Annotated in this window: 50 protein-coding genes and 1 riboswitch (1 of these 51 only partly in view); of the genes, 24 read left to right on the top strand and 26 right to left on the bottom strand. The window is 73.3% G+C overall.

Annotation, left to right across the window (positions count from 1 at the left end; translation table 11 throughout):
* From AAC944_RS30620 to AAC944_RS30610, 3 genes are all read left to right on the top strand, one after another.
* On the top strand, nt 1-893 hold the 3' portion of the coding sequence (locus tag AAC944_RS30620; RefSeq protein WP_030620621.1) for an ATP-binding protein. It extends 649 nt beyond the left edge of the window; only the last 893 of its 1,542 coding nucleotides appear in the window; its start codon lies off the left edge, out of view; it ends in the stop codon at nt 891-893.
* Entirely contained in the window at nt 890-1,522 is a 633-nt protein-coding gene (locus AAC944_RS30615; protein ID WP_051872155.1) for a hypothetical protein, read from the top strand. The genes AAC944_RS30620 and AAC944_RS30615 overlap by 4 nt, the downstream gene beginning before the upstream one ends.
* Before the next feature lie 76 nt (nt 1,523-1,598).
* Nucleotides 1,599-3,251, top strand: coding sequence for a GMC family oxidoreductase (locus AAC944_RS30610; RefSeq protein WP_051872154.1), 1,653 nt, complete (start codon nt 1,599-1,601; stop codon nt 3,249-3,251).
* Nucleotides 3,252-3,254: 3 nt separating this feature from the next.
* Here AAC944_RS30610 and AAC944_RS30605 read toward each other — a convergent pair whose 3' ends face one another.
* Entirely contained in the window at nt 3,255-4,562 is a 1,308-nt protein-coding gene (locus AAC944_RS30605) for a DUF5005 domain-containing protein (RefSeq protein WP_030620613.1), read from the bottom strand.
* A 71-nt stretch (nt 4,563-4,633) separates the two neighbouring features.
* Nucleotides 4,634-5,623, bottom strand: coding sequence for a multicopper oxidase domain-containing protein (locus AAC944_RS30600; protein ID WP_030620610.1), 990 nt, complete (start codon nt 5,621-5,623; stop codon nt 4,634-4,636).
* A gap of 195 nt (nt 5,624-5,818) precedes the next feature.
* On the opposite strand from AAC944_RS30600, the gene AAC944_RS30595 reads away from it, so the two are divergent.
* A complete protein-coding gene (locus AAC944_RS30595) occupies nt 5,819-8,296 on the top strand; it encodes a ThuA domain-containing protein (RefSeq protein WP_078888811.1) in 2,478 nt (825 codons plus the stop codon).
* Nucleotides 8,296-10,473 (top strand): OmpL47-type beta-barrel domain-containing protein, encoded by a 2,178-nt coding sequence (locus AAC944_RS30590; protein WP_030620604.1) that lies wholly within the window; start codon nt 8,296-8,298, stop codon nt 10,471-10,473. Before AAC944_RS30595 ends, AAC944_RS30590 begins: the two co-directional genes overlap by 1 nt.
* A 76-nt stretch (nt 10,474-10,549) precedes the next feature.
* Here the strand turns inward: AAC944_RS30590 and AAC944_RS30585 are convergent, their stop codons facing one another.
* Nucleotides 10,550-11,842, bottom strand: a complete 1,293-nt coding sequence (locus AAC944_RS30585; RefSeq protein ID WP_030620601.1) for a YeeE/YedE family protein — start codon at nt 11,840-11,842, stop codon at nt 10,550-10,552.
* Between the two features lie 266 nt (nt 11,843-12,108).
* Here AAC944_RS30585 and AAC944_RS30580 point away from each other — a divergent pair, with 266 nt between their 5' ends.
* Complete coding sequence (locus AAC944_RS30580; protein ID WP_030620597.1) at nt 12,109-12,543, top strand: YchJ family protein; 435 nt, start codon at nt 12,109-12,111, stop codon at nt 12,541-12,543.
* Here the strand turns inward: AAC944_RS30580 and AAC944_RS30575 are convergent.
* The 7 genes from AAC944_RS30575 to AAC944_RS30545 all read right to left on the bottom strand — a co-directional run bounded on the left by AAC944_RS30575 (nt 12,516) and on the right by AAC944_RS30545 (nt 22,032).
* On the bottom strand, nt 12,516-14,900 hold the full coding sequence (locus AAC944_RS30575) for a penicillin acylase family protein (RefSeq protein ID WP_051872153.1): 2,385 nt from the start codon (nt 14,898-14,900) through the stop codon (nt 12,516-12,518). The genes AAC944_RS30580 and AAC944_RS30575 overlap by 28 nt on opposite strands.
* On the bottom strand, nt 14,897-16,531 hold the full coding sequence (locus tag AAC944_RS30570; RefSeq protein WP_078888810.1) for an amidohydrolase: 1,635 nt from the start codon (nt 16,529-16,531) through the stop codon (nt 14,897-14,899). The genes AAC944_RS30575 and AAC944_RS30570 overlap by 4 nt, the downstream gene beginning before the upstream one ends.
* Nucleotides 16,528-18,051, bottom strand: coding sequence for a sodium:solute symporter family protein (locus tag AAC944_RS30565; protein ID WP_051872152.1), 1,524 nt, complete (start codon nt 18,049-18,051; stop codon nt 16,528-16,530). The genes AAC944_RS30570 and AAC944_RS30565 overlap by 4 nt, the downstream gene beginning before the upstream one ends.
* Complete coding sequence (locus AAC944_RS30560) at nt 18,048-18,398, bottom strand: DUF3311 domain-containing protein (protein ID WP_051872151.1); 351 nt, start codon at nt 18,396-18,398, stop codon at nt 18,048-18,050. The genes AAC944_RS30565 and AAC944_RS30560 overlap by 4 nt, the downstream gene beginning before the upstream one ends.
* A gap of 89 nt (nt 18,399-18,487) precedes the next feature.
* Nucleotides 18,488-19,288, bottom strand: coding sequence for an SDR family NAD(P)-dependent oxidoreductase (locus AAC944_RS30555; protein ID WP_030620586.1), 801 nt, complete (start codon nt 19,286-19,288; stop codon nt 18,488-18,490).
* Between the two features lie 64 nt (nt 19,289-19,352).
* On the bottom strand, nt 19,353-20,807 hold the full coding sequence (locus AAC944_RS30550) for an aldehyde dehydrogenase family protein (protein ID WP_030620584.1): 1,455 nt from the start codon (nt 20,805-20,807) through the stop codon (nt 19,353-19,355).
* On the bottom strand, nt 20,797-22,032 hold the full coding sequence (locus AAC944_RS30545; RefSeq protein ID WP_030620582.1) for a M20 family metallopeptidase: 1,236 nt from the start codon (nt 22,030-22,032) through the stop codon (nt 20,797-20,799). The genes AAC944_RS30550 and AAC944_RS30545 overlap by 11 nt, the downstream gene beginning before the upstream one ends.
* A gap of 135 nt (nt 22,033-22,167) precedes the next feature.
* Between AAC944_RS30545 and AAC944_RS30540 the strand changes: the two genes are divergently transcribed.
* The 8 genes from AAC944_RS30540 (at nt 22,168) to AAC944_RS30505 (ending at nt 31,553) form a co-directional block, all read left to right on the top strand.
* Nucleotides 22,168-22,932 carry a FadR/GntR family transcriptional regulator gene (locus AAC944_RS30540; RefSeq protein WP_030620580.1) on the top strand — a complete coding sequence of 255 codons (765 nt, stop codon included), beginning with the start codon at nt 22,168-22,170 and terminating at the stop codon, nt 22,930-22,932.
* Between the two features lie 109 nt (nt 22,933-23,041).
* On the top strand, nt 23,042-23,962 hold the full coding sequence (locus tag AAC944_RS30535; protein ID WP_030620579.1) for a cyclase family protein: 921 nt from the start codon (nt 23,042-23,044) through the stop codon (nt 23,960-23,962).
* Nucleotides 23,963-24,055: 93 nt separating this feature from the next.
* The gene (locus tag AAC944_RS30530) at nt 24,056-25,981 is read left to right on the top strand and encodes a M64 family metallopeptidase (RefSeq protein WP_051872150.1); all 1,926 of its coding nucleotides are present in this window, start codon (nt 24,056-24,058) and stop codon (nt 25,979-25,981) included.
* Between the two features lie 53 nt (nt 25,982-26,034).
* Nucleotides 26,035-27,342, top strand: a complete 1,308-nt coding sequence (locus tag AAC944_RS30525; RefSeq protein WP_051872149.1) for a VWA domain-containing protein — start codon at nt 26,035-26,037, stop codon at nt 27,340-27,342.
* Nucleotides 27,342-28,205 (top strand): hypothetical protein, encoded by an 864-nt coding sequence (locus AAC944_RS30520; protein ID WP_078888809.1) that lies wholly within the window; start codon nt 27,342-27,344, stop codon nt 28,203-28,205. The genes AAC944_RS30525 and AAC944_RS30520 overlap by 1 nt, the downstream gene beginning before the upstream one ends.
* A 165-nt stretch (nt 28,206-28,370) precedes the next feature.
* Nucleotides 28,371-29,045 (top strand): TetR/AcrR family transcriptional regulator, encoded by a 675-nt coding sequence (locus AAC944_RS30515; protein ID WP_051872148.1) that lies wholly within the window; start codon nt 28,371-28,373, stop codon nt 29,043-29,045.
* A complete protein-coding gene (locus tag AAC944_RS30510; RefSeq protein WP_030620565.1) occupies nt 29,038-30,705 on the top strand; it encodes an FAD-binding dehydrogenase in 1,668 nt (555 codons plus the stop codon). The genes AAC944_RS30515 and AAC944_RS30510 overlap by 8 nt, the downstream gene beginning before the upstream one ends.
* Nucleotides 30,702-31,553 (top strand): SDR family oxidoreductase, encoded by an 852-nt coding sequence (locus tag AAC944_RS30505; protein ID WP_051872147.1) that lies wholly within the window; start codon nt 30,702-30,704, stop codon nt 31,551-31,553. The genes AAC944_RS30510 and AAC944_RS30505 overlap by 4 nt, the downstream gene beginning before the upstream one ends.
* 57 nt (nt 31,554-31,610) lie before the next feature.
* On the opposite strand, the gene AAC944_RS30500 is transcribed toward AAC944_RS30505, so the two are convergent.
* Entirely contained in the window at nt 31,611-31,967 is a 357-nt protein-coding gene (locus AAC944_RS30500) for a MerR family transcriptional regulator (protein ID WP_030620559.1), read from the bottom strand.
* Between the two features lie 71 nt (nt 31,968-32,038).
* On the opposite strand from AAC944_RS30500, the gene AAC944_RS30495 reads away from it, so the two are divergent.
* Nucleotides 32,039-33,151, top strand: coding sequence for an alkene reductase (locus tag AAC944_RS30495; RefSeq protein ID WP_030620555.1), 1,113 nt, complete (start codon nt 32,039-32,041; stop codon nt 33,149-33,151).
* Nucleotides 33,152-33,393: 242 nt separating this feature from the next.
* Here AAC944_RS30495 and AAC944_RS30490 read toward each other — a convergent pair whose 3' ends face one another.
* Nucleotides 33,394-34,281 carry an alpha/beta fold hydrolase gene (locus tag AAC944_RS30490; protein ID WP_030620551.1) on the bottom strand — a complete coding sequence of 296 codons (888 nt, stop codon included), beginning with the start codon at nt 34,279-34,281 and terminating at the stop codon, nt 33,394-33,396.
* 156 nt (nt 34,282-34,437) lie between these two features.
* Between AAC944_RS30490 and AAC944_RS30485 the strand changes: the two genes are divergently transcribed.
* Nucleotides 34,438-35,061 (top strand): TetR/AcrR family transcriptional regulator, encoded by a 624-nt coding sequence (locus tag AAC944_RS30485; RefSeq protein ID WP_051872146.1) that lies wholly within the window; start codon nt 34,438-34,440, stop codon nt 35,059-35,061.
* A 103-nt stretch (nt 35,062-35,164) separates the two neighbouring features.
* A complete protein-coding gene (locus AAC944_RS30480; protein ID WP_030620544.1) occupies nt 35,165-35,626 on the top strand; it encodes a TraB/GumN family protein in 462 nt (153 codons plus the stop codon).
* Nucleotides 35,627-35,650: 24 nt separating this feature from the next.
* On the opposite strand, the gene AAC944_RS30475 is transcribed toward AAC944_RS30480, so the two are convergent.
* The 3 genes from AAC944_RS30475 to AAC944_RS30465 all read right to left on the bottom strand — a co-directional run bounded on the left by AAC944_RS30475 (nt 35,651) and on the right by AAC944_RS30465 (nt 40,421).
* A complete protein-coding gene (locus AAC944_RS30475) occupies nt 35,651-36,424 on the bottom strand; it encodes an IclR family transcriptional regulator (RefSeq protein WP_030620541.1) in 774 nt (257 codons plus the stop codon).
* A gap of 147 nt (nt 36,425-36,571) precedes the next feature.
* Entirely contained in the window at nt 36,572-38,830 is a 2,259-nt protein-coding gene (locus AAC944_RS30470; protein ID WP_030620538.1) for a HelD family protein, read from the bottom strand.
* Between the two features lie 217 nt (nt 38,831-39,047).
* Nucleotides 39,048-40,421 (bottom strand): purine-cytosine permease family protein, encoded by a 1,374-nt coding sequence (locus AAC944_RS30465; protein WP_030620535.1) that lies wholly within the window; start codon nt 40,419-40,421, stop codon nt 39,048-39,050.
* Nucleotides 40,422-40,483: 62 nt separating this feature from the next.
* A riboswitch (TPP riboswitch) is annotated at nt 40,484-40,580 on the top strand.
* A 3-nt stretch (nt 40,581-40,583) separates the two neighbouring features.
* On the opposite strand from AAC944_RS30465, the gene thiM reads away from it, so the two are divergent.
* Entirely contained in the window at nt 40,584-41,420 is an 837-nt protein-coding gene (gene thiM / locus AAC944_RS30460) for a hydroxyethylthiazole kinase (RefSeq protein WP_030620533.1), read from the top strand.
* Nucleotides 41,417-42,091, top strand: a complete 675-nt coding sequence (gene thiE, locus AAC944_RS30455) for a thiamine phosphate synthase (RefSeq protein ID WP_030620529.1) — start codon at nt 41,417-41,419, stop codon at nt 42,089-42,091. The genes thiM and thiE overlap by 4 nt, the downstream gene beginning before the upstream one ends.
* An 89-nt stretch (nt 42,092-42,180) precedes the next feature.
* Here thiE and AAC944_RS30450 read toward each other — a convergent pair whose 3' ends face one another.
* The 5 genes from AAC944_RS30450 to AAC944_RS30430 form a co-directional block, all read right to left on the bottom strand.
* Nucleotides 42,181-42,894, bottom strand: coding sequence for a DedA family protein (locus AAC944_RS30450; RefSeq protein WP_063760000.1), 714 nt, complete (start codon nt 42,892-42,894; stop codon nt 42,181-42,183).
* Nucleotides 42,887-43,525: a lysophospholipid acyltransferase family protein gene (locus AAC944_RS30445; protein ID WP_107054214.1), complete on the bottom strand. Its 639-nt coding sequence runs from the start codon at nt 43,523-43,525 to the stop codon at nt 42,887-42,889. The genes AAC944_RS30450 and AAC944_RS30445 overlap by 8 nt, the downstream gene beginning before the upstream one ends.
* A 6-nt stretch (nt 43,526-43,531) precedes the next feature.
* The gene (locus AAC944_RS30440; RefSeq protein WP_368396522.1) at nt 43,532-43,684 is read right to left on the bottom strand and encodes a hypothetical protein; all 153 of its coding nucleotides are present in this window, start codon (nt 43,682-43,684) and stop codon (nt 43,532-43,534) included.
* Entirely contained in the window at nt 43,681-44,436 is a 756-nt protein-coding gene (locus AAC944_RS30435; protein ID WP_030620523.1) for a GNAT family N-acetyltransferase, read from the bottom strand. The genes AAC944_RS30440 and AAC944_RS30435 overlap by 4 nt, the downstream gene beginning before the upstream one ends.
* Before the next feature lie 198 nt (nt 44,437-44,634).
* Nucleotides 44,635-45,378 (bottom strand): GNAT family N-acetyltransferase, encoded by a 744-nt coding sequence (locus AAC944_RS30430; RefSeq protein ID WP_030620521.1) that lies wholly within the window; start codon nt 45,376-45,378, stop codon nt 44,635-44,637.
* Between the two features lie 968 nt (nt 45,379-46,346).
* On the opposite strand from AAC944_RS30430, the gene AAC944_RS30425 reads away from it, so the two are divergent.
* On the top strand, nt 46,347-47,984 hold the full coding sequence (locus tag AAC944_RS30425) for a penicillin-binding transpeptidase domain-containing protein (RefSeq protein WP_030620520.1): 1,638 nt from the start codon (nt 46,347-46,349) through the stop codon (nt 47,982-47,984).
* 21 nt (nt 47,985-48,005) lie between these two features.
* Here AAC944_RS30425 and AAC944_RS30420 read toward each other — a convergent pair whose 3' ends face one another.
* A complete protein-coding gene (locus AAC944_RS30420) occupies nt 48,006-48,773 on the bottom strand; it encodes a dienelactone hydrolase family protein (RefSeq protein ID WP_037772881.1) in 768 nt (255 codons plus the stop codon).
* A 27-nt stretch (nt 48,774-48,800) separates the two neighbouring features.
* Nucleotides 48,801-49,220 carry a DUF3662 domain-containing protein gene (locus AAC944_RS30415; RefSeq protein WP_030620515.1) on the bottom strand — a complete coding sequence of 140 codons (420 nt, stop codon included), beginning with the start codon at nt 49,218-49,220 and terminating at the stop codon, nt 48,801-48,803.
* Between the two features lie 210 nt (nt 49,221-49,430).
* Here AAC944_RS30415 and AAC944_RS30410 point away from each other — a divergent pair, with 210 nt between their 5' ends.
* Together AAC944_RS30410 and AAC944_RS30405 are read left to right on the top strand one after the other, a co-directional pair.
* Nucleotides 49,431-49,919, top strand: a complete 489-nt coding sequence (locus AAC944_RS30410; RefSeq protein WP_078888807.1) for an STAS domain-containing protein — start codon at nt 49,431-49,433, stop codon at nt 49,917-49,919.
* Between the two features lie 56 nt (nt 49,920-49,975).
* Entirely contained in the window at nt 49,976-50,383 is a 408-nt protein-coding gene (locus tag AAC944_RS30405; RefSeq protein ID WP_051872144.1) for a four-helix bundle copper-binding protein, read from the top strand.
* 18 nt (nt 50,384-50,401) lie between these two features.
* Here the strand turns inward: AAC944_RS30405 and AAC944_RS30400 are convergent, their stop codons facing one another.
* Nucleotides 50,402-51,223, bottom strand: a complete 822-nt coding sequence (locus tag AAC944_RS30400) for an alpha/beta fold hydrolase (RefSeq protein WP_030620506.1) — start codon at nt 51,221-51,223, stop codon at nt 50,402-50,404.
* 230 nt (nt 51,224-51,453) lie between these two features.
* Here AAC944_RS30400 and AAC944_RS30395 point away from each other — a divergent pair, with 230 nt between their 5' ends.
* The gene (locus tag AAC944_RS30395) at nt 51,454-52,296 is read left to right on the top strand and encodes an alpha/beta fold hydrolase (protein ID WP_030620503.1); all 843 of its coding nucleotides are present in this window, start codon (nt 51,454-51,456) and stop codon (nt 52,294-52,296) included.
* Here the strand turns inward: AAC944_RS30395 and AAC944_RS30390 are convergent.
* The 3 genes from AAC944_RS30390 to AAC944_RS30380 are packed head-to-tail and all read right to left on the bottom strand — an operon-like array spanning nt 52,280 to nt 55,013.
* On the bottom strand, nt 52,280-53,572 hold the full coding sequence (locus AAC944_RS30390; RefSeq protein ID WP_078888806.1) for an amidase family protein: 1,293 nt from the start codon (nt 53,570-53,572) through the stop codon (nt 52,280-52,282). The genes AAC944_RS30395 and AAC944_RS30390 overlap by 17 nt on opposite strands.
* A gap of 60 nt (nt 53,573-53,632) precedes the next feature.
* Nucleotides 53,633-54,367 carry a ribonuclease H family protein gene (locus tag AAC944_RS30385; protein ID WP_030620497.1) on the bottom strand — a complete coding sequence of 245 codons (735 nt, stop codon included), beginning with the start codon at nt 54,365-54,367 and terminating at the stop codon, nt 53,633-53,635.
* Nucleotides 54,368-54,374: 7 nt separating this feature from the next.
* Nucleotides 54,375-55,013, bottom strand: coding sequence for a helix-turn-helix domain-containing protein (locus AAC944_RS30380; RefSeq protein WP_037772879.1), 639 nt, complete (start codon nt 55,011-55,013; stop codon nt 54,375-54,377).
* 171 nt (nt 55,014-55,184) lie between these two features.
* On the opposite strand from AAC944_RS30380, the gene AAC944_RS30375 reads away from it, so the two are divergent.
* A complete protein-coding gene (locus AAC944_RS30375; protein WP_030620493.1) occupies nt 55,185-55,766 on the top strand; it encodes a TerD family protein in 582 nt (193 codons plus the stop codon).
* Nucleotides 55,767-55,966: the final 200 nt, after the last annotated feature.

Genomic DNA, 55,966 nt, shown 5'->3' with positions numbered 1-55,966 from the left:
GCATCGCCCAGGGCAAGCTGGACACCCGGCTGGAGGTCAAGGGCGAGGACGAACTGGCCGAGCTGTCCCGTACGTTCAACGACATGGCGGCCCATCTGGAGGAGAACGTCGCCGAGCTGCGCCGGCTGGAGTCCAACTCGCGGCGGTTCGCGGCGGACGTCTCGCACGAGCTGCGGACACCGCTGGCCGCGATGACCGCGGTGACGGACGTGCTGGACGAGGACGCGGAGGCCGGCGCGCTGGACCCGGACACCGCGTCGGCGGTACGGCTGATCAGCCAGGAGACCGGCAAGCTGGCCCGCATGGTCGAGGACCTGATGGAGATCTCGCGGTTCGACGCGGGGGCCGCGGCGCTCCATGCGTACGAGGTGGACGTCGCCGAGGCGATCCGCAAGACGCTGCAGGCCAGGGCCTGGCAGGGCCGGGTGACGGCCGACCTGACGGCGGACGTGCGGGCACGGCTGGACGCGCGCCGGCTGGACGTGGTGGTCGCCAATCTGGTCGGCAACGCGCTGCATCACGGGGGCGAGCCGGTCGCGGTGCGGCTGCACGCGCCGGCGGACGGCCGGCTGCTGATCGAGGTGGCGGATCAGGGTCCCGGTATCGATCCGGAGGTGCTCCCGCACGTCTTCGACCGGTTCTACAAGGCCGACTCGGCCCGGGCCCGGTCCGAGGGCAGCGGTCTGGGGCTGGCGATCGCGAGGGAGAACGTACGGCTGCACGGCGGCACCCTGCGCGCCGCGAACGCCCCGGACGGTGGCGCCGTGTTCACCATCGACCTGCCGTTGCGTACGGACGAGGCGGACGAGGCGGACGAGACGGATGAGGCGGACGAGACGGATGAGTTGGACGACATGAGCGAGGCGGACCGGTCCGGTGAGGAGGAAGCATGAGCCGCAGCACGCGTACGCCGGCCGTGGCCGCCGTCCTCGCCGCGCTGCTGGCCGGTGCGCTCGCGGGATGCGGCATCGAGCCCAGTGATGTGATCGACGCCGGGGAGCCGGCGACCGGGCTGAAGTCGGACGGCCAGGAACCCGCCGACGTGCAGCTGTTCTTCCTCGCGTCCACCGGGCTGCGGGCCGCCGCCCGGTCCGCCGAGCGCCCGGCCACGCCGCAGCGCGCCGTCGACCTGCTGCTGGCCGGGCCGAACGCCGCCGAGCGGCAGCGCGGCCTGACGACCGCGCTGCCGGACCTGCGCGACCGGGTGACCGTCACCCCGCGGGACGGCCGTATCACGATCACCGTGCCGGCCGATCCGGAGCGGCTGGACCAGCCCGCGCTCAGCCAGTTGGTGTGCACGGCGGCCAACGGCCAGGTGCCGGGCGGCCGGCAGCCGGAGGAGATCGGTGTGACCGTGCGCGGCAAGGGCGTGGAGGTCGGCCCGCTGGTCTGCGGCGGCAACAACGCCTACCCGTACCTCACTCCGCGGTCGGCGTCCCCGAGCGCCTCCCCCACGGAAACGCCGTCCGGCGCCCCCACCGCCTCCCCGTCCGGCACCGCCACCCCGTCCGTGCGCTCCTGACCCGGCGGCCCGCTTCCTCTACGCTGCTTCCGGCGATCACTCCGGTCACCATGCCGACGGGGCAAGGGAGTTGCGGATGGTACGGCGGTCAGCGGCGCGCGGGAACGCGGCTTCGGGAACGTACGACTACATCGTCGTCGGGGCGGGTTCGGCGGGCTGTGTGCTCGCCGCCCGGCTGTCCGAGGACCCGACGGTGCGGGTCGCGCTGATCGAGGCGGGCGGGCCCGACCGCCGGCAGGAGGTCCGGATCCCCGCCGCCTTCCCGAAGCTGTTCAAGACGGCGTACGACTGGGACTTCACCACGACCGCGCAGCCCGCGCTGAACGGCCGGGAGCTGTACTGGCCACGCGGCCGCACGCTCGGCGGCTCGTCCTCGCTGAACGCGATGATGTGGGTGCGCGGCCACCGAGACGACTACGACGCCTGGGCGGCGGAGGCCGGCGAGGGGTGGGGCTACGACGAGGTCGTGCGCTACTTCCGGCGGGCCGAGCGGTGGGCCGGCCCGCCGGCGCCCGCGCTCAACGTGGTGGAGGGACGGGAGCGGGTGCACGGCTCGGCAGGCCCGTTGTGGATCTCCCCCGCGCGTGACCTGCACCCGCTCTCCGCTGCTTTCCTCGACGCGTGTGCGGAGTCCGGTCTGCCACGGCTGCCGGAGCTCAACGGGCCCGATCACAGCGGCTGTGCGGCGACTCCGCTGTCGCAGCGGCGCGGGCGGCGCTGGAGCACGGCCGACGGCTACCTGCGGCCCGCGCTGCGGCGCGCCAACCTCACGGTGCTCACGGACAGCGAGGCGCGCCGCGTCCTCTTCGCCGGCGCCGGCGACGGCGCCCGGGCCTGCGGGGTGGAGCTGGCGGACGGGGTGCTGCGGGCCCGCCGTGAGGTGCTGCTGAGCGCCGGGGCGATCGGCTCGCCGCAGCTGCTGCTGCGTTCGGGCGTCGGGGACGCCGACGAGCTCAAGGCGCTGGGCATCACACCGGTGGCCGACCTGCCGGGGGTCGGCCGGCATCTCCAGGACCACCTGTCGGTGCCGGTACTGCGGTACGCGGTGCATCCGGTGACGCTCACCGGCGCGGACACCCCCGCCAACATCGCGCGCTATCTGCTGGCCCGGCGCGGGCCGCTGACGTCGAACGTCGGTGAGGCCGTGGCGTTCATCCGGAGCGAGTCCGGGATGCCGGCGCCGGACCTGGAGCTGATCTTCGCGCCGGTGCCGTTCGTCCGGCACGGCCTGACGCCGCCGGCCGAGCACGGCGTGACCATCGGGGTCATCCTGCTCCAGCCGGAGAGCCACGGCCGGATCACCCTGACGGACGCCGATCCGGCAGCGCCGCCGTGCATCGAGCCCGCGTATCTGAGCGCACCGGCCGACCTGCGGCGGATGGTGGCGGGCGTGCGCTTCGCCGAGGAGCTGTTCGGCAGCGCGGCGCTGCGGCCGCATGTCGGCGGGGCGCTGCCGCCGTGGCGGGCGAGCGAGGACGACGCCGCTACGGAGGCCACGGTGCGGGCGCTGGCGGAGACGCTGTACCACCCGGTCGGGACCTGCCGGATGGGGACGGGCGACGACGCGGTGACCGATCCGGCGCTGCGGGTGCGGGGCGTCGCGGGCCTGCGGGTGGTGGACGCGTCGGTGATGCCGCGCATCACCCGGGGCCACACCAACGCCCCGACCGTGATGATCGCCGAGCGCGCCGCGGACCTGATCAGGTACGGCGAGGTCGCGCGCGCGTGAGGTTCAGCCGGGGTCCGTCGTCATCCGTACCCGCAGGAACCGCGGCCGGTACAGCGACACGTCGTCGTTGACCGCGCCGGTCGCATGGGTGCCGGGCGGGCCGAGGGTGTTGACGTCGTAGCTGAGGAGCAGGCCGGTCCGGCCGGTGAACTCCGGGTGCGCCTGCGGGTTGTAGACCGCGGTGCGCTCGGCGGACCCGGCGGGGTCGGGCGGCCGGGGCGGGGTGACCGCGCCGTTCGGGCCGTGCCAGGGGCCGTGCGCGGTACAGGACCAGTAGCTGGTGAAGGTGGCCAGGCCGTGACCGCCGCCGCCCGCCGCGTCCATGGTGAACAGCACCCAGGTGCCGCCGTCCCGGACGACGGTGTAAGCGCTGCCGACGCCGCGCCGGCCGTCGTTGCGCAGGACGGGCGCGGCCCGCTCGGGGTCGGCCCGCCAGCCGTGGCCGTCCCAGTAGCGCCAGGCGCGGTGGTCGGCGAGCCGGCCGGTGGGGACGCGGGCCAGGTACGCCTGGGCCGCCGGCTGGTCCGTGGGGGCGTCGCCGCCGTAGACGTAGGTGTGCCGCCCGTACGGTACGGCCGCTGTGCCGTACAGCACGCGGGCACCGGGGTCGGCGGCCGGCGTACGGTCGCCGACCGTGGTGACGCGTTCCAGGCGCAGCCGGGGCAGGGAGAGCGTGGCGACCTCGGTGGTGCGGGGTTCGCCGAAGAGCCAGGGGCCTTCGCCGGGGGCGCGGTTCCACAGCAGGACGCGGAGCACGCGTTCGGCCGAGCCGGGTGTGCGGGGTTCGACGCGCGCGGCCACCGGCCAGCGCCAAGCCCCGGCGGGGCCCTGGGAGCGCGGCGGGTCGGGGAAGTACCCGGCGGGCCCGGCCGGGGTCCGGCGGATCAGCGTGTCGTACGGGCGTCCCGGTCCGCCCGACAGGACGAGGGAGTTGCGGATCAGGCCGGGCGGGCCGCTGCCGTCGGCCCTGGTCCGCCAGGAGTGCGACTGCCCTTTGGGGTTGGGCGGGGGCTGGATGCGGTCGAGGAAGGTGTCGGAGAAGAGCCAGAGGGTGCGGCCGTCCGGGAGGCGTACGGAGTGGGTGCCGTCGCCGCCGGTCCAGTCGTCGAACCGGGAGTTGTCGTCGCCGTAGCGGGCGAAGGCGTCCGTGAAGCGGGGTTCGGGGGTCCAGGAGGCGATCTTCCGGGCGGTGCAGGGGGCCGCGTGCTCGCCCGTCGGTACGGCGACGAGCACGGCGGCGGCGACGGCCGCGAGGAGCAGCGCCGCCAGGGCGGCGGTGCGCCGGGACACCCGGCTGACGGGTCGGCTCATGCCCCGATCATGCCGCGCCGGGCCGCCCGCTCCGGTCAGGGCGTGCCGAGAAGCACTCCCTGGCGGGCCCGTCAGTGGTGCCCGTCGTGGCCGGGAACCGTGCCGTCCGGCTTGGCGATCAGCAGCATGCCGGCCATGCCCATGTCGGAGTGGCTCTGGACGTGGCAGTGGTACATCCAGGCACCGGCGCCCACGCCCTCGCCCGCGATGAACTGGAAGCCGAAGGAGTCGGCGGGGCCGGTGATCTTGTTGTCGATGACCTGGCTGGGGTCGTCGGGGCCCGTCAGCAGGCCCGTGCGGTTGTCGGCCCAGCGGTGCCCGTGGACGTGGAACGTGTGGTAGTACTCGCCGTGCGTGATCATGATGATCTCGACGCGGTCGCCGACGGTGGCCTTGAAGTCGGGCCCCTTCGGCAGGTTGTTGATGGTCATGTCGTTGAAGACGATGGTGAACTGGCGGTCCGGGTCGGGCAGGATGTCGCCTTCGCGGCGCACCACGACCGGCCCGTAGAGGCCCTTGCGGATGCCGCCGGTGCCGTGCTCGGTGCCGACGACGTGGTCGTGGTAGTGCCAGTAGCCCGCGCTGCCCGGGCGCCAGGTGCCGTCCTTGCGTCTGCCGGGCTTGTGCGTGCGCCAGGTGTAGGTGCGGGTGCCACCGGGCTCGATGTGGCTGCGGTTCGTCTTCGTGCCGTCGCTGGCGGTGTCGTAGTCCACGCCGTGCACGTGCAGGCTGGCCGCGACGTCGAGGGTGTTGGTGACCTCGATGTGCAGGGTGTCGCCCTCGGTCAGTTCGACGAGGGGGCCGGGGATGGTGGCCTTGCCCTTCTCCAGGCCGTACCCGAGCTGCCCGTCGGGGAGCTTCTCCATGTAGAGCTTCATGTGCCTGACCTCGCCGCCGGCGCCTGCCCTGCGGACGGAGCCGGCGGCACGGGCGGCTGCCGGAGCGGCCGTGGCCCCGACGGCCACGCCGACCGTGCCGAGTGCCGCGACCGCGGCTCCGCCGGCGAACAGCCGGCGGCTCAACGCCCCCTGCACGGCGGAAGTTCCGTCTCTCTCGGTCATCGTGCTCCCCTCGCAGAAAGCGCTCTCGGCAGTGAGCCGTCCGGAACGCTAGCGCCGTGATCTTCGTTTATCCACGGTCAGGACAAAGTTTGTTGACTTGCGGTCATAGCTATTGGCGGACCGCCGAAAGAGGTCTAGCTTCGTCGGCTGTTGCTGTGTGCTCACAGCTGTGTCCTCAGAGGGGTGGGTGAACCAATGCGTCGCGCACCACGTCGGAAAACCTCCACCACCGGACGGTGGAGACGGACGGCCGGCCTGTCGGCCCTGGCCGTCGCGGCGGCCCTGCTGGGCGGTACCCCCGCACTGGCCGGTGTGCCGCCGGAACCGTCCGTACCCAAGCTCGCCCTGCCGTCGCCGCCGGGCGGGGAGAACGTCCGTGTGCTGGTGTTCCACGGCTCGGCCGGCGAGGAACCGCCTACGGTGAACGCCGGCATCGAGGCGATCGAGAAGATCGGCCGGCAGGGACCGGCCCTTGAGCACTTCACCGTCGACGCCACGGCCGACGCCTCGGTCTTCACCAGGCCCAAGCTCGGAAGGTACAACACGGTGGTCTTCCTGACCGGCGGCGGGGATGTGCTCGACCCCGAGCAGGAAGCCGGCCTGGAGAGCTACATGAAGGCCGGCGGCGGCTTCGTCGGCATCCACGACGCGGCCCGCGCCGAGCCGTACTCCGACTGGTTCACCGGCCTGATCGGTGCCCGCCCCACCGGCGGCACGGGCACCGTCCAGCGCGCCACCGTCGAGGTCGGCGACCGCGAGCACCCCGCCACCAAGAGCCTCCCGCTGGAGTGGAAGCGCCCCGACAAGTGGCTCAACTGGGCGCAGAACCCGAGCGGTTCGGTGCACACCGTGGCCCGGGTACGGGAGAACACCTTCCGGCCGGGCACCGGCGCCAACGGTGCCGACCACCCCATCTCCTGGTGCCGTGACTACGACGGCGGACGGTCCTTCTACACCGGCATGGGCGGCACCGCCGCCGGCTTCCAGGAGACCGACTTCCGGGCCCATCTGCGCGGCGCGCTGCTGTGGACCACCCGGCTCGCGCGCGCCGACTGCCAGGCCACCATCGCCTCGCACTACAAGGCGGAGCGGGTCACCCGGCCCAACCAGCCGGGGCAGCACGACCAGATCGGCGAGCCGCACGGCGTGGTGACCGCGCAGGACGGCCGGGTGTTCTACATCGGCCGCGGCGGCGAGGGCTCGGACGCGCCCGTGATCACCGACTGGAACAACCCCGACATCGGCAAGGGCAAGGGCACCGTCCACGTCTACGACCCGAAGACGAAGCAGGTCACCCTCGCGGGCGAGGTCACCGTCTTCGGCAACAAGGGCGGCGGCGACGAGCTGGTCAAGAACGAGGAGGGGCTGCTCGGCATCGAGCTGGACCCCGACTTCGCCGACAACGGCTGGGTCTACCTGCACTACACGCCGCACTCGCGGATCGACCGCGACACGCACATGGCCGAGCGCCGCGTCTCCCGCTTCCACCTCGACCCGAAGACGAACAAGCTCGACATGTCCTCGGAGAAGGTCCTGCTGAAGTGGCCGGTGCAGATCCACAGCTGCTGCCACGCGGGCGGCGGCATGGCCTGGGACTCCAAGGACAACCTCTACATCGCCACCGGCGACAACAACTCCAGCCAGTTCAGCGACGGTTACTCCGGCAACAACCCGGAGCCGGACTTCAAGGGCGTGTCGTTCGCCGACGCCCGCCGCACCGCGGGCAACACCAACAACCTCAACGGGAAGATCCTGCGGATCCACCCCGAGGACGACGGCACGTACACGCTCCCCGAGGGCAACCTCTTCACCGGCAAGGAGACCGACGAGGGCGGGGGCAAGACCCGCGGCGAGATCTACGTCATGGGCGTCCGCAACCCCTCTCGCATCTCCGTCGACAAGAAGACCGACACGCTCTACGCGGGCTGGGTCGGCCCGGACGCGACCGAGCCGAGCGAGACCTGGGGCCCGGCGAAGTACGACACGTTCGCCGCGATCACCCATGCCTCCAACCGCGGCTGGCCGTTCTGCATGGGCAACGCGCAGCCCTACCGCGACCGCAGTCTGCCGGACCCGAGCAAGCCGCTGGGCTGGTACGACTGCGACAACCTGAAGAACGAGTCGCCGAACAACGACGGGCTGGTCAACATCCCGCCCGCCGAGCCCAACAACATCTGGTACTCCCCCGCCGGCGGCGGCCCCGACTTCCCGCGCAGTGCCGACGGCGTGCCCAGCTACAAGAAGGCCGAGCAGAAGTTCCTGCTGCCCTGGCTCAAGGGCGGCGGCCAGGCCGCGATGGACGGCCCGGTCTACCGCTACGACGCGAAGACGGCGGGTGAGGACGCCTGGCCCGCGTACTGGGACGGCAAGTGGTTCGTCGGCGACTTCTACGACGGTGAACAGCCGCGGAACGCGGTCGTGATGGACCCGAAGACCGTGGGCTCGGGCGGGCTGCCCGTGCACGCCGAGTCCCTCGACAAGATCGTGCCGGTCGGTGCCGACGGCATCCGCAACCTGATGGGCTGGACGTTCGCGCCCGACGGCTCGCTCTACGTCCTGGACTACGGGCGCGGCTTCTTCACCTCCGACGACAAGTCCGCGCTGTGGCACATCACGTACCACGGCGGCCCGGCGACTCCGCTCCCCGCGGACCTGGCCCGGAAGGACGCCTGATGAACCGGCGGCTGACCGCTCTGCTGTCCGTCCTCCTCCTGCTGCTCGGCGTCGGCGCCACCGCGGCGTACGGGCAGCCGGCGCCCGTCGCCGAGCAGCAGGTGCTGACCTGGACGGCGGGCGACGACATCACGAAGTACACCTCGGCGCCCACCACCGCCGTGGCCGGGAAGGCGACCATCGTCTTCGAGAACAGCGAGGCCACCGGCAACACCATGGGCATGCCGCACACGCTGACCTTCGTCACCTCCGACTCGGAGTACAACCAGGACGTCAGCCTGAACATCCTGGCGAACCCCGGTGACTCCTCCGGCGGCAAGCACACCGCCGAGGTCACGCTCACGCCGGGCAAGTACCGCTACCACTGCACGATCCCCGGCCACGAGACGATGCAGGGCGTCCTCGTCGTCACCGAGGGCGGCGGCGAGGACACCACGGCGCCGGAGACCTCGGCGAAGGTCGAGGGGCAGAAGAACGCGGACGGCGCGTACGTCGGCAGCGCCACCGTGACCCTGTCGGCGACCGACGCGGGCTCGGGTGTGGACCGGATCGAGTACGCGGTCGGCGAGGGCGGCTTCCAGCCGTACACCGCGCCCCTCGTCGTCGACCAGGCCGGCACCCACAAGATCCGGTACCGCGCGGCCGACAAGGCGGGCAACGTCGCGGCGGAGAAGTCCGCCGACTTCACGGTGGTCGCACCGGACACGAACGACACCACCCCGCCGGAGACCTCGGCGACGGTGTCCGGTGAGAAGAACGCGGACGGCGCCTACCTCGGTATGGCGACGGTGACGGTCACCGCCTCCGACACCGGGTCCGGCGTCAACACCATCGAGTACGCGCTCGGGGACGGCGAGTGGCAGCCGTACACCGCGCCGGTGATGGTGCACGAGGTGGGCGCGCACAAGGTCCGCTACCGCGCCGCCGACAAGGCGGGCAACGCGGCGGCGGAGAAGTCGGTGGACTTCACGGTCGTCGAGCCGCCGGCCGAGGACACCACGCCCCCGGAGACCGCGGCGAAGACCGAAGGGCAGAAGAACTCCGACGGCGCGTACGTCGGCAGCGCCAAGGTGACCGTCACCGCCACCGACGCGGAGAGCGGCGTGGCGAAGGTCGAGTACTCCCTCGACGGCGGCCCGTACCTCGCGTACGAGGCGCCGGTCGTCGTGGACCGTACCGGCCACCACTCGCTCGCGCACCGGGCGACCGACAAGGCGGGCAACACCTCGCCGGCCCGTACGGTCTCCTTCGACGTCGTCGCGGGCGGCGGAGTGCCCGCACCGCCCTGCCCCGAGTTCGACGAGCGGCTGACCGTCATCGTCGGCACGGTCGACACCGGTGTCCCGAACCGGATCACCGGCAACCGCTGCACGATCAACGAGCTGATCGAGGACGAGAAGGACTGGTCCTCGCAGGCGCTCTTCCTCAAGCACGTCACCGAGGTGACGGACCAGCTCCGGAAGGACGGCGTGATCGACAAGCGGGAGTACCGGGCGATCAACAGGGCGGCCCGCCAGTCCGGCATCGGCAAGCCCGGCCAGCACACCGGCTACCGCGACCTCTTCGACGGGACGCAGGCGTCCTTCGAGAAGTGGCAGCACGTGGGCGGCGGCGCCTTCTCGCTCACCGGCGACGGCGCCATGACCAGCAGTACGACGGTCGACGGCATGGGGATGCTGTGGTTCCCCGAGCGGCGCTTCGACGACTTCTCGCTGAAGCTCCAGTTCCGGGACGACGCGCCGGGCACCGGCAACGCCAACGGCGGGGTCTTCGTCCGCTTCCCCGACGTCCACGACCACCCCGAGGAGTCCCGGCCCGAGTGGGTCGCCATCAAGTACGGACACGAGGTCCAGATCCTGGACCGGCCGGACGGCGACATGTACAAGACGGGGTCGGTCTACGGCTTCGACCGGGTCGGCCTCGGCGGCGCGGGCGTCACGCCCAAGGGCACCTGGAACGACTACGAGATCCGGGTGGTCGACCAGCACTACGAGATCTACCGCAACGGCAAGCTGATCAACGAGTTCGACAACACCGGCGGGCAGACCTTCTACCCGCCGCGGGACGACGACCCGGGCACCGACGGCCGGCGCTACGCCTCCGGCTACGTCGGCCTCCAGGTCCACGGTACGAGCGATGTCATCTCGTACCGCAACATCCGCATCCAGGAGCTGTGAGCGCCCGGCACTCACGGTGACGACGGCGGCCGCCGGGATCCTCCCGGCGACCGCCGCTCTCGTCCGTGTCAGGCGGTCAGCAGACGCCGTCCCCCGGCTTGGGGTTGCCGAGGCCGAAGGCCGGGCGCAGCCGGAGGCCCGCCCAGGTGCCGACCAGCGCGGCCGCGCCCCAGATCCAGCCGTGCAGGCTGCCGGAGGCGATGCCGGCGAGGTACGCGCCGATGTTGCAGCCGCCCGCCATGCGGGCGCCGATGCCCATCAGGATGCCGCCGAGCACGGCGGCGAGCGCGGTGCGGGCGGGGATGCCGCGGTGCAGCTTCCACACGCCGCCCGCGGCGGCCGCGACCGCGGCACCGATCATGATGCCGATGTCGGTGAGACTGGTCTTGTCGGCCAGGACCGGGCCCGCGTACGAGGCGGCGTTCTTCGGGTCCTGCCAGAAGGCCCAGTGCTCCGGGGAGCCGCCGAGCAGGCCCACCAGCTTCGAGCCCCACAGCGCGAAGGCGCTGGTCACGCCCCACGCGCCGCCCGACACCAGCAGGACGGCGGCGCCGAGGACGGCGAGGGCCAGCGCACCGGCCCACAGGGACCAGGAGCCGCGGAAGACGCGGGCCAGGGAGGTACGCGCGGACGGCGGGGTGCCGAGCGGCGGCGGGTTGCGGCGGGCCTGGACGCGGCGGGAGACCAGCACGACCACGGCGAGCAGCACGATGGTGAGGGCCCAGGAGCCGCCCCAGCCGAGGTGGTCGGAGAAGAGCACCGGGTCGAAGGCGGGCAGGTCACGCCAGAGGTCCCACTGCCAGGCGGCCAGCGTCGAGCCGGCGATGAATCCGCCGAGGGTGAGGACGATGGTGCTCTGCCCTGAACCGACGGCGAAGAGGGTGCCGGAGGCGCAGGCGCCGCCGAGCTGCATGCCGACGGCGAAGAGGAAGGCGCCGACCAGCAGGGCGACGCCCAGCGGTCCGGCGCTGGGCGCCGGTACCGAGCCGAACAGTCCGGTGCCGGTGCCGATCACCAGGGCGAAGAGCGTGGCGGTGGTGCCGAGCAGCAGGGCGTGGGCGCGCAGCCCGGTGCCGTTGCCGACGGCGATCAGCTGCCGCCAGGCGGAGGTGAAGCCGAAGCGGGAGTGGAAGAGGGCGAAGCCCAGGGCGATGCCGAGGAGCAGCAGGATGCCGGGCTTGGCGCCGTTGGCGGTCCACACGTACGCGGTGAGACCGGCACCGATCAGGCCGGCGACCACCAGGGGCGTGCGGCGGACGGGCGGCGCGGGCTCGGCGGCGGGCGCGGGCGTGCGGGTGGGGGCCGGGGTGAGCAGGGCGCTGGAACGGGGCGGGGCCCCGGCCGCCCCGGCGGGGGGAGCGGTCGTCACGTGAGTCTCCGTGGGAGGGGTGCGATACGGGCGGGCGTACCGGAAGAACAGGCCGGACCTGGGGGCGTCAGCGGCTACAGAGCGCGTCGTCGACGTCCCACGGCGTCGCCGCGAAGAGCGCGAGCGTGAGCACACTGGCGGGTCCGAACATGCGCTCCACGGTAATACCGGCTGTAAGCCGCACGTAACGTTGTCTCGAATGACGAGACGACCCGTCCGCTCGGCGATATCGCGGTCCTCCCTCCGCGACCAGGCACAATGGGCGCATGTCCCGTCGCACCAAGCGCCCGAAGCAGGCCGCAGCCCCTGCGATCACCGCGTCCTCGCCCTGCCCCTGCGGCCTGTCCGCCGCGTACGGGGAATGCTGCGGGCGGTTCCATTCCGGGACGGCGGCGGCGCCCACCTGCGAGCGGCTGATGCGGTCGCGGTACAGCGCCTTCGTCGTCCGGGACGAGGCCTACCTGCTGCGTACCTGGCACCCGGACACCCGGCCGCCCCGCGTCGAGTTCGACGCGGGACAGCGCTGGCTGGGGCTGGAGATCCTGGAGACGACCGAGGGCAGCGCGTTCCACACCACCGGCACGGTCGCCTTCCGCGCCCGGTTCCGGTACCGCGGCGCGGAGGACGCGTTGCACGAGCACAGCCGCTTCGTCCGGCACGACGGTGCCTGGGTCTACCTGGACGCGCTCTTCGCGGAGTGAGGGCCCGCGGCCTCAGACGGCCTCCCCGTTGCGGCGTCCGGCACGAGCGTGATCCGCCGGGTCGTGTGCTTCTCGACCTGCTCCCGGGAGTACAGCAGCGGGAACGCGCCGTCCGCCGCCCAGGCGTCGAACAGGTCCCGGTAGTGCGGGCTCCCCGGATCGCCGGACTGGCCCGGCGTGCTCATCGCCAGCGAGTCGTCCCACGAGCCGACGTCCACGACCAGCCGGAAGCTGGCGCCGCCGGTCTGCCGGAAGCCGGGACCGTACGCCGTCGCGGACACCGTGTCGCCGCTGCCGCCGCGCGGCACCGGCCCCACCGAGGACCAGTCCCCCGCTCTCCCACCGAGGAGCTTCGCGAGCGGATGGTGCAGACGTGCCTGGTGGAGCGCGCCCCACCGCCACCCCGCGGCGTCCGGCCCGAGCAGCTCCGCCGCCTCGTCCCACGCGGGCCCGAGGCTGTCGAGGATCACCGTACGGACCGCCGCGTCCGGGTCGGGCCCCAGCCGGCCGCCCGGCTCCAGGAGGAGCGAGAGGTCGACCCGGGCGTCGGCGGTGGCGTCCTCGGCGGGCAGTACCCGGGCCAGCGCCTCGGCCACCCGCTCCGCCGGGAGGAGCCGGGCGAGGGCGCGCCGCAGCAGTGCGGGACGGAGGTGGCGGCGGTACCAGATCTCGAAGAGCGCGGCGGCGGACGAGTCCGCGTCGAGCGACGCGTCCCAGTCCCGCAGCAGCTTCAGCCCCGCCGCCACCCGCGGGTCCTCGGAGGTCAGCCCCGCCAGCAGCGGCTGGATGCCGCGCGCGGGCAGGCTCACGTAGTCGTTCTGCAGGGCCACGCAGTCCCGCGCCGTCCAGTCAGCGCGCGCGGCCAGCACCTCGGCGATGCGCCGGTGGCGGTAGGGCGCGTACCAGTCGTAGGTGACGGTGCGCGCGGCGTTGGGGTAGTCGTCGGGGAGGTTGAGCTGGTTGGCCGTGGCGAACCAGCCGTCCTCCGGGTCGCGTACGGAGGGCAGCGAGCCGACCGGGTGGTGCCCGTCCCACTCGTACCGGCCGTCGCCCGGTACCGGCAGCGTGCCGTCCCAGCCTCGGCGGACCGGGACCCGCCCGGCCGGGCGCCAGCCGGTCGTGCCGTCCGGCGCCGCGTAGACCTGGTTCTCGCCGGGCGCGCCCCACCGCTCCATGGCGGCGACGAAGGCGTCCGGCCCGGTCGCGCCCATGTAGTCCATGCTGCCGAGGTAGGGGGCCATGCCGGGCTCCAGCCAGGCGGCGCGGACGGCGAACGCGGCGGCGCGGTCCGGGCGTTCGTCGATGACGGGGCCGTGCCGGGTGAACCACAGGTCGGTGGTGACGGATTCGCCGCCGCGCACCGGAATGGTCTCGGTGACCTTGGTCATCGCCTCCCAGCCGTCGCCGTACACGTACCGCTTCGGGTCGTTCGGGTCGGTGCGGTAGACGTACAGGTCCTCCTGGTCGACCGGGAAGATCGTGAGGCCGAACGCGAGGTGGCCGTTGTGGCCGATGGAGACGCCGGGCAGGGCCGGCTCGCCCGCGCCGATGACGTCGAGGCCCGGCGCCGAGAGATGGGCGAGGTAGCGCAGCGCGGGCAGGGTGACGGCGCGGTGCGGGTCGTTGGCGAGCAGCGGGCGGCCGGTGGCGGTGCGGGACGGCGCGAGCACCCAGTTGTTGCTGCCGTCGATGCCCTGCCGCGGCGCCTTGGGGGCCCACGGCGGGGTGGTGGCCATCCGGTACACGCGCAGCACGTCGTCGGGGAGGACGGAGAGGTCCAGCCCCTCGGGCACCCGCAGCGCGTGCGCGGGCTCGCGGACCTTGCGCAGCTCCTCCACCTCGGGGCCGAAGTCCCGCAGCGTACGCGCCCGTTCGACCTCGTCGTGGAGGTTGTAGTGGAGGCCGTGGCTGCGGATGCGGGCGACGTCGGCGGGCTGCCAGTACGCCGGTTCGTAGTCCAGCAGCCGGAACTCCGGCGGGAGGTGTGCACGCTGCTCGCGGCAGAGGGTGACGAACGCGTTGATGCCGTGCACGAACGCGGTGGTGACCCGCTCGGCGTCCGGGCCGTACGACTCCCACTCCGCGGCCATGTCGCCGCGGTAGAGGAACAGCCGGGCCGCCCGGTCGTGTTCGGTGTACTCGGGCCCGAACGCCTCCGCCAGCAGGCCGAGGCCGCGCCGCCGCCACAGGTCGATCTGGAAGAGCCGGTCGCGGGCCGCGTTGAACCCCTGCGCGAGGAAGAGGTCGGCGCGCGAGGCGGCGTACAGGTGCGGGACGCCCCAGCGGTCGACCAGGATCTCCACGGGCGCGGCCAGGCCCGGCACTTCGAAGGTGACCGTGGTGTCGGATTCCGTCATCGGGTGGCCTCCTCGTGTACGCACGCTCCGCCCACGTAGGTCGCGCGCACCGGGATGGCGGCGATGCCGTGCGGGTCGGCGGTCAGCGGGTTCTCGCCCAGGACGGTGAAGTCGGCGAGGTGGCCGGCGGCGATCCGGCCCTTGTGGTGGGCCGTGCCCTCGGCCTCGGCCGAGCCGAGGGTGAAGATGCGCAGCGCCTCGGCCGCGGTGACCCGCTGGGAGGGCCCGACCTTCGCGCCGTCCTCGATGCCCTCGCGGGTGACCATGGACTGGAGGCCGAGGAGTGGTTCGTACGGCCCGCAGGGGTAGTCGGAGGAGCCGGCGACGGTGACGCCCGCGTCCAGGAAGGAGCGGTGCGCGAACATCCGCTCCGTGCGCTCGGGGCCGTACCAGGTGTTCAGCGCCCCGCCGTGGTAGGCGGCGTACCCGGCGAACGGTACGGCGATCGCGTCGAGCGCTCTCATGCGCGCGAGGATCTCGTCGTCGATGAGGGTGCAGTGCTCGATGCGGTGCCGCAGCCCGGGGCGCGGCAGCTCGCGCCGCGCCGCCTCGAAGGCGTCCAGGACGAGGCGGATCGCGGCGTCGCCGTTGGCGTGCACGCCGATCCGGTTGCCGTCCGCGTGCACCTCCCGTACCTGCGCGAAGAGCTCCTCGGTGGAGGTGGTCTGCAGGCCGTGCCCGTCGGGGCCGCCGCATTCGGGGTCGGCGTACGGCTCGGCGAGCAGGCAGGTGCGGCCGCCGATCGCGCCGTCCAGGAACGCCTTGACGCCGACGAAACGCAGCAGGTCGTCACCGAAGCCGCTGCCGACGCCGAGCGCCCGGGCCTTGGCGTAGTGGTCGACGGACAGCAGCATGCCCGTACGCATCGTCAGCCGGCCCTGGGCGCGTGCGGTGCGCAGCAGGGCGATGTCGTCGGGGGCGATCAGCGCGTCGCAGATCGAGGTGAGCCCGGCGGCGTGCCACAGCTCCTGGGCGCGCAGCAGGCCGCGCAGCCGGTCGTCCGGGGAGCTGGGGGTGAGCGGCGAGTCGCCGCGGGCCGTGGCCGGGTAGACCACGTTCATCAGGGCGCGTTCGATGAGCCGGCCGTCGAGACGGCCGTCCGGGTCGCGCCCGAAGTCACCGCCGTCCGGCGCGGGCGTGTCCTCGTCGATGCCCAGGGCGCGCAGTCCGGCGGAGTTGACGACGCCCCAGTGCCCGGCGACGTGGACGACGAGCACGGGGTGGCCGGGCGCCGCGTGGTCCAGCTCCCGGCGGGTGATCCGGCCGGTCTTGGCGTCGTCGTACCGGCTGCCCCGCACCCACTCCCCCGCCGGCGTGCGGGCCGCCTCGGCGGTGACGGCGGCGAGCAGCGCGTCGGCGGTCGCGACCGCGGCGGCCGACAGGTCGAGGTGGAGCAGGTCGGTGGCGGCCATCGCGAGATGGATGTGGGCGTCGTTCAGGCCGGGGACCACCGTCGCGTTCCCGAAGTCGACCTCCGGTGCGCCGGGGAAACGGTCGCGCAGCGCGGCGAGGGAGCCGGTGGCGCGTACACGGCCTTCGGCGACGGCGAACGCCTCGGGTTCGGAGCCGCCCTCGCGCTGGCTGACGATGTGGGCGGCGCGGTACAGCACCGGGGTGGTCTCGTCGATCACGGAGCCTCCTTCGGAGCGGCCGGAACCGGGGTGGTACCCGCCGTCGCCCGCGGCACGCGCTGATGTCCCGCGGGCCCGGCGAAGGTGACCGCGACGGTGACGAGGAGGTTCACCACCAGCGCGATGATGCCGCCGTTGACGCCGTACAGCGGGTCGTTGCCGGTGGCCCAGAGGGCCACCACGACCGCGAGCCCGGTGAACAGGCCCGCCACCGCGCCGGCCTTCGTCATCCGCCGCCAGAACAGCGCGAGCAGCACCACGGGCACCAGCTGCGCCAGTCCCTCGTACGACAGGACCGAGAGCTGGACCAGCGTGTTGGGGTGGAAGAGGGCACCGGCCAGGGCGATCAGTCCGGCGATCAGGCAGACCAGCTGGGAGAGCCGCTTGGTGCGTACGTCGTCGGCTGGCGTGCGGCCCGTACGGCGGCTGCGCGGGTCGGCGCCGTTGCCGCCGCCGAGGAGGGTACGGCCCCAGAGCGTGCCGATGGCGAGCATGAAGACGCTCATCGGGACGATGGCGGAGAGCGCGCCCGCGACGCCGATGACGGCCACGACGGGGGCCGGGAGCGAGTCGGTGACCAGGCTGAACAGCGCCAGGTCGGGGTTGCCGAGGGCCGGCATCACGAACAGCGCGGTGGCGCCGATCATCATCGGGACGAAGAGCAACAGCTGGTACCAGGGCAGCAGCACGGCGTTGCGGCGCAGCGCGTTGGGGTTCTTCGCGCTGAGGTAACCGGCGACGGTGGTCGGGAAGATGGTGATGGTCACGGCGTTGAGCAGCGTCGTCGTGACGAACCACAGCCCGCCCTTGCCCCCGGACTCGTGCCCGGGGAAGGTCAGCCACTCGGGCTTCTCCGCGACCATGCGGTGCATGAAGTCGCCGACGCCGTCGAGGTAGTGCGTCGGCACGTACACCGCGAGGAAGACCACCGCGAAGATCACCAGCACGTCCTTGAGCGCGCTGACCCACGCGGAGCCGCGCAGCCCGGACACCAGGATGAAGACCTCGGCGACGACGAAGGAGACGACGGCCGCGACCCGCAGGTCCACGCTCCCGTACGTCATCGCGTTCACGACGACGCCCATGCCCTGGATCTGCACCTGGATGTACGGCACCAGGAAAACCGTCGCGATCACCGCGACGAGGATGCCCACGGGCCGGGACCGGAAGCGGTGTTCGGCCATGTCCGCGATGGAGATCAGGCCGTGCCGGGCGGCGTACGTCCAGATGGCCGGGCCGACGACGTACGCGACCGCGAAGCCGACGGTGAGGTAGGCGACGAGGTAGAGGATCGGTACGCCGAAGGAGTACGACCAGCCGGCCGTGCCGAGGAAGGAGAAGCTGGTGTAGGTCTCACCGGCCATCAGCAGCCAGATGAAGAGCACGCCCAGGCCCCGGCTGGACACCGACCACTCGGCCAGGCCCTTGTCCCGGCCGCGTGCGCTGAGCACGCCGATGACGATGGTCGCGACCATGGCCACGCCGAAGAGGGACGTCGCGATCGCCGCTGAGCCGCTCATGCGGCGCCTCCTTCGGACGTGCCTCTGCGGGCGCGGGCGGTGTTCCGGTCGGCGGGGAGCGGTTCCGCCGCGTCGGCACGGTAGGCGGGGTCCAGTCGGGTGACGGCCCAGATGACGAGGGGGCTGATGACCGTCGCGGCGAGGATCCAGAACAGCAGGAACGGCACACCGAGGATGCGCGGCTCGATGCGGTTCGCCACCAGCGGCGCCAGGCAGTACAGCACGGCCGGCACGAGCAGCAGCCACAGCGCGGGGCGCCGGGCGCTCACTTCGGGCAGGCCGTCGAGCGGGTGCGGCCCGGTCTCCGCCGGGCCCTCCCGCCCGCGGTCCTCGGGGGCGTGCGACATGGGGCTCCCTTCGGGGAAGAGGGGGTGCGGTCCGGTCCGCCGTGCGCGCGGTACCGGCCGCCTGGACGTTATCGCAGGAATTCCGCAGGTCAGACGGAGGGCTCGTACCGGCCGTCGACCGCTGTCCAGCCGCCGTCCACGGACAGCACGCTGCCGGTGACGAAGGTGGAGGCGTCCGACACCAGGTAGTGGACGGCGCCGGCCAGCTCCTCGGCACCGGCCCACCGGCGCAGCGCGGACGCCTGTGCGTACGCGTCGTACCACTCGGGGTCGGCGGCGATCTGGTCGGTCAGCGGCGTCCGGACGACTCCGGGCGCGATGGCGTTGAACCGCACCCCGCGCGGCCCCCACTCGGCCGCCGCCGTCCGCAGGAACTGCACCAGGCCCGCCTTGGACGCCGCGTACACGCTCTGCCCCGGCTCGACCTGTACCGCGCGCATCGAGGCGAGCCCGACCACACTGCCGCTGCCACGCTCGGCCATGGCCGGGGCGACGGCCTGCACGAGCGCGAAGTGCGCCCGCAGGTTGAGCGCCACCACCCGGTCGAACTCCGCCAGGGTGTAATCCGCGATCCGCTTGCGGACGTTGGCGCCGACGGTGACGACCAGCCCGTCCGGCGCGCCCCAGGCCGCGGCGGCGGCCCGCACCGCGTCGGCGTCCAGCACGTCGAGTGCGTACGCGGTCGCCGTCCCGGTGCGGCTGCCGGGCGCGGCCGGCTCCGCCTCGGCGAGCCGGACGGTCTCGGCCGCCCCCTCGGCGTCCCGGTCGGCGACCGTGACGTGCGCACCGTGCGCGGCCAGCGCCCGTACGGCCTCCCGGCCGATGCCGCTGGCCCCGCCGACGACGACGATGTGCCGCCCGTCCAGCCGGAAGAGGTCGGCGTACGTCATGCGGGGCTCCTTCGCCTGGTCGATGCGGGGTACGGGGCGGCCGGCCGAGTGGATGTCATGGATGTCATGGCCTGATCACCGCCATCCGGGTCACCGTCAGTTCCTCGATGGCGAAGCGGGGGCCCTCGCGGCCGATGCCGGAGTCCTTCACGCCGCCGTACGGGGCGACGTCGCTGCGGTAGCCCGGGACTTCGTTGACGACCACGCCGCCCACGTCGAGCTCCTCGATCGCCGTGAAAGCGGCGCCCAGATCGCGGGTGAAGACCGCCGCGTGCAGGCCGTACCGCGAGTCGTCGACCAGGGCGTACGCGGCGTCCAGGTCGGGCACCGTGCGGAGCGCGACGACCGGGCCGAAGATCTCCTCGTCCCAGGCGGGCTGCCCGCCCGGGACCTCGGCGAGCAGCGCGGGGGTGAGGCAGCGCCCGTCCCGTACGCCCCCGGTGACCACCCGCGCACCGGCCGCGCGGGCCGCCTCGATCCAGGCCAGTACCCGCTCGGTGGCCGCCTCGTCGATGAGCGCGGCCACCCGCGTCGCCTCCTCGCGCGGGTCGCCGACCGCGACGCCCGCGAGCCGTTCGACGATCCTCGTCTCCAGCTCCTTGGCGACCTCCTCGACGGCGATCACCCGCTGCACGGCGATGCACGCCTGCCCCGAGGCGTAGTAACCGCCGCGGACCACGGCGTCGGCCGCCGCGTCGAGGTCCGCGTCGGCGGCCACCACCAGCGCGGCGTTGGAGCCCAGTTCGAGGACGACCTTGCGGGGCGCCGCGTCCCGCGCGATGCGGTGGCCGATCGCGGCGGAGCCGGTGAAGGAGACCGCCGCCACCGCGTCGTGCGTGGTCAGCGTGCGTCCCACCGCCGCGTCACCGGTGACCAGCTGCACCGCGCCCACGGGCGCGCCCGCCGCGGCCAGCCGCTCGCGGACCAGGTGGACCAGCCAGAGCGTGGCGAGCGGGGTGGCGGGCGCGGGCTTGACGACCACGGGGCAGCCGGCCGCGAGCGCCGGCGCGATCTTGTGGGAGGCGAGCAGCACCGGGTAGTTGAAGCCCGCGATGCCCACCACGACCCCGATGGGGCGGCGGGTCCAGAAGCCGGTCATGCCGTCCCCGGAGGGCAGCAGGTCCAGCGGCACGGTCTCGCCGTGGATGTGCGCCACCTCGTCGGCCGCCGCCTCCCACGTGGCGACCGCGCGCTGCACCTCCGTGCGGCAGTCCACCCGCGGCTTGCCGGTCTCCAGGACGAGCAGGTCCTCCATCGGACGCGCGGCCTCGGCGAGCGCCGCCGCCACCCCGCCGAGCACCCGGCGCCGTACGCGGCTGGGCAGCCGCGCCACGTCCTTCCGCAGCGCCGCCGCGTGCGCCACGGCCTGCCGGGCCAGCGCCTCGTCCCCGACCGGCGCCTGCGCGACCTCGCTGCCGTCGTACGGAAAGGTGACGGCCTCCGTACGGGGCGCGGGCACCCAGCCGTCACCGACCGGCAGCCCGCCGGGGAAGCGCCCGGTGATCTCCTCAGGCGTCATCGCGGCGCACCCCCTGGGTGAGGAAGTGGCGCGCGGCCTCGGCGTACACCCGGGTGTACTCGCCGATCTCGCGCACCTCCACGTACTCGTCCTTCTGGTGCGCGATCCACTTGCCGCCGGGCCCGTAGACGACCGTGGGCAGGCCCGCGTCGCGGGTCAGGACCGTGCCGTCGGTGGTGCCGGGCACCGCCCCGAACGGCGGCCGGCTGCCGTGCACCCGCTCGTGCGCCGCCACCAGCCCGGCGACCACCGGGTGGTCCTCGGCGATCTCGATCGCCGGGCGGTCGTCGACGACGGTCAGCGCGACCGTGACGCCGACGGTCGCCGCGGCCTCCTCGGCCTCGCGGCGGATGCGGTCGATCAGCTCGGCGTGGTCCGTGCCGGGGATCGTCCGTACGTCGACGCCGACCAGGCCGTGCGCCGGGATGACGTTGAGCTGGTCGGGGTCGCCGCCGTGCAGCACGGTCGGGGTGACGGTGACCTGCCCGGCGTGCGGATGCGCGCCGAAGCGCACCTCGGCCCAGGTCTGGGCGCGGCCGAGCGCCGCCACGATCCTGGCCCCCGCGGTGACCGGGTTCTTCCCCTCCTGGGGCATCGCGCCGTGCGCCATCACCCCGGTCAGCTCCAGCCGGAGCCGGATACCGCCGCGCGCCGAGGTGCACACCTCGTAGCCCTCGGGCTCGCAGACGACGACGGCGTCGATCTCGGCGGCCAGCGGCGAGGCGGCGAAGGCCTTGGCGCCGAGCATCATGCCCTCCTCGTCGCACAGCACGCCCAGGACGATCCGGCCGGGGAACGGCCCGGCCAGCTGGAGCGCGCGCACGCCGTAGATCATGGCGGCCACACCGGACTTCATGTCCGCCGCGCCCCGGCCCCACAGCTTGCCGTCGCGGATCTCCGCGCCGTACGGGTCGACGCTCCACACCGCCGGGTCCCCCTCGGTGACCACGTCCGTGTGCCCCTCGAACATCAGGGTCGGCCCGGCACCGCCCTTCCCGTCGACGACGGCGACGACGTTCGGCCGGCCGGGCGCCACCTCCACCACCTCGTGCTGCCAGCCGAACTCGGTGAAGAGCGCCGCGACCAGCTCGGCGGCCGGCCGTTCGACGTCGGTGGCGCCGGTGGCGTTGACCGTACGCAGCCGGATCAGGTCCTGGGTGAAGGCGACGGCCGCGTCGGCGTCGATCGCGATGTCGGTCGGTGGGTGGGTCCGGGCGGCGTGCATAGAACCTCCAAAACACCTGGCTGGTAGGCCAGTCCACTGGTCAGACCAGTTGATTTCCCGTACTCTGCTCGCACGTTCATCGGTGGGTCAAGAGGCCACCAGCAGCAATCGGCCGGAAAACGGAACGGGGTCCCGATGGCCGCCTTCGACGCTCCCTTCACGCCCGTCGAGCCGGTACGGGCCTACCAGCGGGTGGCCGAGCAGATAGAGGAACGCATCCTCAGCGGCGAACTGCCCCCCGGCTCCCGGCTGCCCGGCGAGCGGGACCTGGTCAGCCAGTTCGGCGTCGGCCGCTCGACGGTCCGCGAGGCCCTGCGGGTGCTGCAGTCGGCAGGCCTGATCCGCTCCCGCCCCGGCGACCCGCTGGGCGCCGAAGTGCTCGGCGTCTCCGCCGACAACCTCAGCCAGGCGCTCGGCCGGCTCACCCGCTCCCACCTATGCAGCCTCGGCGAACTGATCCAGTTCCGGATGGTCCTGGACGCCGAGAGCAACCGGCTCGCCGCCCGGCTGCGTACGGCGGACGACCTGGCCCGGATGGCCGGACTGATCGACCGCATGCGGTCCCTGACCGGGGCCGGGCTGCGGGCGTTCAGCGAGGCCGACGCGCTGTTCCACCAGGCCGTCGCGGAAGCCAGCCGGAACGCCCTGCTCGGGCTCTGCGCCCGCGCCGTCCATGACGCCGTCGTGGAGATCATCGAGCGCAAGATCGCCGACGCGGGCGACACCGCCGTCCGGAGGGAGCGCTCCATCGACCACCACGAGCAGGTGCTCGCCGCGATCCGCGCCGGTGACGCCCCGCACGCCGCCCAGTTGGCCCGCCAGGCCCTGCACGCCTACTACGCCGATCACGTCGAGCCGGACACGCGGGCGCTGCTCAGCGCCGCGCTGGAGCAGGAGTGATCCGGCCCGACCACACCGGCGTCGGCATCCCCCGGCTTTGACAGCGGCGGAAGCGTCTCGTTAAAGATGGTTAATACACCTTACGATGTACAAGCGAGGAACGTCTCCGATGACCGATGCCATGCGCGCACTCGGCGCCGAACTGCGCAACTGGGGCCGCTGGGGCGCGGACGACCAGCGCGGCACCACCAACCTGATCACGCCCGAGAAGGTCGTCGCCGCGGCCGGCGCGATCCGCACCGGAAAGGTCTTCGACCTGGGCATCCCGCTGGACGCCGACGGTCCGCAGACCGGGGAGTTCCGCTCGAACCCCCGCCGGTTCATGTCCCGCACCGGCCAGGAACGGGAGCTGCCCGGCGGCGGGCACGGCGCGGACGACTGGGTGATGATGCCGCTGCAGGCCGGTACGCAGTGGGACGCTCTGTCGCACATGTACTACGACGATCACCTCTACAACGGCTATCCGGCCGCCGAGCACCTCAACGCCCTCGGCGCCTCCCGCAACGCCATCCAGCACCAAGCCAAGGGCATCGCCGGCCGCGGCGTCCTGCTCGACATCGCCCGGCTGAAAGGCGTCGACCGCCTCGCGGCCGGTGCGGCGATCACCCCGGACGACCTGGACGCCGCCTGCGCCGAGCAGGGCGTGACGGTCGGCGCCGGTGACGTCCTCCTGGTACGCACCGGCTGGTGGTCGGTGTTCGCGGCGGACGGCGACCGGGAGCGCTTCATGGCCGACGAGCCGGGGCTGTCGCTGGAGTGCGCGCGATGGCTGCACGAACGGGACGTCGCAGCGGTCGCGGCCGACAACTGGGCCCTTGAGGTGCTGCCCGCGCAGCAGGAAGGGCTCACCCTCCCCCTGCACCTGGTACTCCTCCGCGACATGGGGATGACCATCGGCGAGATGTTCGACCTCGACGAGCTCGCCGCCGACTGCGCCGCCGACTCGGTGTACCAGTTCTTCTTCACGGCCCCGCCCCTGAAGTTCACGGGCGCCGTCGGCTCCCCGCTCAACCCCCTCGCCATCAAGTAGCGCCTCCCCGGCGCCAACTCCGGCCTCTTTACGGCTCGTTCGTCTCCCCCGTACGCTCCGGGCCACCGTTCGCACCGTGAGGAGGGCGTCGTCATGAGCGCGAGGGCTGGACGCAGGGGCCGGGCCGCCGTCGGTCTGCTGGCGGCGGCCGGGCTGCTGGCCGGGGTGGCGGCGCTGGGGCCGGCGCCCGCCGCCGGCGCGGCGGCGCAGCAGCGGGACGCGGTCACCGGGTCCGCGAAGGTGCTGCCGGTCCAGTCGACCGGGCCCGCGGAGAAGCGTTTCAACCTGGTCTTCCTCGGCGACGGCTACACGGCGGACGAGATGCCGAAGTTCCGGGCGAACGTCGAGAAGCACCTGAACGTGCTGTGGAGCACCGAGCCGTTCGCCTCGTACCGCTCGTATGTCAACGTGTGGGCGGTGGAGACGCCGTCGGCCGAGTCCGGTGTCGACTGCGATCCGGGGCTCGAAGCACCGCGCCGGGACACCGCGCTGGACATGGGGTTCTGGGGCGGCTGTGATGCGCAGAGCGTGCAGCGGCTGATCACGATGGACGACGCCAAGGCCAGGGCGGCGGCCGATCTGGTGGCGGGTACCACGGCCGGGAACCGGCAGATCGTGGGGCTGGCGCACAGCGACACGTACGGCGGCGCGGGCGGTACGTACGCGACCGCGTCCGGCGGCAACTCGCTCTCCTCGCTGATCACTCCGCACGAGATCGGCCACTCGCTGGGGAAGCTGCAGGACGAGTACGACTACTACCAGCGCGGCGTCCCCGGCGGCCGGTACACGGAGGGCGAGCCCGCGTCGGCGCACCACACCGTGCTCACCGAACGGCAGATGCGGGAGCAGCGCAAGAAGTGGTGGCGCTGGCTGGGTGAGGAGAGTGCGTCCGGGGGCCGCATCGGGCGGCACGAAGGCGGTATGTACAACACGAGGGGCGTCTGGCGGCCGAGCGCGCACTCGATGATGAAGACCCTGGGCTACCCCTTCGACCAGGTGGAGCGCGAGGTGATGACGCGGGCGATCTCCGCCAAGGTGAACCTCGTACAGGACCACACTTCGAACGACGCGCCCATAGGCGACGACCGCTCCGTGTGGGTCGACACACTGCATCCCACGGGTGGCGAGCTCGATGTCTCCTGGCGGCTGGACGGCAGGCCGCTCCCCGGTACGGCCGGGTCGCGCACCGTGGACCTGCGCCGGTACGCCGGGCACGGTACGGAGCCGCGCCGCCTCACCGCCACCGTGACCGACCCGACCCCCTTCGTGCGTGACCCGGCCGTGCGTGGCTCGGCGGCGCTGACCCGCACGGTCACCTGGACCGTCGACCCGTCCCTGACCACGCAACCCGCGCCCGTCGCCGCGGAGTTCACCGGCCACACCGCAACGGAAGCACCCGTGGGCGCGTCCTCCGTCCTGTACGCCGACACCACGCACCCCGTACGGGGCGTAGCGCGTGTCGCCTGGGCGGTGGACGGCCGTCCGGTGGCCGACCGGGGCAACGACCGTGACCTGGACCTGCGGGCGTTGCGGCTGCGGCCGGGTGATCACACCGTCACCGCCCGCGTCGTCGGTACCCGGCCCTCCCCCGCCACCCGGCTGAGCTGGACCGTCGACGCCACTCCGGCCACCGTCGGGTACGAGCTCTCCGAGCCGTTGCGGACCGTCCGCCGTCCCGGCAGGCCCGTGGAGTACGTGTATGACGGCCCCTTCACGATGAAACTCACCGGACGGGACGACCACGACGGTCACGTGGTGACGCAGTTCCGGGTCGACGGGGACGGCTGGTTCACGTACTTCGGGTGGCCGACGGACGCGGACGCGCCGTTCCGGTTCTCTCCCGCGGGCACCGTCATCGACGGTCTCGTGTACGGGAAGCTCGGCAGGCCCCGGGCGGTTCCGTGGGACGACGCCACGCCGGACCACGGGACCCACACCGTCGAGTACCGGGCGCTGGACGCGGCCGGGAACACCGGCCCGGCGAAACGCTTCCGGGTCACCCTGAGGCCGCCTCAGTAAGCGCGCCGACGGTCGAGTTGGGCAGTTCGCCCCGAGATCAATATGATCCGGCGATGATCATAAGACGGCGACTGGCGGCCGCGTTGTGCGGTGTGCTGGTCAGTTTGACGGGCGGGCTCGCACCGGCGACCGCCGCGGCCGGCGGACCACCGGCCCTCGCAGGAACCTCGGCCGAGACGTCCGGGGACGCCCCCAAGGTCGACCTCGTGCTCGACGTCAGCGGCTCGATGCGGGCCCGCGACATCGACGGGCAGTCCCGGATGTCGGCGGCCAAGCAGGCGTTCAACGAGGTGCTGGACGCGGTGCCTCAGGAGGTGCAGCTCGGCATCCGTACGCTCGGTGCCGAGTACCGCGGTGACGACCGCAAGGTGGGCTGCAAGGACACCCGCGCCCTGTACCCCGTCGGCCCGGTGGACCGCACCGAGGCGAAGACCGCGGTCGCCACGCTGACGCCGACCGGCTGGACCCCGATCGGCCCGGCCCTGCTGAAGGCCGCCGACGACCTGGAGGGCGGCGACGGGGCCCGCCGCATCGTGCTGATCAGCGACGGCGAGGACACCTGCCGGCCGCTCGACCCGTGCGAGGTGGCGCGCGAGCTCGCCGCCAAGGGCATCCACCTCACCGTCGACACGCTCGGCCTGGTGCCGGACGCCAAGACGCGTACCCAGCTGAGCTGCATCGCCGAGGCGACGGGTGGTACGTACACCTCGGTGCAGCACAAGGACGAGCTGTCCGGCCGGGTCAAGCAGCTGGTGCACCGGACGGTCGAGCCGTCCCTCACCCCCGAACCGGCGGAGGGCACGGACAGCTGCGAGCGCGCGCCGCAGCTGAAGCCCGGTCTCTACACCGACCGGGAAGAATTCGGCGAGCACCGCTTCTACAAGGTGGACGTGGCGCCCGGCCAGGAGCTGCGCGCCTCGGTGAGCGTCGCCGCCGACCGCGCCGTCAACGACGACTACGGCGTCCAGCTGCGTGCCTCGACGCTGCGCGGCCGGGAGATCGTGCGCGGCGAGGCCACCGGTGACGGCCGTACGGACGTGCTCTCGACCGGCCTGCGGTACCCGAAGGCCGACGACGGCAGCGCGGCGGAGGACGCGGACGGCAAGCCGGTCGCCGAGACGGTCTGTCTGCGCGTCAGCAACGCCTTCTCGGCGCCCGCATCGGTCAAGACCACGCCGGGTCTGCCCGTCGAGCTGTCCGTCGATGTCGTGGACGGGCCGGACGAGGCGTCCGACGCCGCGTTCCTGGGCCTCGGCCACGGCTGGTGGTTCCTCATCGCCGTCACCCTGATCGGTCTGCTGGCCGGACTCGTGTGGGGCTGGATCTCGCGCTGGCGCGTCACCGTCTGGAGGACCAACTGATGTCTGCCGCAGCTTCCGTACGGCGGCGCCTGTCCGCCGCGCTGCTCGCCGGTGCGGCGCTCCTCGGGACGGCGGCGGCCGGTGACCTGGCCTTCGCGGGGGCCGCCGTTGCCGCTCCCGCGTCGCCCGCCGAGGACCCGAGCCCGTCGTCCGACGCGTCCGCGTCCGCTTCTGCGACCGCGTCCGCCGACCCGGAGGACGCGCCACCGCCCACCGAGGCCGGCACCTCCTTCCGTACCGCCACGGTGATCCGGCCGGGCCAGCAGGCCACCGCGCCGGCGTCCACCGGTGACTACCTCTACTGGCAGTTCCCGGCCGACGCGGGCCAGCGGGCCAGGGTGGACGCGACGGTGGACCTGCCCGACGCCGACGCGCGGCACGGCGACTCCACCTGGCAGCTGGACGTGTACGACGGCCTGCGCCGGCGGCAGCCCTGCCGGTACGGCACGCAGACCAGGACGGCCGCTGCCGACGCCGCCACCGTCAAGCTGTCCTGCACGCTGCGCACGGTCCGGGCCGCCGCCGAGCCCTGGTCGAACGACCCGCTCCCCGGCGCGTACTACGTCCGGCTCACCGCCGTGCGCACCGCCTCCGCCGACGCCGGCCTGCCGGTCGAGGCCGCGGTGACCGCCACCACCACGGACGCGGGCAGCGCCCAGGACGTGGACGGTTCGCTCGCCGCTCCGCTGGTTCAGGGGTCGGCGGCGCGGCCCGAGCCGGACGGCGGCTGGTCCTCCGGCTGGTGGTCGGCGCGCTGGCTGTGGACCGCGGCGGGTGCGGTGCTCGCGGCGCTCGCCGGGATCGCGGGGTACGCGGTCACGCGGGGGCGCGGGCGTCCCTCGCACCTCCCGCCGGCCGTCTGAGCCGCGGATTCCATGGGGCGGGCCGGGTGGTACGTACACCCGGCCCGCCCCCGTTCGTCTGCTCCGCCCCGGCCCCTTCGCGTTCCTCGGTCCCGGCCCTTGTCGATACATGAACGCATCCCATACATTCGCGTATCGAACGGCGGCCGACGGCGGGACCAGCTCATGACAGCTCCACGGACAGCGGCACCTACCGGACCTTCTGGGCCCGCAGGGCCCAAGCGCGTCACCCGGCGCCGGGCGCAGACCCGGCAGCGGCTGCTCGACGCCGCGCTCCCGGTCTTCGCCGAGGAGGGTTTCGGGCGGTCCACGGTGGACCAGGTGTGCGAGCGGGCCGGGTACACCCGGGGCGCCTTCTACTCCAACTTCACCTCGCTCGACGAGCTGTTCCTCGCCATGTGGGAGCAGCGCTCGACGGCCATGCTGGCCGATCTGCGGGCCGCCTCGGCCCGGCTCGGCACGCTGGAGTCGGTCTCCCCGGACGAGGCGCTGCGCGCCGTGCTGGAGGTCATTCCGGTCGACGACGCGTGGTATCGCGTGACGGCGGAGTTCACGGCGCACGCGCTGCGCAATCCTTCCCTGCGCCGGGTGATGGCCGCCCGTGAGCGGGCCGTCCAGGACACCCTGCTGCCGCTCGTCGAAACCGCGCTGGCCCGCGCCGGACGGCGGGTCACCGACCGTACGGGCCTCGGGCACGCCCTGGTCGCCGTACACGACGGCACCGCGGTGCAGTGCTTGATGGAGCCGGACGACGCGGCCGTACGGCGTCGCCGCGAGGAGTTGTTCCGGCACGTGGTGAACGCCTACAGCATCCAGAGCGAAGGGGCTCCGCATGAGTGAGCGCGAACAGGCCGATGTGATCGTCGTGGGCGCCGGGCTGGCCGGCCTCGTCGCGACGTACGAGCTGGCCAGGGCCGGGCGCAAGGTGCTGCTCGTGGACCAGGAGAGCGCGGCCAACCTGGGCGGCCAGGCGTTCTGGTCGCTCGGCGGGCTGTTCCTGGTGGACAGCCCCGAGCAGCGCCGGATGGGGATCAAGGACTCCTACGAGCTGGCGCTGAAGGACTGGCTGGGGTCGGCCGGGTTCGACCGCGAGCGGGAGGACCACTGGCCGCGCCAGTGGGCGCAGGCGTACGTGCAGTTCGCGGCCGGGGAGAAGCGCGCTTACCTGCACGACCTGGGACTGCGGCTGATGCCGAACGTGGGGTGGGCCGAGCGGGGCTCCGGGCTCGCCTCCGGGCACGGCAACTCGGTACCGCGCTTCCACCTCACCTGGGGCACCGGGCCCGAGGTCGTGCGGGTCTTCCGCGAACCGGTACTGGCGGCGGAGCACCGCGGGCTGGTGACGTTCAAGCACCGCCACCAGGTCGACGAACTGATCGTGGAGAACGGCACGGCGGTCGGCGTCCGGGGCACGGTGCTGGAGCCGTCGAACGCCGCGCGCGGCGTGAAGTCCTCCCGTACGCCCGCCGGTTCCTTCGAACTCCGCGCCCAGGCCGTCGTCGTCACCTCCGGCGGCATCGGCGGCAATGCGGACCTGGTGCGCAAGAACTGGCCGGTGGACCGGCTGGGCCCGGCGCCGGAGCGGATGATCTGCGGCGTGCCCGCGCACGTCGACGGGCGGATGCTGGAGATCACCGAGAACGCGGGCGGCAACATCGTCAACCGCGACCGTATGTGGCACTACGTCGAGGGCATCAAGAACTGGGACCCCATCTGGCCCGACCACGCCATCCGCATCATCCCCGGCCCGTCCTCCCTCTGGCTGGACGCCACCGGCAAGCGGCTCCCCCCGCCGCTCTTCCCCGGCTTCGACACCCTCGCCACGCTCCGCCACATCCGGGCCGGCGGCCACGACCACAGCTGGTTCGTCCTGACGCAGTCCATCATCGAGAAGGAGTTCGCGCTCTCCGGCTCCGAACAGAACCCGGACTTCACCGCCAAGGACCTCAAGCTGACACTGAACCGCACGAAGAAGGGCCCGACGGGCCCGGTCGCCGCGTTCATGGAGCACGGCGCCGACTTCGTCGTCCGCGACAACCTCCGCGACCTGGTGTCCGGGATGAACGCGCTGGGCAGCGGCCCGGAGCTGGACTACGACCAGGTACGGCGCGAGGTGGTGGCCCGCGACCGCGAAGTGGGCCTCGCGTACTCCAAGGACATGCAGCTGATGGCCGTACGGAACGCCCGCGCCTACCTCGCCGACAAGATCGTGCGGGTCGCCAAGCCGCACCGGCTGCTCGACCCGGCGCACGGCCCGCTGATCGCCGTACGGCTGAACCTGCTCACCCGCAAGACGCTCGGCGGCCTGGAGACCACGCTCGACGCGCAGGTCGTACGCCCCGACGGCACACCCTTCCCCGGGCTGTACGCGGCGGGCGAGGTGGCCGGCTTCGGCGGCGGCGGGGTGCACGGCTACAACGCGCTGGAGGGCACCTTCCTCGGCGGCTGCATCTTCTCCGGCCGCGCGGCGGGCCGGGCCCTGGCGAAGGAGCTGGCATGACGAGCGGGCCGGGGCGCGCGGCGGAGCGCGCGGCGGGACGCGGAGCGGCCCGGCGTACGGCGCTGGTCACCGGGGCCTCCTCCGGCATCGGCCGGGCCGTCTGCCAGGCGCTGCTGGCCCGCGGCTACCACGTGCTCGCCACCAGCCGCAGCCCCGAGAAGATCCCCGAGGCCGACCGCCTGCCCGGCGCGACCTACCTCCCCCTCGACCTCACCGACCCGGCGAGCATCGAGGCGTGCGCGGCAGCGGCGGGCCCGGTGGACGTCCTCGTCAACAACGCGGGCGAAAGCCAGCTGGCCCCCCTCGAAGAACTCCCCATGGACGCGCTGGAACGCCTCTTCCAGCTCAACGTCTTCGGCGCGGTACGGCTGACGCAACTGCTGCTGCCGGGCATGCGGGCCCGGCGCCGCGGCCGGGTCGTCATGGTCGGCTCCATGCTGGCCAGCTTCCCGCTCGCCTTCCGCTCTTCGTACGTGGCCTCCAAGGCGGCCGTCAAGGCGTTCGCGACGGCCGCGCGCCGCGAACTCTCCCCGCACGGCGTCTGGCTGACCACCGTCGAACCGGGCTCCATCAACACCGGCATCAGCGCACGCCGCACCCGCTACCTCGCCGACGACTCCCCGTACACCGACGCCTTCCGCACGGTCTCCGAGCACCTGGACCGCAACGAGGCGTCCGGCGTCAGCGCGACCACGGTGGCGGCCACGATCCTCAAGGCCATCGAGGCCTCCCAGCCCAAGCCGCTCTACGCCGTCGGCAGCAACGCCCCCCTGGTCTTCACCCTCCGCCGCCTCATCTCCCGCCGCGCCGCCGAGTCCCTGGTGTCCCGCAAACACGGCTTGAGGTGAGGCGGCGCCGGGCACGCGCAGCACGCAGCAGCGGGCACGGCCTTCCGTGCCCGCTGCTCAGCCCTCGGCCGCCGCGATGACCTCGTCCAGGACCTCGCGTGTGTACAGCAGGTCCTTGATCGAGCGGTCGATCCGGGCGCGCTCCGCCGCCAGCTGCTCGACCAGCCACGGAGTGGCCGTCTCCGCCGGTCCCCCGTCGTGGTCGCGCATGCAGGGAAGGATGCCGGCGATCTTGTCGCCGGACAGCCCTGCGGCCAGCAGCTGCTGGATGAGGACCACGCGGTCGACGGCCGCCTCCGGGTACTCCCGGTGGCCTCCGGCCGTGCGCTCGGAGGCCAGCATGCACTTCTGCTCGTAGTAGCGCAGGGAGCGTACGCTCACGCCCGTACGCCGGGAGAGTTCGCCGATCTTCATGGGTTTCCCCACCCCATCCCGTCACGTCGAGGGTTGAACCTGACACCGGTGTCAGATCCTATGGTCCGGGCATGACGAACACAGCTGCTTCTCCCCTCCTCGCCCCTTACTCCTCCGACTCCCTCTCCCTCCCCAACCGGCTCGTCATGGCCCCCATGACCCGGTTCCGCGCCCACGAGGACGGGACACCGCTCCCCGTGGTCGCGGACTACTACGCACAGCGCGCGGAAGCCGGCCTCCTCATCACCGAGGGCATCTGGCCGCACCGCCGGGGCCAGAGCGGCTGGCGCATCCCGGGCCTGGAGACCGAGGCCCACGTCACCGGCTGGCGCGCAGTGACCGATGCCGTGCACGCACGCGGCGGCCGGATCTTCGCGCAGCTCATGCACGGCGGACGACAGGGACACCCGCGTGCGCGGCTGCTCGGCGACGTCCCGGCCGGGCCGTCCGCCGTACCGGTACCGGGCCCCGTGCACGTCAAGGACGGCAAGGCCGAGGCACCGCTACCGCGCGAGATGACGGCACAGGACATCCGCACCGCGATCGACGACCACGTCACGGCCGCACGCAACGCCCTGCGGGCCGGCTTCGACGGCGTGGAGCTGCACGGCGCCAACAGCTACCTGATCCACCAGTTCCTGGCCGACAACACCAACCGCCGCGACGACGCGTACGGGCACGACCGGACCCGATTCGCCGTCGAGCTGGTCACCGCGGTCGCCGAGGCCGTCGGAGCGCACCGGCTCGGGCTCCGCCTCTCCCCCGGCAACCCGCAGTTCGGCATGTCGGAGTCCGACCCGGCCCCCGTCTACCGTGCGCTGGTCGACGCGCTGGACCCGCTGGGCCTGGCCTACCTCCACGTCACCGACAACGACGACTACCCGGCCCTCGCCGATCTGCGCCCCCGGTGGCACGGCACTCTCATCGCCAACGTGGGGGAGAACCACGCCCCCACCACCCAGCAGCAGGGCGAGCACGTACTCGCCCAGGGCCACGCCGACCTGGTCTCCTACGGACGTGCCTTCCTCGCCCACCCCGACCTGCCCGCGCGCATCGCGGCGAACGATCCGCTCGCCACCCCGATCGACACGGAGCACCTCTACACGCACGGCCCGGAGGGCTACACCGACTACCCGACCCTCGAAGAAGAGCGCGCAACGCAGCTCGCCACCCGCGCGGCGTAGGCGGCGACGGGGTGCGGGGCGGTGTCCGGCCCGAAGGAGTCGTACGGCCGGCCCCAGTCGGCCAGTTGCGCCACCGCGGGCGGCGCGTGACCCGAAGAAGGTCCGCGATCCGGCAAAGCGGGAGGCGGAGTCGGCCGGACTCCCCTGGCGAGCAGCTGCAGCACGGCAGACGGACCCGACCGCGCCGAGTGGGGCGAGGCGCCAGGGGAGCATTCCTCGGGGCGGTCACCGAGGCCGACGGCCTACGGGGTCAGGAACTCCGTGAGGGCGGAGAGCATCGCTTCGGGGGCCTCTTCGGCCGGGTAGTGGCCGCAAGCGGGGATGACCACGCCGCGTACGTCGTCCGCGGCGAGCCGCATCGTCGTGGCGACCGACTCGCCCAGGTTGTCCGCCCCGCCGATGGCCAGGACCGGCAGGGTGAGCCGCCGGACCCGGCGGCGCTCGTTCTGCGCGATGGTCGTGTCGAGCGCGCGGTAGTACGCGAAGCTGGCCCGCAGCGCTTCGGGATCGGCGGCCAGGGCGTCGACGTAGTACCGGACGGCGTGCTCGGGCAGCGGCTGGGCCGCCTTCGTCGCGAACTGCTCGCCGAAGAAGAGGTGCTCCCGGCCGCTGACCAGTTGCTCGTTCAGGGCGGGGAGCCGGTTGAAGGCGAAGTGCCAGAGGCGGTCGTTGGCGGTACCGCTGCCCAACAGGGGCGGCGAGGGTGACAGTCCGGGGACGGCGGCCTCGGCGACGGCGAGGCGGTCGAGCCGGTCCGGGTGGTCGGCGGCCAGCGCGTACCCGGTCCACATCCCGACGTCGTGCCCGACCATGGCGAACCGTTCGTGCCCGAGCGCGGCCATCAGCGCCACCATGTCCGCGGCGAGCGTGCCCGTGTCGTACCCGTCCAGGGGTTTGCCGGACAGCCCGGCGCCCCGGAGGTCGGCCGCGACGACCCGGTGGTCCTCGGCCAGCCGCGGCATCAGCAGCCGCCAGGCGTACCAGTTCTGCGGCCAGCCGGCCAGCAGCAGTACCGGAGGACCCTCGCCTCCGACGACGGCGTGCAGCCGCACCTCGTCGAGGTCGACATGGCGACTGGCGAACGTGTCGGTGAATCCGGCCGGGAGGCCCGGCGGCGTGCCGTCGATCATCGGGCGGCCTTTCCGTAGCAGGGGCGTCAGCCGTTACGCTAGCCATGTTGGAACGATCGGTCAAAGATGAAGGGCGAGGTGACCTGGCGACCACTTCCACAGGAAGACGCTGGGTAGGGTCGTGGGGAGGGACGGCAGGACAGAGAGGATCGCGGCGTGGCGGGCCGGAAGCAGTTCGATGTGGGTGCGGCCCTGGACCGCGCGATGCGGGTCTTCTGGCAGCGCGGGTACGCGGACGCCTCGCTCGACACCCTCGCCACGGCCACCGGGCTCGGCCGCGGCTCCCTCTACGGCACCTTCGGCAACAAGGACGCGCTGTTCCGCCAGTGCCTGGACCGGTACGCCACCGTCCACGGCACCCGGTACGAGGAAGCGCTCGCCGCGCATCCCGGTGATCCGGTGCGTGCGGTGGCGGCGTTCTTCGACGTCACACTGGCCCGCATCGCCGATCCGTCGGTCCCCTCGGGGTGCCTCATCGCCCAGTCCGCCGCCCAGTCCGCGACCCTGCCGGAGGAGAACGGCGCCCGGGTGCGCGGCCTGCTCGACGCACAGCGCGACCGGGTACGGGCGGCACTGGCGGGCTCGTCGGCCGACACCAGGGCCCTCGACGAGGCCGCCACGTTCGTCGTCGCCGTCAACCAGTCACTGGCCGTACTGAGCCGCGCCGGCACGCCGGACGAGGAGCTGCGGTCCGTCGCCCGGCTCGCGTGCGACACGGTGGCGCACACCCTCGCCCGGCCCCGCACGGGGGCCGCGCCCGAAGGCGTCACCCAGGACTGACAGCCGTCCGCCGCCTCGGCCGCCCTTGCACCCGGAGGTCGTTTCGGCGTCGACGAGACCACCGCGCGAGCCGACCGGGCGGCGCAGCCTGTCGGTGAGGACGTTGCGCGCGACGCCACAACGGCTTCGCGCCCTCAAGTACGCCGAGCTGAACACCGGGCAGCAGGATGCCGCCACCGCTGCACTGACCAGACTGCCGCTGCGACTCGACGCGCTTGCGCCCGGTCCCGGCCCGCAGCAGCACCCGCACCTGATCGCCCGGCATCACGCGTTGGGCGCGCTGCGTCTGGACGAGCAGCTGCGCGAGTTGCTGGAGTTCGGTGCGGCCGACCCGCCCGAGCTGCCGCCCTCGTCCCGGGACGGATACCAGGCGGAGACCGTACGGCTGCTGCGTGAACGTCACGGCGAGCACGAGCGGATCGTGCTGATGCTGCACCACGCACATGCGCAGCGTGTGCCGATGCAGCTGGTGCCTGCCTGCCGGCCATGCGGCCCAGCCCTTCTGCGCTGCATGCGGGGAGTACGGCCGGCTGAACACCGGCCGGTGAACCGTGCGCGGGCCTGATGCGTCGTCAGGCCCGCGGCCGCGTCATCGCCACGCCCCGCGATGCCCCAGGCTCGTCGACAGGTCGCGGGCGCCCTTGGTGGCCAGTTCCGCCAGTTCGGTCTCGCTGGTGTCGGTCCAGCGGATCATCGGGACGGAGATGGAGAGGGCGGCGACGACGCGGCCGGTGCTGTCGCGGACCGGGGCCGCGACGCAGGAGACGTCGGGGTTGGACTCGCGGTGCTCGGTGGCGGTGCCGCGCTCGCGGATGGTGGCGAGTTCGGTGCGCAGCGCGGCCGGATCGGTGATGCTGCCGGGCGTGAGGGCGACCAGTTCGTGGCCCTCGATGCGGGCGTCCAGCTCCGCTTCCGGGAGCGAGGCGAGGAGCATCTTGCCCACCGCCGTGCAGTGCGCGGGCAGCCGGCGGCCCGCGGCGGAGACCATGCGGACGGCGTGCGTGGAGTCCACCTTGGCGATGTAGATGACGTCGGCGCCCTCCAGGATGGCGACGTGCACCGTCTCGTCGCAGGTGGCGGCCACCTCGCGGGCCACCCGCTGCCCCTCGGCCGCGAGGTCGAGCTGTTCGGCGTACCGGCTGCCGAGCTGGTACGCGCGGACGCCGAGGCGGTAGCGGCCCGGCTGGTCGGGCACGGGGACGAGGTAGGAGCGGGCCGCCAGGGTGGTGAGCAGTTCGTGCACGGTGGTGCGCGGCAGTTGCAGCTTGCGTACCACGTCGGGGGCCGACTGCGGGCCGTCCGCCTCCAGGAACAGTTCGAGTATGTCCAGTGCCCGGGTCACCGCTGGGACCAGTCGCCCCATGCCGTTCACCCACCCTCCGCCGAGCCGAATGTGTTCGTCATCCCGGTCAGTGGCCGGAATGACGAACACAGGGTAGGGCGATGAGGGTTCGGCTGTCGACGGCCGGGGCAGCACTGCCGCCGGCCGTCGCGCTCAGCACGCTGGGGCTCAGCGCGCTTCCAGTGCCTCCAGGCCCGTCGGCAGCGCCTGCGTGTGCACCACGCCCAGCCGCTGGGTGGCCCGGGTGAGGGCGACGTAGAGGTCGCTCACGCCGAACTCGGCCGGTTCCGCCACGAGCACCGTGTCGAACTCCAGGCCCTTGGCCTGCCGCGGGTCCAGGAGGACGACCGGGCTGGTCAGGTCGGGGACCGGGCCGGCGGACGCGGCGGGGAGGGCGGCGAGCAGCGCCTCGTGGTGGTGCCGCTGGGCGATGACCGCGAGCCGGCCCTCGGTGTGGGCCGCCGTCTCCCGGGCGACCGCCTCGGCGACCGCGCGCGGCAGGTCGTCGGTGCGGTGGGACCAGGGCGGTACGCCGGTGGAGCGGACCGAGCGCGGCGGCTCGAAGGCCGCGGCCGTCGGGGTACCGGCGTACGCGGACCGGATGGCCTCCGCCGCGACCTCCATGATCTCGGCGGGGGTACGGTAGTTGACGCCGAGGCGGATGTGCTCCCAGCGGTCGCCGACGTACGGCTCGAGGATCGACTCCCATGTGCCGCAGCTGCCCGGCTCCGCGGTCTGCGCCGGGTCGCCGACCAGGGTCATCGAGCGGGTCGGGCAGCGGCGCATCAGCAGCCGCCACATCATCGCGGACAGCTCCTGCGCCTCGTCGACGATGATGTGGCCGAAGGCCCAGGTGCGGTCGGCGGCGGCGCGCTCGGCCGCGGTGCGGTGGTCGGCCTCCTCGTGCCGGTCGGCGAGCAACTCGGCGTCGAGGAGGTCCTGGACACCCAGTACCTCCGAATCCTCGTCGTCCTTGCCCTCGAACTCGTGCGTGCGCGAGGCGTACGCGAGGTCGATCACGCCCTGCGCGTACTCGATCCGCTCCTGGCGCTCGGCCTCGGCAGCGGCCTGTGCCGCCGAATCGTCGTCGCCGAGCAGCTCGGCGGCCTCGTCGAGGAGGGGGATGTCGGCGGGGGTCCACTCCACCGGCCCGTCGCCGCCCTCGCGCCGGATCGCGGCCGCGTCGGCCTCCGGGAGGTGCACGGGGTCGGCGAGGAAGTCGGCGACCAGTTCCTGCGGGGTGAGGACGGGCCACAGGTCGGCGATGGCGGCGTGCACCTCGGCGCTGGCGGCGATGGCCTTGCCGAGCTGGGCGATGTCGTCGGGGCCGAGGAAGTTCGGGCCGCCGTACGGGTCGGCGCCGAGCCGGTCGGCGAGCTGGTCGGTCAGCGCGTCGATGACGCGGAACGCGAAGTGCGGGCGTGCGAGGTTGTGCGGCAGCTTCGTCTCGCGCGCCTGATGGCGGGCTTCCAGGACGATGTCCGGGTCGAGGAGGAGGTCGCCGTCGTCGTGCGGGATGACGGTGCCGGGCTCGGGGAGCCGCTGGCGGTCGCGGACGTACGCGGCCAGCGCGTCGGCCATCGCGGCGCCGCCCTTGACCGCGGCGGCCTCGGGCGTGTCCGTGCCGGTCGCGGTGATGCCGGGGAAGAGCTCGCCGGGTGAGGCGAGCAGGACGCCGGTCTCGCCGAGCGCGGGCAGCACCTCTCCGATGTAGCCGAGGAATGCCGGGTTGGGGCCGACGATCAGCACGGCGCGGCGGGCGAGCAGCTCGCGGTGTGCGTACAGCAGGTAAGCGGCGCGGTGCAGGGCGACCACGGTCTTGCCGGTGCCGGGGCCGCCCTCGACGACCATGACGCCGCGGTGCGGGGCGCGGATGATGCGGTCCTGCTCGGCCTGGATGGTCTGCACGATGTCGTGCATCCGGCCGGTGCGGGCCGCGTCCAGCGCGGCGAGCAGCACGGTGTCGGCGTCGGTGCCCTCGTGGCCGGTGCGCACCGTGTCGGCGAGGTCCATGATCTCGTCGTGCAGGGCGGTGACGCGCCGGCCTTCGGTGGAGATGTGCCGCCGGCGGCGGAGTCCCATCGGGGTGTGGCCGGTGGCCAGGTAGAAGGGGCGGGCGACGTCGGCGCGCCAGTCGATGACCAGCGGCGTGCGCTCGGCGTCGTCGCGCCGGATGCCGATCCGGCCGATGTGGTGGTCCGCGCCGTCGCGGAAGGAGAGCCGGCCGAAGCACAGGCCGTGCTCGCCCGCGTCGAGGGCGGCGAGCACCCCGGCCTGCTCGGCGACGGTCACGTCACGCTCCAGCCGCGCCTGCATCGTGCCGGCGTCGGCGACCGCCAGGGCGCCCTCCACCGCGGCCCCCGCCCCGGCGCGCAGTTCCCCGAGGCGCTCGTAGAGCATGTCGATGAATTCCTGCTCCCGGCGCATTTCCGCACGGGAGGTCTCCTCGTCGGCGGCCCGGTCCGGCCGCACGCCCGATTCTCCACCCGGCACCTGGATTGACAATTCGACTCCCGCATGGTTAAGATGACCGCATAGCGCTTCGCCATGCCCGGATTTTGTCCAGGCACGGAAACTCCCAATATACGCGCAAGCCCACCCCGGCCGCCAATGCGACCGGGGTTTCGTGGTGCTCGCGAAGGCTTCAGCCGCCGCTTCCGCGCCGCAGCCGAAGGGGGGCGTACACCGCGACCGAGACCAGGAAGGCCACGAAGTACGCCAGGTCAGCGCCGTGCAGCGCCTCGGCGACCGGGCCGAGGTACAGCGAGGTGTCCATGAAGGGCACGGCAGCGGCGAACGCGACGACGAAGGCGAGGACCGCGGGCCACCACGGCTGCGGGCGGGCGAACTCCTCGTGCACGTCGACCGGCCGGCCGCCGCGTGCCCTGGCGCGGGCGCACCAGTCGACCGCGACGACGCCGATGAAGCCGGGGATCCAGTAGCCGACGAAGAGCAGCACGTTCTGGAAGCGGGCCGTGGTGTCGGCGGCGTGCATCCACAGCACGAGCAGGAAGCCGAGCACGGCCGCGACGGCAGCGGCGAGCGGACGGGGGATGCGGACGCCCGCCGTCTGCAGGGCCAGCGAGCCGCTGTAGTCGTTCATGGCGTTGCTGCACACCGCGGACGCGGCGATGGCCAGCAGCCCGAAGGCGCCCAGTGCCCCGCCGCCGAGGAGTTCGTGCACGCCTGCCGCCGTCTGGTCGGTGAACAGTCCGGCGGCCCACAGGCCGAGCGTCTGCACCCACAGGTACGCGGCGGCCATGCCGAGCAGCGTGTACCAGAACATCCGCTGCCGGGACGCCGAGCGCGGCAGGTAGCGGCTGAAGTCGGAGGCGTACGGCGCCCAGGAGATCGCCAGGCTCAGCGCGACGGTCGTGGTCAGCAGGAACGCGCCCGCCCGGTCCGCGCCGTGCGCGGTGGCGGCCGACGGCAGCGGGACGCCGTCGAGGAGCTTGACGCCGATGACGAGGAAGGCCGCGCCCAGCACGAAGGTCATCACGGTCTGGAGGCGGTGGATGGCCTCGTACCCGAGGACGCCGACGACGCCCTGGAGGAGCAGGACGGTCAGCGCGCCCAGCCAGAACGGCCAGCCCAGCAGCCGGGCCAGCGCATCCCCGCCGAACAGTCCGATCAGCGCGTCCCAGGCGATGGAGGAGAGCCACTGCAGGACGCCGGGCAGGACGACGCCGCTGCCGAACGCGAGCCGGGAAAGAGGCAGTTGACCGGTACCGGTGAGACTTCCCCACGTACCGAGGCAGGCGGAGGGCACCGCGCCGAGGAGCGTGCCGAGCGCCATCGCGGCGAACGCCGTCCAGAAGTCGAGCCCGAGACCGATGCCCACGGTGCCGGTGAAGACGCCGGTCATGGTCAGGTTGGGCGCGAACCACACGGTGAACAGGCGGCCGGGCCCGCCGTAGCGGCTGCTCTCGGGTACGGGGCCGATGCCGTGCCGTTCGACGGACAGGTCACCGGCGCCGGCGGGCATGCGCCCGTCGAAGACGGGTCTTTCGATGGTCATGGTGCGGCTTCCAGGGGTCGGGGTTCCGGATCGGGAACGGGGTGCGGGTAGCATGGTGGGGCACACGAGACACGGGGTGCCCCATCTCAAGGGCTGAGATCACACCCGTAGAACCTGATCTGGTTCGCACCAGCGAAGGGAATGTCACGGAGGAATGCCCCTATGACGCGTCCGGCCGACGACCTGCTCGCCACCACCCGGCAGGCCCTCAACCGCGTACGCCATGAAACACCACTGGTCCAGTGCCTCACCAACCAGGTCGTCGCCAACTTCACGGCGAACGTCCTGCTCTCGCTGGGCGCCGCCCCGGCGATGGTGGACATCCCCGAGGAGGCAGGACCGTTCGCCGGAGCCGCCTCCGGGGTGCTGGTCAACCTGGGCACCCCGCACGCCGAGCAGCGCGCGGCCATGACCGAGGCGGTCGCCTCGGCGGCCGCGGCGGGCACGCCCTGGGTGCTGGACCCGGTGGCGGTCGGCTCGCTGCCCGTACGGACCGCGCTGGCCCGCCGGCTGCTCGACCAGGGTCCTGCGGTCGTCCGGGGCAACGCCTCCGAGATCATCGCGGTTGCCGGGACCGGGGGCGGCGGGCGCGGCGTGGACGCCACCGACGAGGTCGAGTCGGCGGCCGCCGCCGCGGGTGAACTGGCCCGCGCCACGGGTGCCGTGGTCGCGGTCTCCGGCCCCGTCGACCTGCTCACCGACGGCGCGCGGACGGTACGCGTCGCCAACGGGGACCCGCTGCTGACGCGGGTGACCGGCGGCGGCTGCGCGCTGGGCGCGGTGCTCGCGGCGTTCGCGCCGCCGACCACGCCGGAGGGTGCCGCGCACGCCGACCGGCTCGCCGCCGCGGCCGCCGCCGTGACGGTCTACACCGTGGCCGCCGAGATCGCGGCGGAGCGCAGCGCCGGGCCCGGCAGCTTCGCGGCCGCCTTCCTGGACGCGCTGTACGGCCTGGACGAGGAGACGCTCGGCGAGCGGGCGGCGATCTCGTGGGCGTGAACGACAGCGCCGCGGCCGTGCGCCCGGACCTCTCCGTGTACCTGGTCACGGACGCGGCGCAGGCCGCGGCGTGCGCGCGTGACGTGCCGGGCACGGTCGCCGAGGCCGTGGCGGGCGGCGTCACCGCCGTCCAGGTACGCGAGAAGGACGGCGCGGCGCGGGACTTCCTGGAGACGGTGGTGCGGATCGCCGCGGTCCTGCCGGAGCGGGTCGCGCTGTTCGTCAACGACCGGGTGGACGTGTACCTCGCGGCGCGTGCGGCCGGGGCGCGGGTGACCGGGGTGCACGTCGGCCAGTCCGACCTGCCGGTGGCCGCCGTCCGCGGGCTCGTCGGGCCGGACGCGGTGATCGGGCTGAGCGCCGCGACGGAGGAGGAGCTGCGGGCCGCGGCCGAGGAGCCGGCCCGGGTCGACTACGTCGGCATCGGCGCGCTGCACGCCACGCGTACCAAGGCGGACGCGCCGCCGGAGCTGGGCATCGAGGGCTTCGGGCGGCTGGCGTCGCCCACCCCGCTCCCGGCGGTGGCGATCGGCGGGGTGACCGCGGCGGACATGGCACCGCTCCGGGCCGCGGGCGCGGCGGGCGGCGCGGTCGTCTCGGGGATCTGCGCCGCCGCCGAACCGCGGGCCGCGGCACGGGCGTACGCGGCGGCGTGGGCCGGTACGGACTGAAGTGCCGGGGCGGCGAGTACGCCGGTACGGACTGAGCCGCCGGAGGGCGGGTGCGGGGTCTCCCCCGCGCACCCGCCCCTGACACGCGTTCAGCTCTGCCGGTCCGTCCGCACCGCCCTCGGGTCGTCCGCCGGCAGGGCCCCCTCGGCGGTGGCGACGGTGCCGACGGCGAGGACGGCCGTACGACGGGTGGCGGCCCGCCGCCGGGCGGCCAGCCGGCGGGCGGTCTCCAGCAGCGCCACGACGACCAGGGCCAGCGCGAAGGCCAGCAGCAGTCCCTTGACGGGCTCCTCGGCGAAGGCGGCGCCGCCGAGATACCCGATGGCCGTGCTGATGACGGCCCACAGCGCGGCGCCTGCCGCGTCCAGGACCACGAAGCGGCGGAACGGGAACCGCAGGCTGCCGGTGGACAGTCCGGACGCCACCCGCCCGCCGGGCAGGAAGCGGGCCGCGACCACCAGCGTCGTGGCGTGCCGGCCCACCATGGCCCGGCCCCACTCGTACCGTTGCCGCCCCTTCTCGCCGCGCAGCAGCCGGCCGATCGCCTTCGGCCCGGCCCAGCGGCCGATGCCGTGGCTGAGGCAGTCGCCGCCCAGCGCGCCCAGCGTGGCGACCACGGCCAGCAGCGCGAGCTGCGGGAGGTCGGCGCCGGTCAGCACGGCCACCGTCACCACCGTCGTCTCGCTCGGCATGAACGGCAGCAGCGCGTCCAGGCCGGCCACCAGCAGCACGGTCAGCCAGAGCCAGGGCGAGTCGAGCTGCGCCCTGACCAGCTGAGCGAGCTGGTCGAGCAGCTCAGACATGGGCCGGCGGCCGGGTGCCGCGGATCGCCGCGTGGGCCTCGGCGGCCAGCGACCGCCGGTCCTGCGCGGGCTCCAGCGCGGGGTGGGCGGTGACCCGCACCGTGAGGTCTCTCGCGCTGATCACTCTGTGCAGGCAGGTGGTGAAGTCCTCCTCGCCGAGGAACGCGGCCACCGTACTGGGCGCGCCCCGCTGCGCGTAGGTGATGGTCACCGGGCGGACCGGCGCCCCGGCGTCGATCGCGGCCTGGAACGTCGCCCGCCGGAAGCCGCCGCCGGTCTCCGTGCACCAGGTGGTGCCCTGCGGGAACACCATGACCGAACGGCCGCTGCGCAGGGTGGCGGCGAGCCGGCCGACGCTCTGCGGCAGGGTGCGCAGACCGTCCCGGTCGATGAACTGCGCCCCGGCCTTCCGCGCCAGCGACCCGAACAGCGGCCACTCGGCCACCTCGCGCTTGGCCAGCGGGGTCGAGGGCTCCACCGCCAGCAGGGCGATGACGTCGAGCCAGGAGATGTGGTCCGCCACGATCAGCGTGCCGGCGCCGCCGGGGCCGCGCGGCACGCTCAGGGACGGCGTACTGGTCTCCAGCCGCAGCCCCAGGGCGCGGAGCACCGCGCGGGCATGGGTCCGCATGACCCGCTACTCGGCGAGGCGCGGCCCGGCCGCCGTGCCGCGGGCCAGCGTGGCGGCGAGCGCCGCGTACCGGCGGGCCCGCTCCGCGCGCGGTACGTGCGGCACCGCGTGTGCGGCGCAGCCGGGTGTGCAGGGCGAGGTGACGGACCACGGGCTCATCGGGACTCTCCGAGGAAATAGCGGTAGTAGCGGTCGTTCAGCTGCTCCATGTCCAGCACGACGAAGAAGTCGGCGACGTCGAACTCCGGGTCGTACGCCGGGGCTCCGCACACCCAGGCGCCGAGCCGCAGGTAGCCGCGGAACAGCGGGGGGACCTGGGCCAGGCCGGGCACGGCGGCGGCCGTCGCCTGTGCGCTCGGCTCCCAGGGGCGGTGCGGGTGGACGGTCATGCCCTCGGGCGGGGTGTGCTTGGCCGCGCACAGGGCCCAGGCGCTCGCCGCCGTCCGCCCGCCGTCGCCCAGTGCCACCGAGGCGCAGCCCGCGAGGTAGCGGTGGCCGGACAGCAGGACGTAGCGGGCGAGCGCGGCCCACATCAGGTTGATCACCGCGCCCGAGCGGTGGTCGGGATGGACGCAGGAGCGGCCCGCCTCGATCATCGAGGAGCGGATGCCGGCCAGTGCGCTCAGGTCGAACTCGCCGTCCGAGTAGGAGCGTTCGGTGCGGCCGGGCGGCAGCAGGCGGTAGGTGCCGACCACTTCGCCGGTCGTGGACTCGGTGACGATCAGGTGGTCGGCGAGGCCGTCGAAGGCGTCCGTGTCGTGGCCGGCGAGCGCGGGGTTCAGGGTGGCGCCCAGCTCCTCGCCGAACACGAGGTGGCGGAGGCGCTGGGCGGCGCGCACCTGCTCGGCGGAGTCCGCGATGGAGGTGACGTAGGAGCTGGTCCCCGTGAGGGCGGCTGGTGTCGTCGGCATGGTGTCGCATCTCCAGTTCGCTGGGTTTCCACGGCGTGGGTTCCGGTCCTCGGCGGCCACGCACCGTTCCGGACCGACGGTAGGAGCGGGGGGTGCCGCGTCACACTGCCCGAAGGTCGGAGGCCGCCCCTGACCTTCGTCAGGGGGGCGGTTCCCCCGGCCGGAGGAGCGCGGCCGTGCCGGGTCCGGGCAGATCCCTTACTCCCCGAGGAAATAGCGCCGGTAGCGGCCGTCGAGCCGGTCCACGTCGAGCAGTACGAAGAAGTCGGCGACGTCGAACTCCGGGTCGTGGGCCGGCGCTCCGCACATCCAGGCGCCGAGCCGCAGGTAGCCACGGAGCAGCGGCGGCACCAGGGCGTAACTCGGCTTGTTCTCGCTCACTCCCCGCGGTGTCCAGGGGCGGCGCGGGTGGACCCGCAGGTCGGCCGGGGCGCAGTGTTTGATGTTGCCGAGCAGCCAGGCGTTGGAGGCGGCCTGGCCGCCGTCGGCGAGCGGCACCGACGCGCACCCGGACAGGTAACGGGCCCCGGACAGCAGGACGTAGCGGGCGAGCGCGGCCCACATCAGGTTGATCACCGCGCCGGTCCGGTGGTCCGGGTGCACGCAGGAGCGGCCCGCCTCCACCATCCGCCCGCGCAGTTCCTGCAGGGCCCGCAGGTCGAACTCGTCCTCCGCGTAGGACCGTTCGGTGCGTCCGGGCGGCAGCAGCCGGTACGTGCCGACCACTTCGCCGCTGCTGGTGTCCGTCACGATCAAGTGGTCGGCCGGCGCGTCGAACTCGTCGACGTCGTGCCCGGTGAGCGGGGTGTGCAGGGTCGCCCCCATCTCCTCTCCGAAGACCTGGTAGCGCAGCCGCTGGGCAGCCCTGATCTCTCCGGCCGTGTCCGCGATCGACGTGACGTAGGAGCCGGTGGCCGCGACAGCGGTGGATACCGAGAGCATGAGAAAAGTTCTCCCTTCGTGGGGACGGCCGGCGCCGACGAGGTGCGCCCGGCGGAAGACCGTCCGCCGGGCCTGCTGTTGCGCCGCTCGACCATGAAAGCCACGAGTGGCTGCCGGGACCCGCCATCGGCCGAAAGCCACCGCCCGCACCCGGCTTCCGGCAGGGCGCCGCGCGCGCCCCGGCACCGGGACCGACATGCTCTCCCGGCTCCTGTCCAGAGGCCGACAGGCCCTGCCCGCCGGCCGCCGGGGGTGGCAGAATCCGACTCGCTCCCACGTCGTGCCCCGCGTGGTGACCGCGGCGGGCCGCGACTGCTTGTCCCAGCAGGTTCTGATGCCGAGGGGGACCGCGATGACGTGGACCGCTCCTTCCCTGCTCCCGTTATGGACCTCCGTCCGCCACCGGCTCCGTCCGCCGCTCGTGCCGATGACCTCCCGGGCGGCCGGGGCGGGAGGTACCGCGCCGGCCGGTCCCGCCGCCGAGGGGACCGGACCGTCCCCGGTCGCGGTACGCCGGTACGCCGACCGCACCGTCATCGAGGTGCACCGCCCGATCCGCCCGACGGCCGAACCGCACCTGGGGCGGCTGCTCAACGCCGTCATCCGTCCCGGCAGCGGCACGGTCGTCGTCGATCTGCACCGGGTGGGGCGCGGCGGGGACACCACCGCGCTCGTGCGGCTGGCCCAAGTCCTCTGCGCGCACCACGAGGTGGAGTGCTCGGTCGAGTACGACGGGGCCCCGGCGGACGTGTCGTGCGCGGCACCGGACGCCGTCACCCGCTCGGTGCCGAGCAGACGGGCCTCGCCGCCGCACGGGCCGCCCGGCTCCGGTGCCGCGGCCGCTCCCCGTGATCGCTATCCGGTAACGAATGCCCGTTCGAACCTCTTTGTCCTCCTGTCCGCCCCGTACCGTGCGTCCCATGGCTCCTTCGAACTTGTTCAGGGGGCTCTCAGGGGAGGGAGCGCGGATGCGCAGCGGGGTGAAGATCAGCATTGTCGGCGGGGTGCTGACGGTGGTGGCCGGGGGTGTGCTGTACGGCGGCTACAACCTGGTCAGCGGGGTGATGGGGTACGGCGGCCAGGGCGGCAGCGCACAGGCGGCGCCGGTACGGACCGGGCCGCCGAGCGCCGACGAGACGACGGAGACGGCCACCGCCTTCCTCACCGCGTGGGCGAAGGGCGACAGCACGACCGCCGCCGCGCTCACCGACAACCAGGCGGTCGCCCGGACCGAACTGGCCGGATTCCATGACCAGGCGCACCTCACCCATGTGGTGATCACGCCGGGCAGGCGGAGCGGCACGACCGTTCCGTACACCGTCAAGGCCGAGGTGTCGTACGACGGGCGGACCGCTCCCCTGTCGTACGCGTCGGAGCTGCGGATCGTACGGGGCCGGACCACGCACAAGCCGCTGGTGGACTGGCGGCCCTCGGTACTGCATCCGCAGCTGAAGGACGGCGAGTACCTGGTGACGGGCGTGACCGGGGCCGCGGAGATCCGGGCCGTCGACCACCGGGGCCGGCCGCTGACCGAGGAGCGGTACCCCTCACTGGGTCCGGTCCTCGACGGCCTGCGGGAGAAGTACGGCAAGAAGGCCGGCGGTACGCGCGGCGTCGAGCTGCGCATCGAGGACGCGGCGGGAGAGTCGGCGCGCACGCTGCTCACCCTGCGCAAGGGCCGGGCCGGAACGCTGCACACCACGCTGGACGCGGGGGTGCAGGCGGCGGCGGAACGGGCGGTGCGGGCGTACCCGGAGTCGTCGGTCGTCGCGGTCCGGCCGAGCACGGGCGAGATCCGAGCGGTGGCCAACAACCGCGCGGACGGTTACGACGCGGCGCTGCTGGGCGAAGTGGCGCCCGGTTCCACCATGAAGATCGTGACGGCTGCCATGATGATCGAGAACGGCGTGGGCGACGCGGACGGCAAGGCAGCGTGTCCGGCCACGGTGTCCTGGGAGGGCTACACCTTCCACAACCTCGACGACTTCCGGATCGAGGACGGCACCCTCACCGACGCCTTCGCCCGGTCCTGCAACACCGCGTTCATCAAGGCGGTCAAGCCGCTCAACGACCGGGGCGTCGCCGGTACGGCGCTCGGCAGGACGGCCCGCGACTCCTTCGGGCTCGGCGCTGACTGGCAGACCGGCGTACCGTCCTTCGACGGCAACGTCCCGGAGTCGGCCGGGGTGGAGACCGCCGCTTCGTACATCGGGCAGGGCAAGGTCCAGATGTCCCCGCTGGCCATGGCGTCCGTCACCGCTACGGTCGTCAACGGCGGGTTCCGGCAGCCGGTCCTCGTACCGCAGGCGCTCGACGGCCGGACCCTGGCCACCGCACGCCCGCTGTCCCCGTCCGTCGCCCGGCAGCTGCGGCAGATGATGCGCGCGGCGACCGCCGGCCGGGGCACGGCCGCGGCCGCGATGGCGGGCGTCGGCGGGGACAAGGGCGCGAAGACCGGCTCCGCCGAGAAGGACGGCCAGTCCCGGTCCCACAGCTGGTTCACCGGCTACAGCGACGACCTCGCGGCCGCCGCGCTCGTCCAGTCGGGCGGTCACGGCGGCGACGCGGCGGGCCCGGTCGTCGCGCAGGTGCTGCGCGCCGGGTAGCGCCGCGTCGCCGACGTACCGTCAGGCCGGCCGCAGCGTGCGGGCGAAGAGGTCCAGCAGCGCTTCCCAGTGGCGGGCCAGGCCCGCCTCGCTGTAGGCGGCGGTGTCGGACATGGTGAAGCCGTGGACGGTGCCGGGGTACACCTCGGAGCGGTACGTCGTACCCGCCGCGTCGAGCGCCGCCTCCAGCTGGGAGATGTGCTCGGCGTTCATGGCGTCGTCCTGCGCGGCGTGCCCGAAGTACAGCTCCGCCCCGATGTCACCGGCCAGCCGGTGCGGGCTGTCCGGCGCGTCCGTGGCGAGGTGACCGCCGTGGAAGCTCGCCGCGGCGGCCACCCGGTCCGGGTAGCGCGCCGCGATGCGCAGGGCCAGCGCGCCGCCCATGCAGTAACCGGTCAGCCCCACCGGGCCGGGCCGGACCTCCTCCTGCGCCGCCAGGAAGTCGAGGTAGCTGCCGGCGTCGGACAGCGCCAGGTCCGGCGTCAGCCCGTGCACCAGCGGCATGACCTGCCGCAGGAAGGCTTCCCGCTGCTCCGGCCGGCTCAGGTCGGACAGCTCCACGACGGGCGCCGGGCCGTTGCGGTAGAAGAGGTTCGGCACCAGGACGTAGTACCCGTGCGAGGCGAGTTCGCGGGCCATGCCCTCCAGCACGGGACGCAGGCCGATGGCGTCCATGACGAACAGTACGGCGGGGTACGGCCCCGCACCCGCCGGGTGCGCGACGAAGGCGTCGCACGAGCCGTCCGGCGTGCTGATCGTCACCGACCTGGATTCCGTCTTCGCTTCCACGTTGTCTCCTCACCGAGTACCGGACGTTCAAGATGCATCATGCACCGACGCCGGGTCGTCGAACGCGTCCGGGGGGATGTTCGGCAAGGCTTGGCTGGTGATGCGGTAGCGCCCGTTGGCGAGCGGATGTGTGGACTCGGCGACGTGAACGGTGAGCGGCCCCGCCCACTCGTAGCCGTGTTCCGCCGCGTGCCGGGCCAGGGCGTCCGTCAGCGCCTGCCCGACGACCTCGTCCCGTTTGCCGAGCCGCTTGTGGACGTACGGGTCCAGTTCCACGTCGTAGGCGTTGGGCACCAGTATCCGGTTCTCGCTGCACACGACGGCGTGATCGTCACACTCGCGTTGCAGGGCGTTGACCAGCTGCACCGGATCGCTGCGGAACACCCTGTTGACCAGCGTGTGTTCCCAGTGTTCCACCGCGTCTTCCCATTGCGTGAGCAGTCCCATGCGGGGGCGGGTGCCCGGGATGAAACGCCTCATGCCGGAGGGAAACGCCCCCTGCGGACATCGACCGCGGAGTCACAGCGTGATCACCGTGCGCGGTATTCCAGCCATTACCACGCTTGGCAGGAAATCACACGCTTTCCAAGAACAAGACCCGCTACTGTCACCGACGTGAGAGTAGCTCACATCTCCCCCGCACGATGAGGTAGCCAGATGCCGCTCCCCGACGGCTTAGAGATGACCGCGCTCGCGTCCTGCGACGCCGGAGCGGTCCTGCAGATCAGCGGCGAGCTCGACCACTGCACCGAGCAGCTCTTCCGCACTTCCGTCGGCACCTTCCTGGACCGCGGCCACCGCCACGTCGTCCTGGACTGCTCAGCGCTCACGTTCTGCGACTCGCGCGGCCTGAACTGTCTGCTGAGCGTGCGATGGCTCCTCGAACGGCGGCAGGGCAGGCTGCTGCTGGCCGGGGTCCGCCCCAACGTCGTCCGCGTACTGCACCTGACCGGCACCGGCCGGCTGCTGCGCACCTTCCCCACCGTCGCCCTGGCCCTGGCCGCCCTCCCCCCGGACCAGCGCCCGGCCTGGCCCCCGCCGACGGCCCGGCCCCGGCTGGCCGCCGAGCGCCTTCCGGGCCGCACGGAACCTTCCGCGAAGGAGGCCCCGGCGGCGTGCGGCAGGTCTAGCGTGGAAGCAGGCTGAGGCGCGCCGGAGGACCGAGCAGGCCCGCCGCCTCGCCGCGGAACCGAGGAGGGGCCATGCTCCAGACCCGTGAACTGTTCGACACCATGACCGCCAAGGGCGGTTTCGACAGCGCCGTCCTCGCCGATGCGGTCGATGTCCTGCAGGAGTGCGAAGAGGCCGTCACCGCCTGCGCGACGGGCATGCTGGCGGAGTCGGACGCCATGCAGTTGGCGCCCTCGATCAGCCGCGACCTGGACTGCGCCGACGTCGCAGGGGTGACCCGCCGGGTACTGACGCGCGGCAGCGGACCGGACGACACCCTCGTCCACACCCAGCTGGAGGCCTGCCTGGTGGCCTGCGAGCGCAGTCACGAACTGTGCAACGAGCACGCCGGCCACCACGCCCACTGCCGCATCTGCGCGGAGACCACCCGCCGCTGCGCCGAGATGTGCCGCCGCCTCCTGGGCACGCCGCCCGGCTGACCGCCCGGACGACCCGGCCTAGTCCCTGAGGAAGGCGAGCAGGTCCCTGTCGAAGGCCTCCTCGTAATCTCCGGTCAGGCCGTGCGGTGCCCCCGGATAGACCTTCAGCACCGCGTCCTTCACCATCGGGGCCGCCTTCTGTGCGGCGGCCCCGATGGGCACGATCTGGTCGTCGTCGCCGTGGGCGATGAGCGTGGGCACGTCGATGCGGCGCAGGTCCTCGGTGAAGTCCGTCGCGGAGAACTGCTCGACGCAGTCGTACGCGGCCTTGAGCCCGACCGTCATGCACATCAGCCAGAACGCGTCCCGCGTGCCCTGCGGGACGGCCGCGCCCGGCCGGTTCGCGCCGTAGAAGGACGCGCTCAGCTCCTGGTAGTACTGCGACCGGTCGCGCCGCACCCCCTCGCGGATGGCGTCGAACACCTCGGCCGGCGCGCCCTCCGGGTTGGCCTCCGTCCGCAGCATCAGCGGCGGCACGGCGCCGAGCAGCACGACCTTGGCGACCCGCGCCGTACCGTGCCGCCCGATGTAGCGCACGACCTCCCCGCCGCCCGTCGAGTGCCCGACCAGTACCACGTCGCGCAGGTTGAGGATCTCGATCAGCCGGGCGAGGTCGTCCGCGTAGGTGTCCATGTCGTTGCCCTGCCAGGGCTGTCCGGAGCGGCCGTGCCCGCGGCGGTCGTGCGCGATGCCGCGGTAGCCGTGCTCGGCCACCAGGCACAACTGACTGTCCCAGACGTCCGCGTTGAGCGGCCAGCCGTGACTGAAGACGACGGGCTGTCCGCTGCCCCAGTCCTTGTAGAAGATCTCGGTGCCGTCCGCCGTCGTGAACGTCCCCATGACTGCCTCCATCAGGTACGGCGCGGTGGTATGCGTCCGCACGACACGGGTCCGTCCGTCCGCACGGCCCGAACCTAGACGCCCGTACGCCCGCCGCACACCACTCCGCGCCCGAACCCGCGGCGTACTTTGCCTACGCCCTCCCCTGCCACCGGCCATCCGCTCGCGGTAAGGCTTGAAATGAATTACTCTCCTTACGCACACCGCTTCCCCGGGAAAGGACCGGCCCGATGACCCGCGCCCCCGTATGGCAGTTGAGCAGGACCTTCCGGAGCTCCGCCGGCGCGGTGCGCTGGGAACGGCTCGGCCCGGAGGACGCCGAACCGGTGGTGCTCCTGCACGGCACGCCCTTCTCGTCGTACGTCTGGCAGGAGATCGCCCCCGCGCTGGCCCGGCGGTACCAGGTGTTCGTCTGGGACATGCCCGGCTACGGCGCGTCCGAGAAGCACCACGGGCAGGACGTCTCCCTCGCGGCCCAGGGCGAGGTCTTCACCGAACTCCTGGCGCACTGGCAGCTGTCCCGCCCCTCCGTCGTCGCGCACGACTTCGGCGGGGCCGTGTCCCTGCGGGCCCATCTGCTGCACGGGGTCCCGTACCGCCGGCTGGCCCTGGTCGACCCGGTGGCACTCGCGCCCTGGGGATCGCCGTTCTTCCGGCTGGTCGGCGAACACGGCCCGGTCTTCGCGCAGTTGCCGCCCGCGCTGCACCTCGGGCTGGTCCGGGAGTACGTCCGCTCGGCGAGCCACCGCGGGCTGCGCGAGGACGCCGCCGAGGAACTGGTGCGGCCCTGGTCCGGCGAGACGGGCCAGGCGGCCTTCTACCGGCAGATCGCCCAGGCCGACCAGCGCTACACCGACGAGATCCAGCACAAGTACGCCGGCATCGGCATCCCCGTCACCGTCTGCTGGGGCGCGGAGGACACCTGGATCCCGGTCGCCAAAGCCCACGAACTGGCGGCGGCCATTCCGGGTGCGCGGCTCGAACTGATCCCGGGCGCCGGGCACTTGGTGCCCCTCGACGCGCCCGTGCCGCTGCTCTCCGTGCTGCTGGACTTCCTCACCGCACCGGCATGACGGACCGGGCGCGCAGCCCGGCGGCCCGCTCCGCCGCCCCGGCCACGGCGAGGAGGAGGGGCTCGGCTCCGTGCGGGGCCACGAGTTGCAGGCCCACCGGGCAGCCGTCCGCGCCGAACCCCGCGGGAACACTGGCCGCCGGATGCCCACTGAGGTTGAACGACCAGGTCAGCGCCGTACTGTACCGTTCGCCCGGCCCTTCGTGGCCATGCGGCGGATTCGGGGTGGCCGGGGTCAGCAGGAGTGGCACGCGGCCGAAGAGCGCGGCGAGCCGGCGGTCGTTGTCCGCGCGTACCCGCTCCGCAGCGGCCCGGTCGGCGCCCGGCGTCCGCAGCGCCTGCCAGGCGGCGCCCGGATCGGTCAGCCGGACCGGCTCGTCCGTCACGAGCCGGACGACCCCCGCCTCCGCGAGCCGCTCGGCCGCCCGGCGGGCGATCTCGGCCGGCTCCCGGTCCGGCGCCGCGAAGCCGAGGTCGGCGGACCAGAGCGCGGCGACGGGCAAGCCCCCGGCGCCGACGCGGCCCGCCCCGTCCTGGCTTCCCGCACACCGGCGGCCCGCCCCGTCCCGGCCGCGCCACTCGCCCGTACCGCCCCGGCCGCCGCACACCACGTTCCAGTACGCCGCCACGTCCGCCGCGCTCCGGGCGAGCACTCCGGGCGCCGCGAGCCCCGTACGGTCCGGCGAGGGCAGCAGACCGTTGGTGACCTTCAGCCCGAACACCCCGCACCAGGCGGCCGGTATCCGCACCGAGCCCGCGCCGTCGCTGCCCGTCGCCAGCGGCACGAGCCCGGCCGCGACCGCCGCCGCCGAACCGGCCGAGGAGCCGCCGGGCGTCCGGTCGGCACGCCACGGGTTACGCGTCCGCCCGCCGGCCCCCATCCCCCAGGTCTGCCACGCGGTACCGGGCCCCGGCACGGACGTCGCCCCGACCGGCACGCAGCCGGCTGCCACCAGGGCCCGCGCCGCCGCGGCCCGTGCCCCGCGCGGGCCCTTGACGCCGAGCGGCACCCCCGCGAGCGGCAGGTACGCGCCGGCGGCGACCTCCCGGTCGACCTCGGCGGCCCGCTCCGTCGCCGCCGCTTCCCACACCTCCGTGAAGGCGTGCAGCTCCGGCTCCACCGCCGCGATCCGCTCCAGTGCGGCGCGCACGACATCGACGGCACCGAGAGTCCGTGCCCGTACGGCAGCCGCGATCTCCACCGCGGAGAGCGACGGGAAGCCGTCCGGGCCGGACGGTGATCCGGTGAGCGGTTCGTCGGCGTTCTCGTTCAGCATGGCCTGCCCCCTCAGCGCCCGAGGGTAGCCGGGCGCGGCCACCGGCGGACCGGGCGCCGACTACCCCTCGCCACCCGCCGGCGTACGGCAGGCCGGGTGGCCCCAGCCCTCGGGGTTCTTGGCGATCTGCTCGCCCGCCGTGTAGGCGCGTCCGCAGCGGCAGCGGCCGGGGAACTTGGCCTTGAGCGTGCGGGAGGAGCCCGCCCCGGTACGCCGCCTCGACGCGGCGGAGGACTTCGCACCCGTGCCGGAAGGCCGGGTACCGGCACCGGAGGACTTCGCGGAAGGGCGGCGGGCCGAGGCCGGGGCGGGCGGCGGGTGCGGGGAGCCGTGCTCGCTGCCGGCGGCCTCCTGAGTGGTGGCGGCCTGGCTGGCGGCCCGGTCGGCGAAGTCGTTCAGCGGGTCGCCGTCCACCTGGTGCGCGGGAACGTACTGGAAATCCACGGAGCGGCCCGTGAGCAGCGCGTCGATGCGGACGACCAGCTCCTGGTTGGCGACCGGCTTGCCGGCGGCCGTCTTCCAGCCCTTCCGCTTCCAGCCGGGCAGCCAGGTGGTGACCGCCTTCATCGCGTACTGGGAGTCCATCCGGACCTCCAGCGGCACGTCCGGGTCGACCACCGTCAACAACCGCTCCAGGGCGGTGAGTTCCGCGACGTTGTTCGTCGCCGTGCCCAGCGGTCCTGCCTCCCAGCGGGCGGGCTCGCCCGCCTCACCGGCGATGACCCAGCCCCAGCCGGCCGGGCCGGGATTTCCTTTCGACGCCCCGTCACACGCGGCGATCACACGTTCAGCCATGGACCGATCATCCCAGCCCGGCGGACCGCCTCGCGTCCGGGCCCGTGCGCTCCGCCTTCGGCGCGGGCCTGGCGCGTACGTGCATCCGCTCGCCCTGGCGTCCGAAGAGGCTCAGCAGCTCGACCGGGCCGTCACCGGTGCCGCCGAACCAGTGCGGCAGCCGGGTGTCGAACTCGGCGGCCTCGCCCGCCGTGAGCACCAGGTCGTGATCGGCCAGGATCAGCCGCAGCTTCCCGGAGAGGACGTAGAGCCACTCGTACCCCTCGTGCGTGCACAGCTCCGGGGTGGTCCGGCCGGCCGGCAGGACCATCTTGAAGGTCTGCAGCGGGCCGGGCTGCCGGGTGAGCGGCACCACGACGTTGCCGTTCTTGTGCTGCGGCGTGAGACGAATGCGGGGATCGCCCACCTCGGGCGCGCGGACCAGCTCGTCCAGCGGGACCTGATGGGCCTGGGAAAGGGGGAGCAGCAGTTCCAGGCTGGGGCGGCGCAGGCCGGACTCCAGCCGGGACAGGGTGCTCCGGGAGATGCCGGTGGCCGCGGAGAGCTCCGCCAGGGTCACGCCGCGCCGGGTGCGCAGACGCTTGAGGCGGGGGCCGACCTCGGTGAGGGCCTGGGCGATGGCGGGTGAGTGCTGCACGCCGTTCATTGCACCGCCGCATCCCGGGAACAGCAACGGTGTTTGCCGGATCGGTGCCGCCGCGTGGCCGTTCACGCCGAACTCCCCCCACCGGCCGCCCTTACCGATCTCTACACTGCTGTAGATACCGACCTGGCTTCACCCACCGCCGGGACCCCGACACGAGCGAGGCTTCTCCGAATGTCCGTGAACCTGAACAAGGGCCAGCAGATCAGCCTGAGCAAGTCCGACGGCGGCACGCTCAGCACGGTACGCATGGGCCTGGGCTGGCAGGCCGCACAGCGCAAGGGCTTCTTCGCGAAGCTGGCCGGCGCCCGGGAGATCGACCTGGACGCCTCGGCGGTGCTGTTCGCCGGCGGCCAGGGCGTCGACGTCGTCTTCTTCCAGCACCTGACCAGCAACGACGGTTCGGTGCAGCACAGCGGGGACAACCTCGTCGGAGGTACCGGACAGGGCGACGACGAGTCCATCGCGGTCGACCTGCGGCGGGTTCCGGCCAATGTCGACCAGATCTTCTTCACCGTGAACTCCTTCACCGGCCAGACCTTCGAGGAGGTGCAGAACGCCTACTGCCGCCTCATCGACGAGTCCACCGGCCAGGAGCTGGCCCGGTACACGCTCACCGGCGGCGGCCGGCACACCGCCCAGATCATGGCCAAGGTGTACCGCTCCGGCACCACCTGGCAGATGACCGCCCTCGGCGAGCCGGCCACCGGCCGCACCTTCCAGGACCTGATGCCGGCCATCAGCCGCCTGCTCTGACCGCCTCGGTGAGGGCCTTCCGAGGCCAATGCGGTTGCTTTTGAGCCGTGGCGGTCGTTGCCCCGCGTGTGACGGGGTGGGGAGCGGGCCGGCGGGTGCGGATCGGAATCCTGACGAAGGTATTCACCGCTGAGCTGGTCGACGCGGCGACAGCCAAGCACGACCGGGCCGAGCGGCGGCGTCGCCTGCTGCCGGCACCC

The organism is Streptomyces sclerotialus, assembly GCF_040907265.1.
Lineage (GTDB): Bacteria > Actinomycetota > Actinomycetes > Streptomycetales > Streptomycetaceae > Streptomyces > Streptomyces sclerotialus.
The sequence above is the reverse complement of the archived record's forward strand: the minus strand, read 5'-3'. Positions and strand labels throughout refer to the sequence as shown.

Bases quoted from the DNA above. Each gene is read 5' to 3' on its own strand.
- AAC944_RS30615 (WP_051872155.1), top strand. From the start codon at position 890: ATGAGCCGCAGCACGCGTACGCCGGCCGTGGCCGCCGTCCTCGCCGCG.
- AAC944_RS30610 (WP_051872154.1), top strand. From the start codon at position 1,599: ATGGTACGGCGGTCAGCGGCGCGCGGGAACGCGGCTTCGGGAACGTAC.
- AAC944_RS30605 (WP_030620613.1), bottom strand. From the start codon at position 4,562: ATGAGCCGACCCGTCAGCCGGGTGTCCCGGCGCACCGCCGCCCTGGCG.
- AAC944_RS30600 (WP_030620610.1), bottom strand. From the start codon at position 5,623: ATGACCGAGAGAGACGGAACTTCCGCCGTGCAGGGGGCGTTGAGCCGC.
- AAC944_RS30595 (WP_078888811.1), top strand. From the start codon at position 5,819: ATGCGTCGCGCACCACGTCGGAAAACCTCCACCACCGGACGGTGGAGA.
- AAC944_RS30590 (WP_030620604.1), top strand. From the start codon at position 8,296: ATGAACCGGCGGCTGACCGCTCTGCTGTCCGTCCTCCTCCTGCTGCTC.
- AAC944_RS30580 (WP_030620597.1), top strand. From the start codon at position 12,109: ATGTCCCGTCGCACCAAGCGCCCGAAGCAGGCCGCAGCCCCTGCGATC.
- AAC944_RS30575 (WP_051872153.1), bottom strand. From the start codon at position 14,900: ATGACGGAATCCGACACCACGGTCACCTTCGAAGTGCCGGGCCTGGCC.
- AAC944_RS30565 (WP_051872152.1), bottom strand. From the start codon at position 18,051: ATGAGCGGCTCAGCGGCGATCGCGACGTCCCTCTTCGGCGTGGCCATG.
- AAC944_RS30560 (WP_051872151.1), bottom strand. From the start codon at position 18,398: ATGTCGCACGCCCCCGAGGACCGCGGGCGGGAGGGCCCGGCGGAGACC.
- AAC944_RS30555 (WP_030620586.1), bottom strand. From the start codon at position 19,288: ATGACGTACGCCGACCTCTTCCGGCTGGACGGGCGGCACATCGTCGTC.
- AAC944_RS30550 (WP_030620584.1), bottom strand. From the start codon at position 20,807: ATGACGCCTGAGGAGATCACCGGGCGCTTCCCCGGCGGGCTGCCGGTC.
- AAC944_RS30545 (WP_030620582.1), bottom strand. From the start codon at position 22,032: ATGCACGCCGCCCGGACCCACCCACCGACCGACATCGCGATCGACGCC.
- AAC944_RS30540 (WP_030620580.1), top strand. From the start codon at position 22,168: ATGGCCGCCTTCGACGCTCCCTTCACGCCCGTCGAGCCGGTACGGGCC.
- AAC944_RS30535 (WP_030620579.1), top strand. From the start codon at position 23,042: ATGACCGATGCCATGCGCGCACTCGGCGCCGAACTGCGCAACTGGGGC.
- AAC944_RS30530 (WP_051872150.1), top strand. From the start codon at position 24,056: ATGAGCGCGAGGGCTGGACGCAGGGGCCGGGCCGCCGTCGGTCTGCTG.
- AAC944_RS30525 (WP_051872149.1), top strand. From the start codon at position 26,035: ATGATCATAAGACGGCGACTGGCGGCCGCGTTGTGCGGTGTGCTGGTC.
- AAC944_RS30520 (WP_078888809.1), top strand. From the start codon at position 27,342: ATGTCTGCCGCAGCTTCCGTACGGCGGCGCCTGTCCGCCGCGCTGCTC.
- AAC944_RS30515 (WP_051872148.1), top strand. From the start codon at position 28,371: ATGACAGCTCCACGGACAGCGGCACCTACCGGACCTTCTGGGCCCGCA.
- AAC944_RS30510 (WP_030620565.1), top strand. From the start codon at position 29,038: ATGAGTGAGCGCGAACAGGCCGATGTGATCGTCGTGGGCGCCGGGCTG.
- AAC944_RS30505 (WP_051872147.1), top strand. From the start codon at position 30,702: ATGACGAGCGGGCCGGGGCGCGCGGCGGAGCGCGCGGCGGGACGCGGA.
- AAC944_RS30500 (WP_030620559.1), bottom strand. From the start codon at position 31,967: ATGAAGATCGGCGAACTCTCCCGGCGTACGGGCGTGAGCGTACGCTCC.
- AAC944_RS30495 (WP_030620555.1), top strand. From the start codon at position 32,039: ATGACGAACACAGCTGCTTCTCCCCTCCTCGCCCCTTACTCCTCCGAC.
- AAC944_RS30490 (WP_030620551.1), bottom strand. From the start codon at position 34,281: ATGATCGACGGCACGCCGCCGGGCCTCCCGGCCGGATTCACCGACACG.
- AAC944_RS30475 (WP_030620541.1), bottom strand. From the start codon at position 36,424: ATGGGGCGACTGGTCCCAGCGGTGACCCGGGCACTGGACATACTCGAA.
- AAC944_RS30470 (WP_030620538.1), bottom strand. From the start codon at position 38,830: ATGCGCCGGGAGCAGGAATTCATCGACATGCTCTACGAGCGCCTCGGG.
- AAC944_RS30465 (WP_030620535.1), bottom strand. From the start codon at position 40,421: ATGACCATCGAAAGACCCGTCTTCGACGGGCGCATGCCCGCCGGCGCC.
- thiM (WP_030620533.1), top strand. From the start codon at position 40,584: ATGACGCGTCCGGCCGACGACCTGCTCGCCACCACCCGGCAGGCCCTC.
- AAC944_RS30450 (WP_063760000.1), bottom strand. From the start codon at position 42,894: ATGTCTGAGCTGCTCGACCAGCTCGCTCAGCTGGTCAGGGCGCAGCTC.
- AAC944_RS30445 (WP_107054214.1), bottom strand. From the start codon at position 43,525: ATGCGGACCCATGCCCGCGCGGTGCTCCGCGCCCTGGGGCTGCGGCTG.
- AAC944_RS30440 (WP_368396522.1), bottom strand. From the start codon at position 43,684: ATGAGCCCGTGGTCCGTCACCTCGCCCTGCACACCCGGCTGCGCCGCA.
- AAC944_RS30435 (WP_030620523.1), bottom strand. From the start codon at position 44,436: ATGCCGACGACACCAGCCGCCCTCACGGGGACCAGCTCCTACGTCACC.
- AAC944_RS30430 (WP_030620521.1), bottom strand. From the start codon at position 45,378: ATGCTCTCGGTATCCACCGCTGTCGCGGCCACCGGCTCCTACGTCACG.
- AAC944_RS30425 (WP_030620520.1), top strand. From the start codon at position 46,347: ATGCGCAGCGGGGTGAAGATCAGCATTGTCGGCGGGGTGCTGACGGTG.
- AAC944_RS30415 (WP_030620515.1), bottom strand. From the start codon at position 49,220: ATGGGACTGCTCACGCAATGGGAAGACGCGGTGGAACACTGGGAACAC.
- AAC944_RS30410 (WP_078888807.1), top strand. From the start codon at position 49,431: ATGCCGCTCCCCGACGGCTTAGAGATGACCGCGCTCGCGTCCTGCGAC.
- AAC944_RS30405 (WP_051872144.1), top strand. From the start codon at position 49,976: ATGCTCCAGACCCGTGAACTGTTCGACACCATGACCGCCAAGGGCGGT.
- AAC944_RS30400 (WP_030620506.1), bottom strand. From the start codon at position 51,223: ATGGGGACGTTCACGACGGCGGACGGCACCGAGATCTTCTACAAGGAC.
- AAC944_RS30395 (WP_030620503.1), top strand. From the start codon at position 51,454: ATGACCCGCGCCCCCGTATGGCAGTTGAGCAGGACCTTCCGGAGCTCC.
- AAC944_RS30390 (WP_078888806.1), bottom strand. From the start codon at position 53,572: ATGCTGAACGAGAACGCCGACGAACCGCTCACCGGATCACCGTCCGGC.
- AAC944_RS30385 (WP_030620497.1), bottom strand. From the start codon at position 54,367: ATGGCTGAACGTGTGATCGCCGCGTGTGACGGGGCGTCGAAAGGAAAT.
- AAC944_RS30380 (WP_037772879.1), bottom strand. From the start codon at position 55,013: ATGAACGGCGTGCAGCACTCACCCGCCATCGCCCAGGCCCTCACCGAG.
- AAC944_RS30375 (WP_030620493.1), top strand. From the start codon at position 55,185: ATGTCCGTGAACCTGAACAAGGGCCAGCAGATCAGCCTGAGCAAGTCC.